Here is a 57,671-nt window from a genome sequence, read left to right as displayed (position 1 = left end):
GCGCATCGCCCAGCTCGATCCGCAGCTCAACAGCTTCATCAGCCTCACCCAGGACCTGGCCCTGAGCCAGGCCAAGGCCGCCGACGCACGTCGCGCCAACGGTGAGAACGGCGCCCTGCTTGGCGCGCCGATCGCCCACAAAGACCTGTTCTGCACCCAGGGCATCCGCACCAGCTGCGGCTCGAAGATGCTCGACAACTTCAAGGCCCCCTACGACGCCACCGTGGTCGCCAAACTGGCCGCCGCCGGCACCGTGACCCTGGGCAAGACCAACATGGACGAATTCGCCATGGGTTCGGGCAACGAGTCGAGCTTCTACGGCCCGGCCAAAAACCCGTGGAACCTGGAATGCGTGCCGGGCGGCTCGTCCGGTGGTTCGGCCGCAGCAGTTGCCGCGCGCCTGCTGCCTGCAGCCACCGGCACCGATACCGGCGGCTCGATCCGCCAGCCCGCCGCACTGACCAACCTCACCGGGCTGAAACCGACCTACGGTCGCGTTTCGCGCTGGGGCATGATTGCCTACGCCTCAAGCCTCGATCAGGGCGGCCCGTTGGCGCGCACCGCCGAAGACTGCGCGATCCTGCTGCAGGGCATGGCCGGCTTCGACCCTAACGACTCCACCAGCATCGACGAACCGGTCCCGGACTACAGCGCCAGCCTCAACGGCTCGCTGCAGGGCCTGCGCATCGGCGTGCCCAAGGAATACTTCAGCGCCGGCCTCGACCCGCGCATCGCCGAGCTGATCCACACCAGCGTCAAGGAGCTGGAAAAGCTCGGCGCGGTGATCAAGGAAATCAGCCTGCCGAACATGCAGCACGCGATTCCCGCCTACTACGTGATCGCCCCGGCCGAGGCCTCCTCCAACCTCTCGCGTTTCGACGGCGTGCGCTTCGGCTACCGCTGCGAAAACCCGACCAAGCTTGAAGACCTGTACAAACGCTCCCGCGGCGAAGGTTTCGGCAGCGAAGTCCAACGCCGGATCATGGTCGGCGCCTACGCCCTGTCCGCCGGTTACTACGACGCCTACTACTTGAAGGCGCAGAAAATCCGCCGCCTGATCAAGAACGACTTCATGGCTGCCTTCAATGAAGTCGACATCATCCTCGGCCCGACCACGCCCAACCCGGCCTGGAAAATCGGCGCCAAGAGCAGCGACCCGGTCGCTGCGTACCTGGAAGACGTCTACACCATCACCGCCAACCTGGCCGGCCTGCCGGGCTTGTCCATGCCTGCCGGTTTCGTCGACGGCCTGCCGGTCGGCGTGCAGTTGCTCGCTCCTTATTTCCAGGAAGGTCGCCTGTTGAACGTTGCCCACCAGTATCAGCTCAACACTGACTGGCACACCCGCACCCCAACCGGCTTCTGAGGAGACACACATGCAATGGGAAGTCGTGATCGGGCTGGAGATTCATACCCAGCTCACCACTCAATCGAAGATTTTCTCCGGTAGCTCCACCGCCTTCGGTGCCGAGCCCAACACCCAGGCCAGCCTGGTCGACCTGGGCATGCCCGGCGTGCTGCCGGTGCTGAACCAGGAAGCGGTACGCATGGCGGTGATGTTCGGTCTGGCGGTCGACGCCGAGATCGGCCAGCACAACGTGTTCGCGCGTAAAAACTACTTCTACCCGGACCTGCCCAAGGGCTACCAGATCAGCCAGATGGAATTGCCGATCGTGGGCAAGGGCTTCCTGGATATTCCGCTGGAAGACGGCACGGTCAAACGCGTGGGCATCACCCGCGCGCACCTGGAAGAAGACGCCGGCAAAAGCCTGCACGAAGAGTTCAACGGTGCCACCGGCATCGACCTGAACCGTGCCGGCACGCCGTTGCTGGAAATCGTTTCCGAGCCGGACATGCGCAACGCCAAGGAAGCCGTGGCCTACGTCAAGTCGATCCACGCCCTGGTGCGCTACCTGGGTATCTGCGACGGCAACATGGCCGAAGGCTCCCTGCGTTGCGACTGCAACGTGTCGATCCGGCCCAAGGGCCAGGTCGAATTCGGCACCCGCTGCGAAATCAAGAACGTCAACTCGTTCCGCTTCATCGAGAAGGCGATCAACAGCGAAGTCCGGCGCCAGATCGAGCTGATCGAAGACGGTGGCAAGGTCATCCAGCAAACCCGCCTGTATGACCCGAACAAGGACGAAACCCGTCCGATGCGCAGCAAGGAAGAAGCCAACGACTACCGTTACTTCCCCGATCCGGACCTGTTGCCAGTGGTGATCGAAGACTCGTTCCTCGATGCCGTGCGCGCCACCCTGCCGGAACTGCCACCGCAAAAACGCGAGCGCTTCCAGGAGCAGTTCGGCCTGTCGGTCTACGATGCCAGCGTGCTGGCGTCGAGCCGTGAGCAGGCGGACTACTTCGAGAAGGTGGTGAAGATTGCCGGTGACGCCAAACTGGCCGCCAACTGGGTCATGGTCGAGTTGGGCAGCCTGTTGAACAAGCAGGGCCTGGAAATCGACGAGGCTCCGGTCTCGGCCGAGCAACTGGGCGGCATGCTGCTGCGGATCAAGGACAACACCATCTCCGGCAAGATTGCCAAGACCGTGTTTGAAGCCATGGCCAACGGCGAAGGCAGCGCTGACGACATCATCGACAAGCGTGGCCTCAAGCAAGTGACCGACAGCGGCGCCATCTCTGCCGTGCTCGACGAAATGCTCGCGGCCAACGCCGAGCAGGTCGAGCAGTACCGCGCGGCCGATGAAGCCAAGCGCGGCAAGATGTTCGGCTTCTTCGTCGGCCAGGCCATGAAAGCCTCCAAAGGCAAGGCCAACCCGCAACAGGTCAACGAGCTGCTGAAAAGCAAGCTTGAAGGCTGATAGCGGTGTATCGAGCGTGTGCCTGACCCCGGTCATGGCACACGCCCCTGTGGCGACGGAGCCTGCTCCCTCGCCACATTTATTATGCGAGCCCGGTTTATGAAGCGTCTGCTTGCTGCCTGTGCCCTGCTCTCCCTGCTTGCCGGCTGCGCCACCAGCCATGTCATCGACCCGCGCGGCTATGACGAAACCGGCACCGCCTCCTATTACGGTGCCCGCCACCATGGCAAGCGCACCGCCAGCGGCGAACCCTTCGACCAGCACGGCCTGAGCGCCGCCCATCGCGAGCTGCCCTTCGGCACTCGGGTGCAAGTCACCAATCTGAGCAACGACAAGACCGTGGTGGTGCGCATCAACGACCGCGGGCCCCACACCCGTGGCCGCCTGATCGACCTGTCCCGCGCCGCCGCCGAGCAACTGGGCATGCTGCGCAGCGGCACCGCGCGGGTGCGCGTGCAAGCCCTCAGCGACTGACCGACGGAGCCCTGACCATTTTCGGATTAGCCGATTTACCCCTGCTCAGCCTGGTGCAGCTTGTCAGCGGCCTGATCCTGCTGGTGGCCGGCGCCGAGCTGCTGGTCCGGGCCGCCGTGCGCCTGGCGGCGCGCCTGCATGTGCGGCCGCTGATCATCGGCCTGACCATTGTCGCCCTGGGCAGCAGCGCCCCGCAGATGGCAGTCAGCCTGCAGGCGACCCTGGCCGAAAACACCGATATCGCCGTGGGCAGCGTGATCGGCAGCAGCATCTTTAACATCCTGGTCACCCTCGGCCTGTCGGCCCTGATCATCCCGCTGCGGGTCTCGCGGCAACTGGTACGCCTGGATATCCCGCTGATGATCGGCGCCAGCCTGCTGGTGTTCGTCCTGGCCTACAACGAAGAGCTGACCCCGGTCGATGGCCTGATCCTGCTGGCCGCCCTGCTGCTGTACCTGGGCCTGCTGCTGCGCCAGTCGCGCCACAGCGCCCGCCCCCAGGCCGGCGTCGACCACACCGGCCAAGGCCTGCCCGCTGCCAGCAGCAACCCACCCTGGGTCAGCAGCCTGCTGTCGATGCTGCTGGGCCTGGGCCTGCTGGCGTTCGCCGGGCACCTGCTGTTGCAGGCGGCGGTGGAAGTGGCCTCCGACCTGGGCTTGTCCGAGCGCATCATCGGCCTGACCGTGATTGCGGTCGGCACCTCGCTGCCGGCGCTGGCCACCTCACTGATCGCCGCCTTGCGCGGGCAACGGGATATCGCCGTAGGCAACGTCATCGGCAGCAACCTGTTCAACCTGCTGGGGGTCCTGGGGTTCACCGCCCTGGTGGCACCGATGCCCCTGTCGGTCTCGCCCAACGCCCTGGATTTCGACCTGCCGGTGATGCTGGGTGTCGCCGTGCTGTGCCTGCCGGTGTTCTATTCCGGTTACCGGGTGACCCGGGCCGAGGGCTTGCTGTTTCTGGGCTTGTACCTGGCCTACGGGCTGCACGTGGTGTCCTTCACCACCGGCATGCCCCTGGCCGGCAAGCTGGAAAACCTGATGCTGTTTTTCGTCCTGCCGGCGCTGGTGGCTTTTTTGCTATTCAGCTCGCTGCGTGCCTGGCGCCGCCAACACAAGAAAGGAGAAGCACAATGACCGATCCAAAGAAGCCCGGTGTTGAAGTGCGGCGCCACGTCATGGGCGACGCATTCGTCGATCGCGCCCTGGGCAACGCCACCGACTTCACCCAGCCGCTGCAGGACTTCGTCAATGAACACGCCTGGGGCAGCGTCTGGAACCGCGAGGGCTTGCCGCTCAAGACCCGCAGCCTGATCACCCTGGCCGCGCTGACCGCGCTCAAGTGCCCGCAGGAGCTCAAGGGCCATGTGCGTGGCGCATTGAACAACGGTTGCAGCGTGGAAGAGATTCGCGAGGCACTGCTGCATTGCGCGGTGTATGCCGGGGTGCCGGCGGCGATCGATGCCTTCCGCGCAGCGCAGGAAGTGATCGACACCTACCAGAAGGCCGACTAAGGCCGCACCGGACTCGGCAACGGGCGGGTGATCAGCCCGTTGCCGGCGTCAGATCCAGCCGCCCCACTGCAACAGGAAGATCCCGATATTGGTGGTCACCGCCGCCATCAGCGTGGTGATGACAATGATCGCCGCCGCCAACTCATGGTTGCCATTGGCAGCGCGCGCCATGACAAAACTGGCGGCCGCCGTGGGGCTGCCGAAGTACAGAAACAGAATCCCCAGCTCCGCCCCGCGAAAACCGCACAACCAGGCGCCCAAGGTCGCCAGCACCGGCAACCCGACCATTTTCACCAGGCTCGAGCTCAGCGCCAGGTCGCCACTTTTGCGCAAGGCCGCCAGCGACAAGGTGCCGCCGATGCAGATCAGGGCCAGGGGCAGAGTCATCTGCGCCAGGTTCTGGCCGGAGCTTTCGAGCCAGCCCGGCAAGCTGATCTGCCAATAGGCAAAGGGCGCCGCCAACAGCACGCTGATGATCAGCGGGTTGCTGACCACGCTTTTGCAGATGCTCCACGGGTCGGACTTGATCACCGGGCTGTAGACCGCCAGGACGATGGTCGACAGGGTGTTGTAGAACAGAATCACCAGCGCCGCGAGCACCGCCCCCAGGGAGATCCCGTACGCGCCATACATGCTCGCCGCCAGGGCCAGGCCGATCACCCCGTTGTTGCCGCGAAACGCGCCCTGGGTGTAGATGCCGCGGTCTTCCCGCGGGCAACGCCAGATCGCCCAGCCCCAGGCACCGATAAAACTGAGCAGGGTGGCCACGGCGAAATAGATCAGCAGCCCGGGCTTGAGCGCCGAATGCAGGTCAGCATGGAGGATGCCCAGAAACAACAACGCCGGCATGGTGACGTTGAACACCAGGGCCGACGCGGTATGGATGAAATTGTCGTTGATCCAGCCCACGCGCTTGAGCAGTACGCCCAGAAACAACATCGCAAACACGGGGGCGGTGATGGTCAGCGTTTGAAGAAAAATAGCCAGCATGCGGGGTGAACCTTGAGCCCGTGGTCAGGGCGCCAATGATAAGCCAGTTTCCCGGCCCGGTCTCAGGCCCGGCGCCACCACCGGGCCAAAACCCTTCACCCCGGCAGGTGGATCAGGCCATTTGCGCAACACCCGCCTCGGGTTGCCGGGACCGCACGGCCAACACGACCACCACCATGCCCACCGCCGAGACCGCTGCGGCCAGGAAGAACGCCGAGTTGTAGCCGCCACCGTACTGGATCAGCAGGCCGGTCAGGGACGGTGCGGCGATACCCGCCAGGTTCGCCAGCAAATGCACGAAACCGCCGGTGCCGCCGACGCGGTTTTTCGGCACGATGTCCTGGATCAGCGCCCAGCAGATCTGCGGGGTCATGAACAGAAACACGCTGGACACGGTGATGCAGGCCACCGCCATCCCCAGTGACGCGACTTGGGTGGTCAGCAGCACACAGACCGCCGCCACACCCAGGCCCAGGGTCAGCACGATCTTGCGCGCCAGGATCACATTCCCCAGGCGCCGGCCCAGGCCATCGGCGAAGAAACCGCCGCCGAGAAAGCCCACCGCCGCGCCCAGCCACGGGATCACGCCGATGATGCTCATGCTCTTGATGTCCAGGTGCTGGTAATCCATCAGGTAGCTGGGCAGCCAGGTGAGGAAGAAATACAGCACGTAGTTGAAGCAGAAAAACGCCATGGCCACTGCCAGTACCGGCACCGAAAAGATGTAGTGGGTCAGGCTGCGACCCTCTTCGACGCTCTCGACAATGATGTTGGCGCGGCTCTGGCGAATCAGCTCGCGCTCGGCCTCGGACACTCGCGGATGCTGCTCGGGGGTGTCCTTGAAGAACTTCAGCCAGGCCAGCAGCCACAGGCCGCCCAGCACCGCGATCACCACGAAGGAAATCCGCCAGCCGAAATTCAACGCCACCAGGCCGACAATCGGCCCCGCCAGTGCCGCGCCCAGGGGTTGGCCACAGTTGGTGAAGCCGATCGCGCGGCCGGCTTCCTCGCGGGGGAACCAGTTGGTGATCGCCTTGTTGGTGGTGGTGCCCATCGGGCCTTCGCCCATGCCGAAAAAGATCCGGCAGATCAGCAACTGCACATACCCGGTGATCAGCGCCGTGAGGCCGCAAAACACCGACCAGCCGCCCGCGGCCCAGGCGAACACGCGCTTGGGCCCGAATTTATCCGCCGCATAGCCGCCGATAAAACAGAAGGCGCAGTAGCCGATAAAGAAGCTGCTGAAGATAAAACCCATTTGCGCGTCATTGATGTTCAGCTCGCCCTTGAGCAGCGGCGCCACCACCGACAACGCCGCGCGGTCGAGGTAGTTGAGCATCCCGGCGAAGAACAGCAGGCCGGCGATTTTCCAGCGGTATTTACCTAACATTTTTGTCGACCCTTATTGTTGTCAGGACAGCACTACAGATTCCACGGTGTAAGCCTTGAGCACCTCGGCGTCAGGCGCGAAGCCCAGCCCCGGCTGCTGCGGCAGGCTCATCTGCGGGGTGAACGCCAACTGCGGGTACAGCAGGCGCTCGAATTCGATAAAGGGCACCTCAAGGCTGATATCCGCCGGCAGCAGGCTGCACAGGTGCGCCACCGCCAACAGCCCGGGGCCGAAATAGAAGCAATGGGGCACGACCTTGACCTGGTAGCGCCGGGCCAGCTCGAAGACCTGGACCATGGCGCTGATGCCGCCGATCTTGGCCACGCTCGGTTGGGCGATATCCAGCGCGCCCTGCTCGAACATCGCCCGCAGGCCCTGGACCCCGGCGGCGTTTTCCCCGGCAGCGATGGGCACGCCGTGGCTGCGCACCTGGGCCAGGCCATGGGCGTCATCCGGCGGCCAGACCGGCTCTTCGAGCCAGGCCAACTGCAGCGCTCGCAACTGCCCGGCCATGTCGCTGGCCTGGCTCACGCTCCAGGGGCAATTGACGTCGACCATCAGCTCGCCCTCTTCCACCGGCAACGCCTCACGGGCAGCGGCGATGGCGGCGTAGGTGGTTTCATGCAACTTGATCTTGCGAAACCCCTGGCCACGCGCACGGCGTACCTGGCGCGCCACTTCCTCGGGGTCGTTGCCGTAGCTGACCAGGCTCGCGTACAGCTCCAGGGGCCGGTCCCGGCCGCCGAGCAGTTGGTATAGCGGCTGGCCGGCGCGCTGTGCGGCCAGGTCCCAGAGCGCGATGTCCATTGCCGACAGGGCGTAGGTCACCGGCCCGCTGCTGCCAAAGCCATGCAGGGCGCGCCTGGCGGCTTCCAGGGTGTCCTGGAAATCCGCCACGTTGCTGCCGAGAAACTGCGGCGCCACCAGCTCGGTCAGGGCCTTGAAGGTCACCGGGTTGCTGCCGTGACCGAAGGCTTCGCCCCAGCCCACCAGGCCGCTGTCGGTGCTGACCTTGAGCATCAGGCTTTCCATGCGCCGATGGCGGGTCGAGGCGGCGTTGAAGGCGTCATCGTCCTGGACCGGCCCGCTGTTACTGCGCTGGGTCGCGCCGGTGCTGAAGGGAATACTCAGCCGAATGACTTCGATGCTGGCGATTTTCACTGCCATGCACTCCTGCTTTTATTGTTGTGGGTGACAAGAACCGGGGTCGCGGCGGGTATCCGGCACCCGCCGCGACCGGCCATCGGCCTCAGGTAATAGGTGCGGGGTTGAACAAGGTGATGTCGTTGTGCAGCTTGTGCTGCTCGGCCCAGGTCTGCTTCTTGCCGCTGGCCACGTCCAGGTAGAAGTGGAACAGCTCCCAGCCCAGCTCTTCAATACTGGCGCGGCCGGTGGCGATGCGCCCGGCGTCGATGTCGATCAGGTCCGGCCAGCGCTGGGCCAGCTCGGTGCGGGTCGAGACCTTGACCACCGGCGCCATCGCCAAGCCGTACGGCGTACCGCGCCCGGTGGTGAACACGTGCAGGTTCATCCCGGCAGCCAACTGCAAGGTGCCGCAGACAAAATCGCTGGCCGGCGTCGCGCAGAAGATCAGGCCCTTGCGGCTGAAACGCTCGCCCGGGCCCAGCACGCCATTGATCGCGCTGCTGCCGGACTTGACGATGGAGCCCAGGGATTTTTCAACGATGTTCGACAAGCCGCCCTTCTTGTTGCCCGGCGTGGTGTTGGCGCTGCGATCCGCCTCACCCTTGGCCAGGTAACGGTCGTACCAGTCCATCTCGCGCACCAGCTCACGGGCCACGGTTTCGGACTCGGCGCGCGAGGTCAGCAGGTAGATGGCGTCCCGGACTTCGGTGACTTCGGAAAACATCACCGTTGCCCCCGCCCGCAGCAGCAGGTCCGAGGCGTAGCCCAGGGCCGGGTTGGCGGTGATCCCGGAAAACGCGTCACTGCCGCCGCACTGCATGCCCAGGATCAATTCGGAAGCCGGCACCGTTTCCCGACGCCGCTGATCGAGCTTCTTCAGCCGCGTTTCGGCCAGCTCCATGATCTGCTCGATCATCTCGGTGAAGCCGTGGCTGGAGTCCTGCAGGCGATACAGCCAGGGCTCGCTGAGGTCCACCGAACTGTCGTTTTCATGCATCACCTGGCCGGCCTGCAACTTCTCGCAGCCCAGGCTGATGACCAGCGCTTCGCCCCCCAGGTTGGGGTTGCGCGCCAGGTTGCGCACGGTACGGATCGGGATATAGGCATCGGTGGCGGTAATGGCGACGCCGCAGCCGTAGCTGTGGGTCAGGGCCACCACATCATCGACATGGGGGTACTTGGGCAGCAGCTCTTCGCGGATGCGCTTGACCGCATGGTCCAGGACCCCGGTCACGCACTGCACGGTGGTGGTGATCCCCAGGATATTGCGCGTGCCGACCGTGCCGTCGGCGTTGCGATAACCCTCGAAGGTGAACCCTTCCAGCGCAGCCTGGGCCGGCGGCACCTCGGTGGACAGCGGCAGGCTGTCCAGGGGCGGCGCAGTCGGCATGCGCAGCTGGTCTTCCTTGACCCAACTGCCGCGGGGGATGGGCTGCAAGGCATAACCGATGGTCTGGCCATAGCGAATCACCTGGCCGCCTTCGGGGATATCCACCAGCGTCACCTTGTGGCTCTGCGGCACAAAATCCACGGTCACCAGGCCATCGGCAAACTCGGTGCCGGCCGGCACGCCCTGGTCGTTGACCACAATCACAACGTTGTCCAGCTCGTGCAGGCGGATGTAGCGCGGCGAGTCTGAATGTTCAATCAACTGCATGACGCCGCCCCTTCAGGAATGTGCGTGGGAAAGTTTGTTCAACTCGGGGCCGTCGCTTGGCGGCTCCTTGAGCACCACTCGTTTGATCGGGCCAACGATCACCAGGTAGCTGAACACCGCCACCAGCGCGTTGCAGCCGACAAACACCAGGGCCCACTTGAACGAACCGGTGGAACTGATGATGTAGCCAATCACGATCGGCGTGGTAATCGAGGCGATATTGCCGAACATATTGAACAGTCCGCCACTCAGGCCGGCGATCTGTTTTGGCGAGGTGTCCGACACCACTGCCCAACCCAGGGCGCCCACGCCCTTGCCGAAGAATGCCAGGGCCATGAAGCCGACCACCATCCATTCGATGTCCACGTAGTTGCAGGCCACGATGCTGCTGGAGACCAGCAGGCCGGCAATGATCGGCGCCTTGCGCGCGAACGTCAGCGAATGGCCCTTGCGCAGTAGGTAATCGGAGATCACCCCGCCCAGCACGCCACCGATAAAACCGCAGATGGCCGGCAGGGAGGCGATGAAACCCGCCTTGAGGATCGTCATGCCGCGCTCCTGCACCAGGTACACCGGGAACCAGGTCAGGAAGAAGTAGGTGATGCCGTTGATGCAGTACTGGCCCAGGTACACCCCGAGCATCATGCGGTTGGTCAGCAACTGGCGCACGTAGTCCCATTTCGGGCCATCGGTGCGTTTGCCTGCAACCTTGTCCTGGTCCATGTCGACCATGCCGCCGTTGTCGGCGATGTGCTTGAACTCGGCCTCGTTGATCATCGGGTGCTGGCGCGGGCTGTGGATAATTTTCAGCCAGATCAGCGAAAACACGATGCCGATCCCGCCCATCACGATAAACACGTGCTGCCAACCAAAGCTGTAGACGATCCAGCCCATCAAGGGCGCGAACAGCACCGTGGCGAAATACTGCGCCGAGTTGAAGATCGCCGACGCCGTACCGCGTTCGGCGGTGGGAAACCAGGCGGCAACAATCCGCGCATTGCCGGGGAAGGATGGCGCTTCGGCCAGGCCCACCAGAAAGCGCAGCATAAACAGCGCGACCACGGCGGTGGAAACCCCGAACTCACCGACATAGCCTTGCAGCACGGTGAACAGCGACCAGGTGAAAATGCTCAGGGCATAGACTTTTTTCGAGCCGAAACGATCGAGCAGCCAGCCACCGGGAATTTGCCCGGCCACATAGGCCCAACCGAATGCAGAGAAGATATAGCCCAGGGTGACGGCGTCGATACCCAGGTCTTTTTGCAGGCTGGAGCCCGCGATGGCGATAGTGGCACGGTCGGCGTAATTGATCGTGGTCACCAGAAACAACATGAGCAGGATCAAATAGCGGACGTGAGTCGGCTTGGTCGCTTGCATTTGGATGTACTCCCACTACTTATTTTTATGCGGGTAATCACGTTGTGCTGCAGGCGCCGACGAAGCGGCCCCTGCAGATCCAGCCTTTACGATCCGATGTAAGCCGTCTTGACCACGGTGTAGAACTCCTGCGCGTAGCGACCTTGCTCGCGGGAACCGTAGGACGAACCTTTGCGACCACCGAACGGCACGTGGTAGTCGACGCCGGCGGTCGGCAGGTTGACCATCACCATCCCCGCCTGGGAGTGGCGCTTGAAGTGATTGGCATACTTCAGCGAGGTGGTGGCGATGCCTGCCGACAAACCGAATTCGGTGTCGTTGGCCATGGCCAGCGCCGCCTCGTAGTCCGCGACACGCACCACGTTGGCCACCGGGCCGAAGATCTCTTCGCGGCTGATGCGCATCGAGGCTTCACTGTCGGCAAACAGGGTCGGGGCCAGGAAGTAGCCTTCGGTGTCGCAGGTCACCAGCGCGCCACCGCTGACCAGCCGTGCACCTTCGGACTGGCCGATATCGATGTACTTCAGGTCCTGCTCCAGTTGCGACTGGGACACCACCGGGCCGATATCGGTGCCGGCTTTCAGGGCATGGCCAACCTTGATCGACTGCATGCGCTCGGCCATCGCGGCAACGAACTTATCGTGAATGCCCGCGGTGACAATCAGTCGACTCGACGCCGTGCAGCGCTGGCCGGTGGAATAGAACGCGCTCTGCACCGCCAGCTCCACCGCCTGCTTGAGGTCGGCGTCGTCGAGGATGATCTGCGGGTTCTTGCCGCCCATCTCCAGCTGCACCTTGGCCTGGCGCGCCACGCAGTTGACGGCGATCTGCCGCCCCACGCCGACCGAGCCGGTAAAGCTGATGCCGTCGACTTTCGGGCTGTTGACGATGGCATCGCCCACCAGGCGGCCGCTGCCCATCACCAGGTTGAACACGCCAGCCGGGAAGCCGGCGCGGGAAATGATTTCCGCCAGGGCCCAGGCGCAACCCGGCACCAGGTCGGCAGGCTTGAGCACCACGCAGTTGCCGTAGGCCAGGGCCGGGGCGATCTTCCAGGCCGGGATCGCGATCGGGAAGTTCCACGGGGTGATCAGGCCTACCACGCCCAGGGCTTCGCGGGTCACTTCGACGTTGACGCCCGGGCGCACCGACGGCAGGTAATCGCCCGACAGGCGCAGGCACTCACCGGCGAAGAACTTGAAAATGTTACCGGCACGCGCCACTTCACCGATGGCTTCGGGCAGGGTCTTGCCCTCTTCCCGGGCCAGCAGGGTGCCGAGTTCTTCACGGCGGGCGAGGATCTCGCTGCCGACTTTGTCCAGCGCGTCGCTGCGCGCCTGGATGCCCGAGGTCGACCAGGCCGGGAACGCTGCACGCGCAGCGTCAATGGCGGCATGCACCTGGGCCAGGTCAGCCTTGGCGTACTCGCCGATCACCTCGGACAGGTCCGACGGGTTGATATTGGTGGAGTAGTCGGCGCCGGCAACCCATTGGCCACCGATGTAGTTATCGAATCGTTTTGCCTCTGCCACGAAATCACTCCTCACACAAAATTCTGTACGTAAAAGGCCGCTGATTACTCAGCGGCCCCGGATCAATTACTGCGCACCCTGGGCGTCGATCAACGCCGCCAGTGCTTCGTATTCTTCCGGCAGCAGATCGGTCAGCGGTGCCCGTACCGGGCCTGCATCGTGGCCGACGATTTTCGCCCCGGCCTTGACGATGCTCACTGCGTAACCGGCTTTGCGGTTGCGGATATCCAGGTAAGGCAGGAAGAAGTCGTCGATGATCTTGCCGACCGTGGCGTGATCATCCCGGGCAATGGCGTGGTAGAAATCCATTGCGGTTTTCGGGATGAAGTTGAACACCGCCGAGGAGTACACCGGCACGCCCAGGGCCTTGTAGGCCGCGGCGTAGACTTCAGCGGTCGGCAGGCCGCCGAGGTAGCTGAAACGATCGCCCAGACGACGGCGGATCGACACCATCAACTCGATGTCACCCAGGCCGTCCTTGTAGCCGATCAGGTTCGGGCAACGTTCGGCCAGGCGCTCCAGCAGCGGCGCGTTGAGGCGGCAGACGTTGCGGTTGTAGACCACGACGCCGATTTTTACCGACTTGCACACGGCCTCAACGTGGGCCGCAACCCCGTCCTGGCTGGCTTCGGTCAGGTAGTGCGGCAGCAACAGCAGGCCCTTGGCCCCCAGGCGCTCGGCCTCCTGGGCGTATTCGATGGCCTGGCGGGTCGAACCGCCAACACCGGCAAGGATCGGCACGCTGGTGGCGCAGGTATCGACCGCAGTCTTGATGACTTCCGAATATTCACTGGCCGCCAGGGAGAAGAACTCGCCAGTGCCGCCCGCAGCGAACAGCGCCGAGGCGCCGTAAGGGGCAAGCCATTCGAGACGCTTGATGTAGCCCGCGCGATGGAAGTCGCCCTGAGCATTGAAGTCGGTGACCGGGAAAGACAGCAGGCCATGGGAGAGGATGGACTTCAGTTCTTGTGGATTCATTATTCGAACACCCTGGGAAACATTGTGATGGAAAAAAGACCTCAGGCTTGGCTGAAGTTGTAGGTCATCGTACAACTAAAAATATAATCGTCAACTGCATTTCGTCGTTACAAAGAAAATTGATCGGCTCGCCTGCGGCTCCTTGACGGGCCAATGATTTCATCTAAGCTCGATTTAACTGTATATCCATACAGCTAAATATTGACCTGAACGATGACATATCAAGGAGCTAGAAATGTCAGCACTCTCAACCCCCCTGCCGCAACAAGCGTCGCTTGCCGGCAAAATCGCGGTCGATCTCGACCAGCTGTTCAGCGAACAGGGCCTGGCCATTAACGGCGATGGCGACAGCCTGCTGCTGCGCGTCGACCCGCACCACAACCATAAATATTCGCCTTCCGGGCCCCTGGGCACACCACCGGAAAACCCACTAAAACCCAAGCCCCAGTTGCGTTTCGAAGGCGGCGAGCACACCGCCATCGGCGACCTCACCTGGTTGCGCTTCGCCGCGGATGCGCCGCCGATTGCGGCCTCCCAAGTCGAATTGCACCTGCCCAATGGCCTGGCACTGACCTATGGCCAGGTGGTGGCGCTGGGTGGCGACTTCTACGGTATCCCCGACCGGCCGATCAGCGAAGGCGCTTCGGCGGTGGAGCGCGTGCAGCGTTTCAGCGCTGCCTTCAACTCCCTGGCGGTCCTGCCGGCGTCGAAAGACGAAGCGCGGCAGATCCTCGCGGTGATGCAGAAGGAAATCGCCGCCACTCACCAGGCGATCCGCGATGGCAAGCAGCCCCATGAGGTGTATGACTCCCTTGGAGATACGTTGTCTGAAGAGTGGAACAAGATTACCGGCGGCGGCAGCGTGGTTTCGCCGATGCTGCCCCTGGGGCGCTACCTGAAGTTGGCGGCGAACAACGCCGACCACTTTGGCGAGTGGGCAAAGCTTGCCTACATCGCCGGGCACAGCGCGGCACTGGAGCAGGCGCGAGTGGCTCATGGCAGCGCCGACACCCAACTGTTGGAGCTGGCCTATGCGATGAACGCCTTTGCCGATCACTACCTCACCGACCTGTTCTCCGCAGGCCACCTGCGGGTACCGCGCAAACAACTGGCGGCGGTGGTCACCCCCAGTGACCTGGGTTCGCTGATTACCCGTTTCATGCACGACGAAGACAGCAAGTTCGGCCTCAATGTCCGCAACGCCCGAGGCGAGCAATGGCACGCCTATGGCGACAAGCGTTACTTCGACACCGTCGACCAGCGCAATCGCCAGCAGGTGCAACGGGCCGTGCAGAGCTCGGCCGATGAAATCTTCGCCTGCTACCAGAGCGGCAACCCAGCCTCGCCTGCCAGCTTCGCCGCGCTGCAACAGCTGCCGGACCTGCAAGCGGTCTCCAGCCCTGGCGCCAACTTCTCGCCCCTGTTCGTGACCCAGGGCGACAAGGTGCTGCGTCGCAGCGACGTCAATAACCTCAATGACAGCAAGACCATCGACAACTGGTGGGGCTGGAGCACCTATCTGCTGCTGACCCACTACCAACCCAACAAACCCGCCGGCTACCTCGAAGCGCCAACGGCAGCGCCGACCATCCTCGCCGACGGCTGGCAAAGCCAGACGCCGAGCGAACCCAACTGGCTACCGGGCAATGCGGTGCGTTACGCCATCAGCGAAAGCCAGGGGCTCAGCGAGTCGTACACCGGCCCCTGGTCCGCCTATGCCCAACTCAGCGACCGCTTCCAGCCAACCCTGGGCATTGCCGCGGCCTCCGGCAGCAGCCTGACACGCAACGTTTACCGGCAATTTCTTGGGGGTTCGCCCGAGCTGATCGCCAGTATCGATGCCAGTTCCACCACCTTTATCGACCGCATTGCCTGACAAGGACCTCACCATGAGCATCAACCTGACACTGCAACTGGCCTCCGGCCAATCTCTCCAGGGCGCGCCCCTGGAACTGCTGTCCAACGGCGTAGCGATAGCCCGCGCGCAGGTGACCGCCGACGGCAAGGTGACGTTTGACACCCCCGCCCACGAGGGCCAACTGGCCGTGAGGGTCGACCGCTCGATTCTGCAAAGCGCTTGATCCGCTGAAAAGCATCGCGGGCAAGGCCGCCCCCTACAACCGGTAGGGGGCGAGCTTGCCCGCGATGTCATTGCGCCTGAAGCCTGATCAGCGGCGCCTGCTGGAGAAACGGCCTAGCCGCGTTGCGCTTCTGCCTCTTCGTGGGCTTGACGCAGGCGTTCGCGGCTGTTGGTCAGGTGCAAACGCATCGCCGCACGGGCTGCATCCGAATCCTGGCGGGCGATGGCCTCATAAATCTCTTCATGCTCGCGGCTCAGGCGCCCCATGTAGTGCTTCTGGTCATCGTGGGCCAGGCGCGCCGAGTTGAGCCGGGTCCGCGGAATGATGCTGGTACCCAGGTGGGTCATGATGTCGGTGAAATAGCGGTTACCGGTGGACAGTGCGATTTGCAGGTGGAACTGGAAGTCCGAGGCGACTGCGTCACTGTTATGGGCTGCGCTTTCATTCAACGCATCCAGTGCCGCGCGCATGGCGGCCAGTTGCTCATCGCTGCGACGCAGTGCGGCGAGCCCTGCCGACTCCACTTCCAGGCTGATCCGCAGCTCGAGGATCGCCAGCACATCACGCAGGGTGACCACGGTGGCCGGGTCGATTCGAAACCCGCTGGGGCTGGGGGTGTCCAGGACAAAGGTGCCGATACCGTGGCGGGTTTCCACCTGCCCCGCCGCCTGCAAGCGGGAGATCGCCTCGCGGACCACGGTCCGGCTGACGCCGTGGGCTTCCATGATCGCCGACTCGGTCGGCAACTTGTCACCGCGCTTGAGCAGCCCATCACGGATCTGTTCGGACAGCACCGTGACCAGCTCCTGCGCCAGGCTACGGCGCTTGCGGGGTAGGCGGGGCGCGGTGTTGAGGTTTTCCATGGTGGGCATCTTTTTAGGCAACTGAGAACGCATCATAGCTCAGCTTAGTTGTACGATCACCGTCCAGCGTAAACCCTGTCTCATTCGACAGGAAAAAGGACAGTCGTTGAGGTCAAGCACGCCGGCCAGCACCTGGGTGCCGACCGGCACAGGCGACGCTAGGCCAGCATCGGCTGTTCGATCAGTTGTCCATGCTCGATCCGGATGTGCCGAGGATGGAAGCGCTTGAGGCTGCTGCGGTGACCAACGCTGACAATGCTCAAGCCTGGCAGTTGATCGATCAGCGTCTGGTAGAGCGTCGCCTCGTCCTCCTCGTCCATGGCGGAGGTGGCTTCGTCCATGTACAGCCAGGTCGGCGCATAAAGTAATGCGCGGGCAAAGGCCAGGCGCTGCTGCTCGCCGGGAGACAACATGCGCTGCCAGTGATTGCTTTCGTCCAGGCGTGATACCAGGTGCGGCAGGCGGCAGGTTTCCAGCACTTGCACGTAGCGTTCGTGAGGGTAGGTGTCGCCCGACTGTGGATAACTCAAGGCTTCACGCAAGCTGCCAATGGGCAAGTAGGGTTTTTGCGGTAAAAACAGATAACGCTGGTCCGGCATGCGAATACTGCCGTGACCCGCAGGCCACAGGCGCCCCATGGCCCGCAACAACGTGCTTTTGCCACTCCCGGAACGACCGCTGAGCATCAGGCGCTCGCCGGGGGCAACGCTCATTTCGGCCCCGTGCAGCAGGTTGCGGCCATCTGCCAGGTCCAGCCCAAGGTCATGCACCTTCAGCTCGCCGCCTTCGTTCTGCACATCGATGGCCGGGGTGCGCTCTTCGTTTTCGCTCATGGCCTGGCGGAAGCTCAACAGACGATCACAGGTCGCGCGCCACGCGGCCAGGTCGGAATACGCGGAAATGAACCAGCTGAAGTTCTCCTGCACATTGCCGAACGCCGAGTTGATTTGCATCAGCTCACCCAGCTCGATCTTCCCGGCGAAGTAACGCGGGGCAGCGACGATAAACGGGAAGATGACGGCGATCTGGCCATAGCCGGCGGTGAAAAAGGTCAGGCGCTTGGAGACCTTCATGATGTCCCAGAAGTTGTGCCAGACCATGCCGAAGCGTGCGCTCAGGCGCCGGTTCTCATTGCTCTCGCCGTTGTACAGGGCAATGCTCTCGGCGTTTTCCCGAACCCGGACCATGGAGAAACGCAGGTCGGCTTCAAACCGTTGTTGATTGTTGTTGAGGCCGATCAGGCGTCGACCGATCAGGTGCGTCAGCCAACTGCCGACGGCGGCGTACACCAGCGCGCACCAGAACATATAGCCGGGAATGGTGTAGCCGTAGACCTCGATACTGCCCGAGACGCCCCAGAGGATGATGGAAAACGACACCAGGCTGACCACCGTGCGGATCAGCCCCAGGCCAAGGCTCAAGGTGTTGCTGGTGAAGCTGTTGAGGTCTTCGGAAATCCGCTGGTCCGGGTTGTCGGTGTAACCGCCCTGCTCCAGCTGGTAGTAGTTTTTATTGCCGAGCCAGCGGGCGAAGTGCTTCTCGGTGAGCCAGGCCCGCCAGCGAATGGTCAGCATCTGGGTCAGGTAGAGCCGATACACCGCACCGAGAATCGCCACGGCGGCAATCCCGCAGAAATACAAGATCAGGTGCCAGAACGCCGCTTCGTCCTTCTTCTGCAAGGCGTTGTAGAAATCCTTGTACCAACTGTTGATCCACACCGAGATCGCCACGCTGAACAGCGACAGGGCGATCACTGCCATCAGCAGCAGCCAGGCCTTGCCCTTCTCCTCGCTGCGCCAGTATGGCGTGACCATCGCCCAGACCCGTCGGAAAAACTGCCCGCGCACAGTATCGTTGACCGCGGAATATTCAGCGTTCTGATTCATCGTTGTGGCTCGGTAGGGAAGGGGCAAGCTCTGAGCCGATCATAGTTGATCGGCTGGCTTTTTCACGATGCCTCGCGGACATTCGTTCAGGCGCGGTTCAGCGGCGTACCGGGCGCTTCTGCAACTTGCGCTGCAAGGTGCGCCGATGCATGCCCAGGGCGCGGGCAGTGGCGGAGATGTTGCCTTCATGCTCGGTCAGCACACGCTGGATGTGCTCCCACTGCAGGCGGTCCACCGACATCGGGTTTTCCGGCACCAGGGTGTCCAGGTCGGCGTGTTCGGAGAGCAGCGCGGCCAGCACATCGTCGGCATCCGCCGGCTTGCACAGGTAATTGCAGGCACCGCGCTTGATCGCCTCGACAGCAGTGGCGATGCTCGAATAGCCGGTCAGGATCAGCACGCGCATTTCCGGATCCAGCTCAAGCAGCTTGGGCAGCAGCACCAGGCCGGAGTCGCCGTCCATTTTCAGGTCCAGCGCGGCATAGTCCGGCAAGTCCTGCTGGGCGATGGTCAGGCCTTCTTCGGCGGAGCCTGCGGTGCTGACGCGAAAACCGCGACGGCTCATGGCGCGAGCCATTACGCGGGTAAAAGTAGCGTCGTCGTCCACCAGCAATAGATGCGGCAGCTCTTCGCCTTCGACTTGGGGTTCGTCACTCATCTTGGTCTCCTCGGGCGACACGGGGCAGGCGCAGCTCGGTAAGCGTGCCACCTTCCTCATGACTGTAGAGTTTCACTGAGCCACCGGCGCGGGTCACGCTGGCCTTGCTCAAAAACAGGCCCAGGCCGAAACCTTTGCCCTTGGTGGTAAAAAACGGCTTGCCGATCTGCTCGGCGATGGCCAAGGGTACGCCGGGACCGTGGTCACGAATACTGATGGTCAGGTTTTCCTCGTCCCAGTCCAGGCGGACTTCCAGCCCTTCGGGACAGGCATCGGCGGCATTGTTCAGCAGATTGAGCAGGGCCTGGGTCAGGTCCGGCGGCGGCGCCAGGCGCGGCACCGGTCCCTGGCCCAGCAGCAGGAAGCGATAACTGGCTTCGGGGCGCATCAGGTGCCAGCGATTCAAGGCTTCATCCAGCCACTGGGTGACTTCCTGCATCTCCACCGCCAGGCGCCGATTGGCTTCGGCGGCGCGCACCAGTTGCTGCAGGGTTTCCTTGCACAGCTTGACCTGGTCCTGGAGCACGCTCAGATCGTCCTGCAACAGCGGGTCGGGATGGTCCTGGCGCATTTCCTTGAGCAACACGCTCATGGTCGCCAACGGCGTACCCAACTCATGGGCGGCACCGGCCGCCTGGGTGGCCACGGCCAGCAATTGCTGGTCCCGCAGGCCCTCTTCACGACGGATCGCCCGCAGTTCTTCCTGGCGGCGCAACTCTTCGGCCATGCGCGCGGCGAAAAAGGTGATCACCGCCGCGGCCAGGGCAAAACTCAGCCACATGCCGTAGATCTGCAGGTTTTCCCGGGCGATGGGGAAGGTCTGCAACGGGTAGAACTGCGCCAGCAGCAGGGTGTACATGGTCAGCGCGATGCCGGAGAGAATCACCGAGTAACGCCATGGCAGGGTCACGGCGGCGATGGTCAGCGGCACCAGGTAATAGGAGACGAAAGGGTTGGTCGACCCCCCCGAGAAGTACAGCAGCGCACTGTGGATAAACAGGTCGCAGGCCAGCTGCACCGCGTACTCCAGCTCAGTGACCGGCCACGAAGTACGCAGGCGAATCGCCGTGAAGGCGCAGAGGATCATCGAAAAACCGAGGGTCACCGCCAGTTGCAGCCAGGGCAGCGGCAGCAGGTCAAACCAGTAGGCAAGCCCTACCGAACCGGCCTGGGCAGCCAGGACCAGGGTGCGGATAAAGGTCAGGCGCCAGAGGTTCTGGCGAGTGGCGGAAAGCAATTGTACGGGGGCGAGCATGAGCTCTCCTGATGAGCGCTCCAGGCGGATCGCGACGAGTATAACCAAGCAGCACGCCCCGCAGGCAAAACTGCGGCAAAGCGTCACAGAAAAGCAGTGGCAAGCGCCGAGTTTTAAGCTACAAGCCTATGGGTTCCCAACTGGCAGCCTGGCGCTTGAAACTTGCCGCTGCCCAACACTGTCTGATGGTTTCACGCAGGAACGGGACCGTCACCTGTGGACCGTACTCAAGGAGTTTTCATGCACACATTCCGTCGCAGCGCCGCCCTTCTCGCCCTCAGCATCGGCTCCATCGCCAGCCTGCCGGCGCTGGCCGCCGATGAGCTGCATTACAACCAGATCGCCCTGCGCGCCGAAGTCAGCCAGGAGGTGGCGCGCGACCTGATGATCGTCACCCTGTACAGCGAAGCCCAGGATACCGATCCAGCCAAGCTGGCGGCGCAGATCACCACCACCATGAACAAGGCCCTGGGCCAGGCTCGCCAGGTCAAGGACATCACCCTGCGCCAGGGCAGCCGCAACAGCTACCCGATCTATGACACCAAGGGCCAGAAAATCACCGGCTGGCGCGAGCGCGCCGAACTGCGCCTGGAAAGCGCGGACTTCGCCGCCCTGTCCAAGCTCACCGGCGAGATGCTCGGCGACCTGAAAATGGCCGGCATGGACTTCGCCATCGCCGACCCGACCCGCAAGACCAGCGAAGACGCCCTGCTCAAGGACGCGGTCAACGCCTTCAAGGCCCGCGCCCAACTGGCCACCGATGCCCTGGGCGGCAAGGGCTACAAAATCGTCAACCTGAACCTCAACAGCAACGGTTATCCACAGCCGTACATGCGCGCACCGATGATGATGAAAGCGGCCAGCATGGATTCGGCACCGGTGACCCCGGAAGTCGAGGCCGGCACCAGCCAGGTCAGCATGACCGCCGATGGCTCGATTGAAGTCTTGATGCAATAAGCGGTTGCCGGACCTGCCGCCTGGCGGGTCCGGCTCACCACACGAACCGCCTGCGGCTCGGGCGGTTTACTGCAGCTTGCCCATGATATGGCTGAGCCGTGCCTGGTTGGCCATGATGCAGGCCATGCCGAAATCAGATTCCAGCATCTGACGCTCCATCGCGTTGCGGCACACCTCGAGCACCGCGCTCAAGGCGTCGGGATTCAGCCCGTACCAATAAATCAGTTTCACCCGGTACGGTGCCTGGTTGAGGCGTTCCAGACGCTCCTGCCGCTCTTTTTCCTCAAACCGCCTTTGCAGCGTCATGGCGGCCATATTGGCGTTGCTGCACCAGCTGTAATGCGGTTTGCTCCTGACCGAGTCGCACGCCCGAAGCGTGCTGTATATGCGAGAAGAGTCCTCAAGAAACCACGCAACCGGCGGCGACTTCTCTTCACTGCAACCTGCCAGCAGCAGGCACCCAGCCACCATCCACCCTCTAACACCCATGATCCTGCCTGCCCCTGTCCCTATGACGAAAAATGCCTGCCCCGGGCCCTGATCAGCAAACCGGTCCATCCATAACCTGGCAGCTTCCAGCTGCCCTTTTCCCCCTTGCTCCCTGGGAACGCGCAACTTTACTAGGCTTAGTCTGGAATAACGATGCGGTGGTTTTGGTTATGAGCTGCTAACCAACCTGCTGTTTCTGATTCAACCCGGCAGCGGTAATCTCACGCCTGCCTTTTTCGCCCGGGCCGCTCTGGCCCGGTCATCACTAGGGGACTTCATGGACACGATTGCCTTTAAACCGCTGCTGCTCGCCGCCAGCCTGCTGGCCTGTGCGCCCCTGGCCCAGGCCGCCTCGACCCTGGTCTATTGCTCAGAAGCCAGCCCGGCCGGCTTTGACCCGAGCCAATACACCAGCGGCACCGACTTCGACGCCTCGGCCGAGACCGTGTTCAACCGCCTGACCCAGTTCAAGCGCGGCGCAACCGAGGTCGAGCCGGGCCTGGCCACGTCCTGGGAGGTGTCCAAGGACGGCCTGAGCTACACCTTCCACCTGCGCGAAGGGGTGAAATTCCACAGCACTGACTACTTCACTCCCAGCCGCGACTTCAACGCCGACGACGTGCTGTTTACCTTCCAGCGCCTGCTCGACCCTGAAAACCCGTTCCGCAAGGCCTACCCCTCGGAGTCGCCGTACTTCACCGACATGGGCCTGAACACCACGATCAAGAGCATCGACAAGGTCGACGAGCACAGCGTGCGCTTCAGCCTGAACAACGTCGACGCCGCCTTTGTGCAAAACCTGGCCATGAGTTTTGCCTCGATCCAGTCCGCCGAATACGCCGCGCAGTTGCTCAAGCAGGGCAAGGCCGCCGAGCTCAACCAGAAACCGATCGGCACCGGGCCATTTGTGTTCAAGCGCTATCAGAAGGATTCGCAGATTCGCTTCACCGGCAACACCGCCTACTGGAAACCCGAGGATGTGAAGCTCGACAACCTGATCTTCTCGATCACCCCCGACGCGGCGGTACGTTTGCAGAAGCTCAAGGCCGGTGAATGCCAGGTCAGCGGTTACCCGCGCCCGGCCGATATCGAAGTGATGGAAAAAGCCCCCAACCTGCGGGTGCTCCAGCAGCCCGGCTTCAACCTCGGGTTTCTCGCCTACAACGTGACCCATCCACCGCTGGACCAGCTCAAGGTGCGCCAGGCCCTGGACATGGCCATCGACAAGCCGGCCATCATCAAGGCGGTGTACCAGAGCGCCGGGCAACTGGCGCAGAACGCCCTGCCACCGGCGCAATGGTCATTCGACCCGACCATCAAGGACGCGCCTCACGATCCGGCCAAGGCCCGCGCCCTGCTCAAGGAAGCCGGGGTGGCACCGGGCAGCACCCTCAATCTGTGGGCCATGACCGTGCAGCGGGCGTCCAACCCCAATGCGCGGATGTCGGCACAGATGATCCAGGAGGATTGGGCCAAGGTCGGGATCAAGGCCAATATCGTCAGCTATGAATGGGGCGAGTACATCAAACGCGCCAAGAACGGCGAGCATGACGTGATGATCTACGGCTGGACCGGCGACAACGGCGACCCGGACAACTGGCTCGGCGTGCTCTACAGCTGCGGGGCGGTCAAAGGCAGCAACTACGCCAAATGGTGCGACCCGGCCTACGACCAGTTGGTGCAAAAGGCCAAGCTGAGCAGCGATCGCGACGAGCGCATCAAGCTCTACCAGCAGGCGCAGCTGATCCTCAAACAGCAAGTACCGATCACTCCGATCGCCAACTCCACGGTGTTCCAGCCGCTGCGCAAGGAAGTGCAGGACTTCAAGATCAGCCCGTTCGGCCTCACGCCGTTCTACGGTGTCAGCCTGAACAAGTAACCCTCGAGCGTGAACCAACCGGGTGCGTCAGACGCCCCGGTTGTGCTGTTTTGGCCGTAAAAACAGCAAAAATTGCCTGCGCAAACGATCAAATTCGTCAAATTTTATACATATGCGACATTCATGTACGTTCGTTCCATTGTTTAAGACCTGCGGCAGTTCTGCATCTTGCATTGGGTACGAGGCCTGCATAAGTATCGGCAGGTCGACTCACGAGGTCGTCCTCTAACCAAAAATGACAACAAATCATGAGGCCACCATGCTTAAACACGCGGTCATTCCGTTTTTAGTCGGCGCAGGCTTGCTTGCCAGCGCACCCTTCGCCCACGCGGCCACTAACCTGGTGTTCTGCTCTGAAGGGAGCCCGGCCGGTTTCGACCCTGGCCAGTACACCACCGGAACCGACTTCGATGCCTCGGCAGAAACCATCTACAACCGCCTCAGCCAGTTCGAACGTGGCGGCACCGCCGTCGTTCCTGGCCTCGCCACCAGTTGGGATATCTCCGACGACGGCCTGACCTACACCTTCCATCTGCGCGAAGGGGTCAAATTCCACACCACGCCGTACTTCACCCCGACCCGTACCTTCAACGCCGACGACGTGCTCTTCACCTTCAACCGCATGATCGACAAGGACATGCCGTTCCGTAAGGCCTACCCCACCGAATTCCCTTACTTCACCGACATGGGGATGGACACCAACATCACCCAGGTCGAGAAGATCGACGACAAGACCGTCAAGTTCCACCTCAAGAGTGTCGACGCTGCCTTTATCCAGAACATCGCCATGAGCTTCGCCTCGGTGCAGTCCGCCGAATACGCCGACAAGCTGCTAAAGGAAGGCAAGGCCAGCGACCTCAACCAGAAGCCGATCGGCACCGGGCCGTTCGTGTTCAAGAGCTACCAGAAAGACTCCAACATCCGTTACACCGGCAACAAGGACTACTGGAAGCCTGAAGACGTGAAGATCGACAACCTGATCTTCGCCATCACCACCGACCCGTCGGTGCGAGTCCAGAAGCTGAAGAAAAACGAATGCCAGGTCACCCTCTCCCCGCGTCCGGCCGACCTCAAGGCGCTCAAGGAAGACAAAGACCTGAAGATGCCGGAGCAGGCAGGCTTCAACCTCGGCTACGTGGCCTACAACGTGATGCCGGTGCTCAAGGGCGGCACCGAACCCAATCCGCTGGCCAACCTCAAGGTGCGCCAGGCCATGGACATTTCGGTGAACAAAGCCCAGATCATCGACTCGGTCTACCAGGGCGCCGGCCAGTTGGCGGTCAACGCCATGCCGCCGACCCAATGGTCCTATGACACCACCATCAAGGACGCCCAGTACGACCCCGAGAAGGCCAAGCAACTGCTCAAGGAAGCCGGGATCAAGGAAGGCACCCAGATCACCCTGTGGGCCATGCCGGTACAGCGTCCCTACAACCCGAACGCCAAGCTGATGGCGGAAATGCTGCAGTCCGACTGGGGCAAGATCGGTCTTAAAGTGAACATCGTCAGCTACGAGTGGGGCGAGTACATCAAGCGCTCCAAAGGCGGCGAGCAGCAGGCGATGATCATCGGCTGGAGCGGCGACAACGGTGACCCGGACAACTGGCTCGGCACCCTGTTCGGCTGTGACGCGATGAACGGCAACAACTTCTCCAAGTGGTGCGACAAGCCCTATGACGCACTGATCAAGCAAGCCAAGGCCACGCCGGATGTGGCCAAGCGCACCGAGCTGTACAAGCAGGCGCAACACATCATCAAAGACCAGGTTCCAATGACACCTATCGCACACTCGACGGTGTTTCAACCCATGCGCAACTCCGTGCAGGACTTCAAGATCAGCCCGTTCGGCTTGAACTCCTTCTACGGTGTCAGCATCAGCAAATAAGGCCCGGCGGCGACGTTCAATGACGTCGCCGCCTGCCCTGCCACGTCACCGGGTCACCTGCCATCTCCGGAATCGCTGCGCTCTTCAGGCAGCAGGCTGCGGGATTTTCAGCGGTTTCCTACGAGACGTTAAGGCTCCCGCGCATTTACGGTTTCGCCGATGACCTCTACCGTCAAGGCTGGGTGAATCTGTATCCGTGAGCCGGCATTTGCTGCAAGCGATGGTTGAATATCAATGACGCGTCCAGGTTCCAGGAAGGAGCTATTGCGCATTGATCACACACATAAAAAGGAGAGGCACCGTCATGCGTCATACCCTGGTTTTATCGGCACTGCTCGGCACCAGCCTGCTGGCCGCCAATAGCCTCAGCCTGGCCGCCGGCAACAGCCTGGTGTTCTGCTCCGAAGGCAGCCCGGCAGGCTTCGATACCGCGCAGTACACCACCGCCACCGACAACGATGCCGCCGAACCGCTGTACAACCGGCTGGTGGAGTTTGAAAAAGGCGCCACCACCGTGGTGCCCGGCCTGGCCACGCGCTGGGATATTTCCCCGGACGGCCTGACCTACACCTTTCACCTGCGTGAAGGGGTGAAGTTCCACACCACCCCGTACTTCACACCCAGCCGCACCTTCAATGCCGACGACGTGCTGTTCACCTTCAACCGCATGCTCGATAGCGAGCACCCGTTCCGCAAGGCCTACCCCACCGAGTTTCCCTACTTCGACGGGATGAGCCTGAACAAGAACATCGCCAAGGTCGAGAAGACCGGGCCGCTGACCGTGGTCATGACCCTGAACTCGGTGGACGCCGCGTTCATCCAGAACATCGCCATGAGCTTTGCCGCAATCCTCTCCGCCGAATACGCCGAGCACCTGCTCAAGACCGGCAAGCCCAACGAGATCAACCAGAAGCCGATCGGCACCGGGCCCTTCGTGTTCCAGCGCTACCAGAAAGACTCGCAGATCCGCTACGCCGGTAACAAACACTACTGGGACCCGAGCCGGGTCAAGCTCGACAACCTGATCTTCGCCATCAACACCGACGCCTCGGTGCGGGTGCAGAAGCTCAAGGCCGGCGAGTGCCAGGTCACCCTGCACCCGCGCCCCGCCGATGTGGCCGCGCTCAAGCAGGACCCGAAACTGCGATTGATCGAAAAGCCCGGGTTCAACCTCGGCTACATCGCCTACAACGTACGCCACAAACCGTTTGACCAGCTCGAAGTGCGCCAGGCGCTGGACATGGCGGTGAACAAGGCCAGCATCCTCAACGCGGTGTACCAGGGCGCGGGGCAGCTGGCGGTCAATGGCATGCCGCCGACCCAGTGGTCCTACGACGAGAGCATCAAGGATGCTGCCTACAATCCGGAAAAAGCCCGCGAACTGCTCAAGGCCGCCGGGGTCAAGGAAGGCACTGAAATCACTCTCTGGGCCATGCCCGTGCAGCGTCCCTACAACCCCAACGCCAAGCTGATGGCCGAGATGCTCCAGGCCGACTGGGCGCAGATCGGGCTCAAGGTGAAGATCGTCAGCTACGAATGGGGCGAGTACATCAAGCGCACCAAGAACGGCGAGCATGACATCAGCCTGATTGGCTGGACCGGCGACAACGGTGACCCGGACAACTGGCTCGGCACCCTCTACAGCTGCGACGCCATTGGTGGCAACAACTACTCCATGTGGTGCGACCCGGCCTACGACACGCTGATCAAGCAGGCCAAGCTGATCACCGACCGCGAGCAACGCACCGTGCTCTACAAACAGGCCCAGCAGTTGCTCAAGCAGCAGGTGCCGATCACGCCTGTCGCCCACTCGACGGTCAACCAGCCGTTGAGTGCCAAAGTCGAAGGGTTCAAGGTCAGCCCCTTCGGCCGTAACGTGTTCTCGGGCGTCAGCCTCGACCAATAACTGAAAACCCAAAGCCTGGGGGCGTTTACGCCCTCATGCAGGCCTGTTGCCTGAATTCGGCTAACGCGGCTAATGCAAACGTTTGCGATGACCTGAATGAGTTCCAAACCGATAGCCGGATCACTGAAGGACCGGCACATAAAAAGCAAAGGAGCCTCACCGATGAAACCAAGCAAGATTGCATTACTGGCCCTGGCTATCAGCAGCGTCAGCGCTGTGGCCCAGGCCGAAACCGTCAGCCAGCGCTTCGTGCCGACCACGCTCAGCGACACCAGCGCCCAGGCCGAAAGCAAAGGATTCGTCGAAGGGCAGAGCCTTTCGGGCACCACCCGCAACTGGTACGCCAACGAATTGCGCCGCCGCGACGATCGCTTCTCCTACAACCACAACAACCTGGCGACCCCGACCGCGCGCCGCATCAACTGGGTCCAGGGCACCATCCTCAACTACAGCTCGGGCTTTACCCAGGGCACCGTCGGTTTCAGCACCGAAGTCGCGGTCTACAACGCAATTGCCCTGGACCGTGACCGCAAGGACATCGCCGGCCCGAACAACCGCACCCTGACCCATGCCGACGGCGACGCGGTGGGCCAGTGGAGCAAGCTCGGCCTGGCCAACGTCAAGGCACGGATTTCCAACACCACCCTGACCGCCGGACGCCAGAACGTCAGCACGCCAGTGGTCGACGTCATCGGCAACCGGCCACTGCCCTCCAGCTTCCAGGGGGTGAGCCTGCACAGCGAAGAATTCAACAACCTGTCGTTCGACCTCGGCACCTACGACCGCGTCTCGCCACGCTCCGAGCAGAGCGTGACCAAGTTCGTCTCCGAGTATCAGCAACGGGCAGAGACCGACCACGTCAACATTGCCGGCCTCAACTACCAACCCACCAAAAGCCTGAAGACCAGCCTCTACGGCAGCCACGTCGAAGACTTCTGGAACCAGTACTACTTCGGCGCCACCCACCAACTGGGTGACAGCTCGGTATTGAGCCTGACCACCGGCCTCAACTACTACAAGACCACCGACAGCGGCAAAGCCAAGATCGGCGGCATCGACAACGACACCTACAGCCTGTCCCTGGGGCTGACCCACCAGGCCCATACCCTGACGTTCTCCTATCAGGAAGTGAACGGCGACGAATACTTCGACTACCTGCACGACACCAACGGCATCTACCTGGCCAACTCCCTGCTGTCGGACTTCAACGCCCCGAACGAGAAATCGTTCCAGATCGCCTATGGCCTCGACCTGGCCCAATACGGCGTTCCGGGCCTCAAGTTCAACGTCTACAGCGCTCGTGGCTGGGGTATCGACGGTACGAACTACAAGTACACCGGCATCGGCTACGGCACATCGGGTAAATCGCGCAGCGACCTGCGCCTGATGGACGGCGAGAAGCACCAGGAGTACAGCATCGGCGCTTCGTATGCGGTGCAGAGCGGCCCGCTCAAGGCCACCGCGATCCGCGCGACCTACACCACGCACCGCGCCAGTTCCGAACAACCGGACGGCAACCTCAACGAGTTCCGCCTGGTGACCACCATTCCGTTCAACATTCTCTAGGCCGCCAGTCGGAGGGCGGACTCAGGAAGAGTCCGCCATTCAAGCTAATCTGGTTCAACTGATTGCAGAGGGTTTCTGATGAAATTGCTTCCCCTGAAAGCGGCCATCGCCGCCGCACTCCTGACCCTTGCCACAAGCGCCTGGGCCAAGCCCCTCGTGGTCTGTACCGAAGCCAGCCCGGAAGGCTTCGATATCGTCCAATTCACCACCGCAGTCACCGCCGATGCGGCGGCAGAAACCCTGTTCAACCGCCTGGTGGACTTCAAGCCCGGCACCGTGGACATCCAGCCCGCCCTGGCCGAATCCTGGGAGATCAGCCCGGATGGCCTGCGCTACACCTTCCACCTGCGCCAGGGGGTGAAGTTCCACAGCACCGATTACTTCAAGCCGACCCGCACCCTGAATGCCGACGATGTGCTCTGGAGTTTCCAGCGCCAGCTGGACCCGAAACATCCCTGGCATGACAAATCCAGCGTGGGTTTCCCCTACTTCGAGAGCATGGGCTTCAAGGAGCTGCTCAAGAGCGTCGAGAAAGTCGATGAGCACACCGTGGCCTTCACCCTGACCCGGCGCGAATCCCCCTTCCTCGCCGACATTGCCATGGCCTTTGCCTCGATCTACCCAGCCGAATATGCCGACCAGTTGCTCAAGGCCGGCAAGACCGCCGAGCTCAACAGCAAACCGATCGGCACCGGGCCCTTCGTCTTCAACCGTTACGCCAAGGATGCCCAGGTCCGGTTCAAGGCCAACCCGGAGTACTTCCGTGGTACGCCCCCGGCTGATCCGCTGATTTTCGCCATCACCACCGACAACAACGTGCGCCTGCAAAAGCTCAAGGCCAACGAATGCCAGATCGCCCTCTACCCCAAGCCCGATGACATCCCCAGCATCAAGGCCGACCCAAACCTCAAGATCGCCGAACTGGCGGCAATGATCACCAGCTACACCGCGATGAACACCACCCGCCCCTATCTCAGCGATGTCCGGGTACGCAAGGCCATCGATATCGCCTTCGACAAACAGGCCTACGTCAACAGCCTGTATGGCAAGGACAACGCCATACTCGGCACCGGGCCTTACCCGCCGACCCTGCTAGGCTTCAACCGAAGCCTGACAAACCCGGCGCGCGACCTCGACAAGGCCCGGGCGCTGCTCAAGGAAGCCGGGGTTCCCGAAGGCACCGTGCTGACCCTGTTCACCCGCAACGGTGGCGGCCCGACCAACCCCAACCCGTTGCTGGGCGCACAGATGATGCAGGCCGACCTGGCCCAGATCGGCCTCAAGCTCGACATCCGCGTCATGGAATGGGGAGAGATGCTCAAACGGGCCAAGAATGGCGAACACGATCTGGTGACGGCAGGCTGGGCAGGCGACAACGGCGACCCGGATAACTTCGTCACACCGAACTTGAGTTGTGATGCGGCGAAAAACGGCGAAAACTACGCCCGCTGGTGCAACAAGGCCTTTCAAGCGTTGATCGATCAGGCCCGCGCCGACACCGAACCGACGCAACGCGCGGCACTCTATGAAAAAGCCCAGCTGGTTTTCGCTGAAGACCAACCCTGGATTCCCACGGCCTATCCGAAAATGTTCACGGCCATGCGCAAGAACGTCGAGGGTTACCACCAGAACCCGTTGACCAATAACAACTTCGCCACGACCCAGGTGAAGTAGAAATGAACCTGTTCACGCTCCAGCACGCGACGCCCGGCCATGTTCGAGGCGTCATGAGCCCAGCGCAGCAGATCGTGACCAGGTTCTAAGAAACGCCTGGCCCCCTTGACCCCAAGGAGGCCGGGCACGCCTAACCGGCTGATGAGGTACTCCAGAAGATGTTTAGTTTTATCGCCCGCCGCGTGGGGTTGTTGATCCCCACCTTCTTCGGCATCACCTTGCTGACGTTTGCCCTGATTCGCATGATTCCCGGCGACCCCGTGGAAGTCATGATGGGCGAACGCCGGGTCGACCCCGAGATGCATGCCCAGGCAATGGAGCGCCTTGGCCTGAACAAACCGCTGTACGCCCAGTACCTGGACTACATCGGCAAGCTGGCCCATGGCGACCTGGGCGAGTCCCTGCGCACCCGCACCAGTGTCTGGACCGAGTTCACCTCGCTGTTCCCGGCGACCCTGGAGCTGTCCATGGCCGCCCTGCTGTTCGCCGGCGTCCTCGGCCTGCTGGCCGGGGTGATCGCGGCCTTGAAACGAGGGTCCCTGTTCGACCATGGGGTCATGGGCATCTCCCTGGCCGGGTACTCGATGCCGATCTTCTGGTGGGGCCTGATCCTGATCATGTTCTTCTCGGTCAGCCTGGGCTGGACCCCGGTTTCCGGGCGCATCGACCTGCTCTACGACATCGAGCCGAAAACCGGCTTCATGCTGATCGACACCCTACTGGCCGATGACACCGGGGCCTTCTTCGACGCCCTGCATCACCTGATCCTGCCGGCCATCGTGCTCGGCACCATTCCCCTGGCGGTGATCGCGCGGATGACCCGCTCCTCGATGCTCGAAGTGCTGCGCGAAGACTACATTCGCACGGCCCGGGCCAAAGGCCTGTCGCCCGCGCGGGTGGTGTTTGTCCATGGCCTGCGCAACGCGCTGATTCCGGTGCTGACGGTGGTCGGCCTGCAGGTCGGCACGCTGCTGGCCGGCGCGGTCCTGACCGAGACCATCTTCTCCTGGCCCGGGGTCGGCAAGTGGCTGATCGAAGCCATCGGCGCCCGGGACTACCCCGTGGTGCAAAACGGCATCCTGTTAATTGCCTGCCTGGTGATTCTGGTCAACTTCGTGGTGGACATCCTCTACGGCTTTGCCAACCCACGCATCCGCCACCAGCGCTGAGATCAAGACCTATGAGCACTCCAACCTCCTCGGTAGCAGTCGATCAAATCCTGCTCTACCCCTCCCCGTACAAAGAGTTCTGGCACGCCTTCTCGCGCAACAAAGGCGCGGTGGCCGGGCTGCTATTCATGCTGTTGATCATTTTTTGTGCAATCTTCGCCCCCTGGGTCGCGCCCCATAACCCCAGCGAGCAATACCGCGACTTCCTGCTGACCCCGCCGGCCTGGCTCGAAGGCGGGCAACTGCAGTTCCTGCTGGGCACCGACGAACTGGGGCGCGACCTGCTGTCACGGCTGATCCAGGGTTCGCGGCTGTCGCTGATCATCGGCTTGTCGTCGGTGGTCATGTCGCTGATCCCGGGGGTGATGCTGGGCCTGTTCGCCGGGTTCTTCCCGCGTCTGCTGGGCCCGACCATCATGCGCCTGATGGACATCATGCTGGCCCTGCCTTCGCTGCTGCTGGCCGTGGCGATTGTCGCCATCCTCGGCCCTGGCCTGATCAACACCGTGATCGCCATCGCCATCGTGTCCCTGCCGTCGTATGTGCGCCTGACCCGCGCCGCAGTGATGGGCGAGTTGAACCGCGACTACGTGACCGCCGCGCGCCTGGCCGGTGCCGGCCTGCCGCGCCTGATGTTCATCACCGTGCTGCCCAACTGCATGGCACCGCTGATCGTGCAGGCGACCCTGAGCTTTTCCTCGGCGATTCTCGATGCCGCCGCCCTGGGCTTCCTCGGCCTTGGCGTACAGCCGCCAACCCCGGAGTGGGGCACCATGCTGGCCTCGGCCCGTGACTACATCGAACGCGCCTGGTGGGTGGTGAGCCTGCCTGGCCTGACCATTTTGCTCAGCGTGCTGGCAATCAACCTGATGGGCGACGGCCTGCGCGATGCGCTGGACCCGAAACTCAAGAACGCCGCCTGAGGAGATTCCCATGTCACTGCTAGAAATCAAGAATCTCAACGTGCGCTTCGGCGACGCCAAGGCCGTCCCCGTGGTCGATGGCCTCGACCTGAGCGTGGACAAGGGCGAAGTCCTGGCCATCGTCGGCGAATCGGGCTCCGGAAAATCGGTGACCATGATGGCGCTGATGGGGCTGATCGAGCACCCGGGCATCGTCACCGCCGACGCCTTGCACTTCGACGGCAAGGACATGCTCAAGCTCAGCGCGCGGCAACGCCGACAGGTCGTCGGCAAGGACCTGGCCATGGTCTTCCAGGACCCGATGACCGCGCTGAACCCGAGCTACACCGTGGGCTTCCAGATCGAGGAAGTGCTGCGCCTGCACCTGAAAATGTCGAGCAAGGCGGCGCGCAAACGTGCCATCGAACTGCTGGAAAAAGTCGAAATCCCCGGCGCGGCCAGCCGCATGAACGCCTACCCCCACCAACTGTCTGGCGGCATGAGCCAGCGCGTGGCAATCGCCATGGCCATTGCCGGCGAGCCCAAGTTGCTGATTGCCGACGAGCCGACCACGGCCCTGGACGTGACCATTCAGGCGCAGATCATGGACCTGCTGCTCAACCTGCAACGGGAACAGAACATGGGCCTGGTGCTGATCACCCACGACCTCGCGGTGGTGGCCGAAACCGCCCAGCGGGTGTGCGTGATGTACGCCGGCCAGGCGGTGGAAGTCGGCCAGGTGCCGGAGCTGTTCGAGATTCCCGCCCACCCCTACAGCGAAGCCCTGCTGGCGGCGATTCCCGAACACAGCATGGGCGCGGCGCGTCTCTCGACCCTGCCGGGCATTGTGCCTGGGCGGTATGACCGTCCCCAGGGCTGCCTGCTGTCGCCGCGCTGCCCGTACGTGCAAGACCACTGCCGGCAGCAACGCCCGGGCCTGGACCCGAAAGCCGCCAGCCTCGCCCGTTGCTTCTACCCGCTGAATCAGGAGGTGGCGTAATGGCCGTCGTTCTTACCGCCCGCGACCTGACCCGTCACTACGAAGTGTCCCGTGGCCTGTTCAAGGGCAACGCCCTGGTGCGCGCCCTCAACGGGGTGTCGTTCGAACTCGAAGCCGGCAAGACCCTGGCCGTGGTGGGCGAGTCCGGCTGCGGCAAGTCGACCCTGGCCCGCGCCCTGACCCTGATCGAGGAGCCCTCCTCCGGCTCGTTGAAAATCGCCGGTCAGGAAGTGGCCGGGGCCGACAAGGCGCAGCGCAAGCAATTGCGCAAAGACGTGCAGATGGTGTTCCAGAGCCCGTACGCGTCGCTCAATCCACGGCAGAAGGTCGGCGATCAACTGGCCGAACCGCTGCTGATCAACACCAAGCTGTCTGCCGCCGAGCGCCGCGAAAAAGTCCAGGCGATGATGAAACAGGTCGGGCTGCGCCCCGAGCATTACCAGCGCTACCCCCATATGTTTTCCGGCGGCCAGCGCCAGCGCATCGCCCTGGCCCGGGCCATGATGCTGCAACCCAAGGTGCTGGTGGCGGACGAACCGACCTCGGCCCTCGACGTATCGATCCAGGCCCAGGTACTCAATCTGTTCATGGACCTGCAGCAGGAGTTCAACACCGCCTACGTGTTTATCTCCCACAACCTGGCGGTGGTGCGGCACGTCGCCGACCAGGTGATGGTGATGTACCTCGGCCGGCCGGTGGAAATGGGGCCCAAGGAAGAGATCTACAGCAGGCCCCTGCACCCCTACACCCAGGCCCTGCTCTCGGCCACGCCGACCATTCACCCGGATCCGGACAAACCGAAAATCAAGATCGTCGGCGAGTTGCCCAACCCGCTGAACCCGCCCTCCGGCTGCGCCTTCCACAAACGCTGCCCGTACGCCACTGAACGGTGCAGTACCGAAGAGCCGGCCTTGCGTCTGCTCGACAACCGCCAGGTCGCCTGCCACTACGCCGAGCAGTTCCTCGGCTGAGCCGCAAAAAAAAGCCCCCGGAATCAATCCGGGGGCGCTATGTGTGGAGCTATGTCTGGCTCCATGGCTCGACCGGACTCCCTGCGAGCCCAGCCCCTTGGGGCTAACCGGTCAGCTGTCGTTGTCGTCGTCCATCGCTGGATCGTCAGCGCCGGAACCGTCGGCACCATTGCCGCCGTCCGCTCCATCGTCGCCGTAGCTGCCGTCATCACCGTTCTGGCCATCCGCACCGTTCTGGTCTTGCCCGTCGTCCTGGGCCAGGATCAACCCCGCGTTGGCGACGCTGGCGCTGGACCACAGCCCAGCCTCATGCGTCGCCCCTTGATTGGCCCAGGCCGTCGACGCGCCCACCGTTAACAGCACCAGCACTTTGATCAACAACACCATGCGCTGAAGAACGCTCATGACCGAGCCCATCCTTTTGTAGATTCATCGTTGAAGGCCCCAGGCCGCGTGTTCGGCCACCTTGGGGTACTGCTGTGAAACCTAGTCGCAATGCGCGCGGTTTTCCAGATGGCCCGCGGGCGATCCGCCACACGGACAAAGTGCTTTCGAATAACCATTACAACAAAGGGTTATGTGCACCAGTGGCCGGCAGAGCGCCGGGGCGCCAATAAAAAAGCCCCGCTGTGTATGCAGCGGGGCTTTGGGGGCTAGCGGTTCAAACCTTAGTGATGCTCACGGGTGGCGCGGAATTTCACGTCCGGCCAGCGCTCTTCCATCAGTGCCAGGTTGACCCGGGTCGGCGCCAGGTAAGTCAGGTGACCGCCGCCGTCGATGGCCAGGTTTTCCACGGCCTTGTTGGAGAATTCCTCCAGCTTCTTCTTGTCGCTGCACTCGATCCAGCGCGCGGAGTACACGGTGATCGGCTCGTAGGAGCACTCGACCTTGTATTCCTCTTTCAGGCGGCTGGCGACCACATCGAACTGCAGCACACCGACGGCGCCGAGGATGATGTCGTTGCTGCGCTCCGGGAAGAACACCTGGGTCGCGCCTTCTTCGGCCAGCTGTTGCAGGCCCTGGCGCAGTTGCTTGGACTTGAGCGGATCCTTCAGGCGCACGCGACGGAACAGTTCCGGGGCGAAGTGCGGGATACCGGTGAAGCCCAGGGCCTCGCCTTCGGTAAAGGTGTCGCCGATCTGGATCGTGCCGTGGTTGTGCAGGCCGATGATGTCGCCAGCGAAGGCTTCTTCCAGTTGCTCACGCTCGGAGGAGAAGAAGGTCAGGGCGTCGCCGATGCGCACGTCCTTGCCGGTACGCACATGGCGCATCTTCATGCCTTTCTCGTACTTGCCGGAGCAGATACGCATGAAGGCAATACGGTCGCGGTGTTTGGGGTCCATGTTCGCCTGGATCTTGAACACGAAGCCGGCAAACTTCTCTTCAACCGGTTCCACGGTGCGCTCGTTGGCGACCCGGGCCAGAGGCTTGGGAGCCCAATTGACCACCGCGTCGAGCACGTGATCGACCCCGAAGTTGCCCAGGGCGGTGCCGAAGAACACCGGGGTCAACTGGCCGTCGAGGAACTCCTGCTGGTTGAACTCGTGGCAGGCGCCCTGCACCAGCTCCAACTGCTCGACGAAGCGATCGTACTCGTCGCCCAAGTGGGCCCGTGCTTCATCGGAATCGAGCTTCTCGATGATTTTCACTTCGGTGCGTTCGTGGCCGTGGCCGGCGGTGTAGACAATGATGTAGTCGTCGGCCAGGTGGTACACACCCTTGAAGTCGCGGTAGCAACCAATCGGCCAGGTGATCGGCGCGGCCTTGATCTTCAGGACCGCCTCGATTTCATCGAGCAGCTCGATCGGGTCGCGGATGTCGCGGTCGAGTTTGTTGATAAAGCTGACGATCGGCGTATCGCGCAGGCGGCAGACGTCCATCAGGGCGATGGTCCGCGGCTCTACGCCCTTACCGCCGTCGAGCACCATCAGCGCCGAGTCGACCGCGGTCAGGGTGCGGTAGGTGTCTTCCGAGAAGTCTTCATGGCCCGGGGTGTCGAGCAGGTTGATCATGTGTTCGCGATAAGGGAACTGCATGACCGAGGTCGTGATGGAAATCCCGCGCTGTTTCTCCATCTCCATCCAGTCGGAAGTGGCATGACGGTCGGACTTACGCGACTTCACGGTACCGGCGACCGCAATCGCCTTGCCCATCAGCAACAGCTTCTCGGTGATGGTGGTTTTACCCGCATCCGGGTGGGAAATAATGGCGAAAGTGCGGCGTTTCGCGACTTCGGCGGCCTGTTTGGTCATGGGAAATCGCCTGGCGGTGATTCAAAAAAGGGCGGCGAGTATAGCGTAAAGCAAGCCTTCCAGGCCACCGCTCGGCCTGCCGTCGACGCCCCTCTAGCCGCTGCCGCAGGCTGCGCCGTCCGCACCCTGCGCCAACAACCATTCGAGGCAGCGGGGGCGGTTTCGAGGGACAGCGCAGCCTGCGGCAGCGGCGACAGGTCGAGCGTTTATGAGGGACCGTTGGGCAATGGGCGATGGCTAAATGCTGTCAATTATGGAACCTTTTAAAAGGTGCAGACGTCCACTCCCCTGCTACACGCTTTCATCAGGGGCTGAAATATCAGCAAGTTAGCCTGACGAGGCTGCGCTCATGGCTCGACCTCATGCCGTTTTGCCGGCATTGGCGAGCTGCTTTTCGCGACCACATTCACCGGCAGCCAGGAATGGCAATGCCGCCCGGAAATGTGTGCGCCGACTGACATAAAGGAGTCCGCCTGTGGCTATTCGCTATGGCAAAGGGCTGATAGGAGGAGCGGTTGTCGTCGCTCTCCTGGCCCTGCTGGTCCACTGGATCGGCATCAATACCATCGAAATGTACCGCGACGATTTGTTGTTCTACCTGCAAGCTCATTTGATTCTGGTCCTGGTGTCGATGCTCGCTGCCCTGGTGGTAGGCATCCCGGCCGGCATCTTCCTCAGCCGCCCGCACATGGTGGGACGCGCTGAACGCTTCATGCAGATCTTCAACATCGGCAACACCGTCCCTCCTCTGGCCGTACTGGCCATCGCCCTGGGGGTTCTCGGCATCGGCAGCGGCCCCGCTATCTTTGCCCTGTTCCTCGCCTCCCTGCTGCCGATCGTGCGCAACACCTACGAAGGCCTGAAAAACGTCCAGGGCTCGCTCAAGGAAGCCGCCGTCGGCATCGGCATGACCCCGGGCCAAGTGCTGTGGAAAGTCGAATTGCCCAACGCCGTGCCGATCATCATCGGCGGCGTGCGCGTGGCCCTGGCGATCAACGTCGGCACCGCGCCGCTGGCCTTCCTGATTGGCGCCAACAGCCTGGGCAGCCTGATTTTCCCGGGGATCGCCCTGAACAATCAGCCGCAACTGCTACTGGGGGCGGCCTGCACCGCACTGCTGGCACTGCTGCTTGACGGCATCGTGACCATGGCCAGCCGCCTCTGGCTGGAACGCGGTCTGCGCCCGTCTTAATCGCCGGGCCGAGCAAAGGAATCCTTATGAAAAAGCTAAGTTTGATACTGGGCTGCGTCCTGCTGTTCGCAGGCCTCGCCCAAGCGGCCGAAAAGCCGGTGATCCGCATCGGCGCCCGGGTCTTCACCGAGCAGACGCTGCTGGCGGAAATCACCTCGCAGTACCTGCGCACCAAGGGTTATGACACCCGTGTCACCGGCGGCCTGGGCAGCAACCTGGCGCGCAGTGCCCAGGAAAGTGGCCAGCTGGACCTGATCTGGGAATACACCGGCGTGTCGCTGGTGGCCTACAACCACGTCGACGAGAAACTCGACAGCGAACAGTCCTACGCCCGGGTGAAAGAACTCGACGCGAAAAAAGGCCTGGTCTGGCTCTCCCCGTCGAAATTCAGCAACACCTACGCCCTGGCCCTGCCAGAGAACGTGGCCAAGGAATTCCCGCAGATCAACAGCATCAGCGACCTGACCGCTGCGCTGTCCGAGAAGACCCGGGAAAACCGCCTGGTGGCCCTGGACACCGAGTTCGCCAACCGCTCCGACGGCATGGCCGGCATGGTCAAGTTGTACGAGATGAACCTGACCCGCAAAAACACCCGGCAGATGGACGCCGGCCTGGTCTACACCGCCCTGCGCAATGGCCAGGTGTTTGCCGGTCTGGTCTACACCACCGACGGGCGCCTCAACGCGTTCAAGCTGAAGCTGCTGGAAGACGACAAGCATTACTTCCCGGACTACACCGCCGCGCCGGTGGTGCGCCAGGTCTATCTCGACGCTCACCCGCAACTGGCCGCTGAGCTCAAGCCGCTGGCCGCCCTGTTCGACGACGAAACCATGCGCCAGCTGAATGCACGGGTCGACGTCGACCATGAAAGCCCGTCCGCCGTGGCCGCAGATTTCCTGCGCCAACACCCGATCACCCAATAAAGAGGAGAAGACATGGAATTTCTGAACGCCTTTTCCCATCTTGACTGGACGCAGGTGCTGCACCTGACCTGGCAGCACATCACCCTGGTGGGCATCGCCGTGGTCCTGGCCATCGTGGTCGGCGTGCCCCTGGGCGTGCTGATGACCCGCTTCCCGACCCTGGCCGGCCCGTTGCAAGCCAGCGCCACGGTGTTGCTGACGGTGCCGTCCATCGCCCTGTTCGGCCTGCTGCTGCCGTTCTACTCCAAGTTCGGCCAGGGCCTGGGACCGATGCCGGCGATCACCGCGGTGTTCCTCTACTCCCTGCTGCCCATCATGCGTAACACCTACCTGGCCCTGACCGGGGTCGAGCCCGGCATCCGCGAAGCGGCCAAGGGCATCGGCATGACCTTCGGCCAGCGCCTGCGCATGGTCGAACTGCCCATTGCCGTACCGGTGATCCTCGCCGGGGTGCGCACCGCCGTGGTGATGAACATCGGTGTGATGACCATCGCCGCCACCATCGGCGCCGGTGGCCTGGGTGTACTTATTCTGGCTTCCATCAGCCGCAGCGATATGTCGATGCTGATCGTCGGCGCCGTGCTGGTCAGTCTCCTGGCCATCTTCGCCGACCTGCTTCTGCAATGGCTGCAACGCACGCTGACTCCAAAAGGACTGCTCAAATGATCGAACTTCAAAACCTGACCAAGACCTTCCAAAGCAACGGCAAGACCATCACCGCCGTTGATTCCGTGAGCCTGACCGTCAACGAAGGCGAAATTTGCGTATTCCTCGGCCCGTCGGGCTGCGGTAAAAGCACCACGCTGAAAATGATCAACCGCTTGATCAAGCCAACCTCGGGCAAGATCCTGATCAACGGCGAAGACACCACCGACCTCGACGAAGTGACTCTGCGTCGCAACATCGGCTACGTGATCCAGCAGATCGGCCTGTTCCCCAACATGACCATCGAGGAAAACATCGTGGTGGTGCCCAAGCTGCTGGGCTGGGACAAGCAGAAGTGCCACGACCGCGCCCGCGAGTTGATGAGCATGATCAAGCTCGAACCCAAGCAGTACCTGCATCGCTACCCGCGTGAACTCTCGGGTGGCCAGCAGCAGCGGATCGGCGTGATCCGCGCCCTGGCGGCCGATGCGCCGCTGCTGTTGATGGACGAGCCGTTCGGCGCGGTCGACCCGATCAACCGCGAGATGATCCAGAACGAGTTCTTCGAGATGCAGCGCGCGCTGAACAAGACCGTGATCATGGTCAGCCACGACATCGACGAAGCCATCAAGCTGGGGGACAAGATTGCGATCTTCCGCGCCGGCAAGCTGCTGCAGATCGACCACCCGGACACCTTGCTGGCGCACCCGGCGGACGAGTTCGTGAGCAACTTCGTCGGTCAGGACAGCACCCTCAAGCGCCTGCTGCTGGTCAAGGCCGAAGACGCGGCGGACAACGCGCCATCGGTCAGCCCGGAAACCCCGGTGGCCGACGCCCTGGAGCTGATGGACGAGCATGACCGTCGTTACGTGGTAGTGACCGACGGCGAGAACAAAGCCATGGGTTACGTGCGCCGCCGCGACCTGCACCGCCAGACCGGCACCTGCGCGCAGTTCCTGCGCGAGTTCAACGCCACCGCCGCCTACGACGAACACCTGCGCATCCTGTTGTCGCGGATGTACGAGTTCAACCGGTCGTGGCTGCCGGTGATGGACGCTGATCGCGTGTTCCTGGGTGAGGTGACCCAAGAGTCGATTGCCGCTTATCTGAGTTCGGGTCGATCACGCGGGATGAAGACCAATATCGTCTCGCCAGCTGAGGCGGTAGTCGCGTAAACATACAAAACCTGTGGGAGCGGGCTTGCTCGCGAAAGCAAAACGTCATTGCGCAATGAGGTGACGGTAAAAATGCCTTCGCGAACCAGCCCCCTGCCACCGGCCCCGTGCCATTTCATCGGCACTCGCGGCCGGAAAAAAATATCAACAGCGCCCCCTGTGAAAACAGACCGAGCGCACCTTGCAAAACAGCCAAAATACGCCTCACGCCCCCCTCTCGCCGCCAACGTCGCCGATGTTGACGCCATCACACTTGCCTGCGACTTAGGGCACAAAAGCTTCGAACGTGCAGGTATTTTTAACACCGTAAAAATCCCGGGGAACATCTGTCCGTCATCTCGGTCGGCTACAAAGAGTGATATCGGTTACGCATGTCAGAAGCGTGCAAAAACGCGACATTTTTAGTTGATCTCAGGCCCCTCACGCCCTAAAGTTCGCGCCGAACGTCCATGCTGGAAACGATCCATCCGGCTCAAGTACTGACGACGAGACAGCAAGGCCAAGGGCAGCGCCCCATGGCCTTTTTGCTTTCGGCGACATGCCTTGGGAAGTAGGCGAACCAAAGTGGGGATACGGAGGACGTTCATTTGCACCCATTGTTAATTTCAGTTTGCCCTTAGGAGTTCCCAGCATGTCGATCAACGTCGAAGACTATTTCGCGCGCGCCACTTTTGACAAAATGAAGGCGTTCGCCGACAAGCAAGAAACCCCGTTCGTGGTGATCGACACCGCGATGATCAGCCAGGCCTACGATGACCTGCGCGCCGGTTTCGAATTCGCCAAGGTGTATTACGCGGTCAAGGCCAACCCGGCGGTGGAGATCATCGACCTGTTGAAAGACAAGGGTTCGAGCTTCGACATCGCCTCGATCTACGAGCTGGACAAGGTCATGGACCGCGGCGTCAGCGCCGACCGTATCAGCTACGGCAACACCATCAAGAAATCCAAGGACATCCGCTACTTCTACGAGAAGGGCGTGCGTCTGTTCTCCACCGACTCCGAAGCCGACCTGCGCAACATCGCCAAGGCCGCACCGGGCTCGAAAATCTATGTGCGGATCCTGACCGAAGGCTCGACCACGGCTGACTGGCCCCTGTCGCGTAAATTCGGCTGCCAGACCGACATGGCCATGGACCTGCTGATCCTGGCCCGTGACCTGGGCCTGGTGCCTTACGGCATCTCGTTCCACGTGGGTTCGCAACAGCGTGATATCAGCGTCTGGGACGCAGCGATCGCCAAGGTCAAAGTGATCTTCGAGCGCCTGAAAGAAGAAGACGGCATCCACCTCAAGCTGATCAACATGGGCGGTGGCTTCCCGGCCAACTACATCACCCGCACCAACAGCCTGGAAACCTACGCTGAAGAAATCATCCGCTTCCTCAAGGAAGACTTCGGTGACGAACTGCCGGAAATCATCCTCGAGCCAGGCCGTTCGTTGATCGCCAACGCCGGGATCCTGGTCAGTGAAGTGGTGTTGGTGGCCCGTAAATCCCGTACCGCCGTCGAGCGTTGGGTGTACACGGATGTGGGCAAGTTCTCCGGCCTGATCGAAACCATGGACGAAGCCATCAAGTTCCCGATCTGGACCGAGAAGAAAGGCGAGATGGAAGAAGTGGTCATCGCCGGCCCGACCTGTGACAGCGCCGACATCATGTACGAGAACTACAAGTACGGCCTGCCCCTGAACCTGGCCATCGGCGACCGCCTGTACTGGCTGTCCACCGGCGCCTACACCACCAGCTACAGCGCGGTGGAATTCAATGGCTTCCCGCCGTTGAAATCGTTTTATGTTTAAGAGCAGTCGCGAGCTTTAAGCGGCAAGCTGCAAGAGAAGAGCCCATGCGTCGACATGGGCTTTTTTTTGCCTGGCACAGGCGCCGCCTGCCAGATCCTCAGCGCCTAATCGGGCCAGCGCAGCCTGGCCGGCTAAGGGCTTAGCTGTGCGGCGCGTTGTTGGTATTGGGTGGCCAGGGCGCGGATTTGCGGGTGGGTGGCGCTGAGCAAGGCGCGGTGGGCGACGCTGAGGAATTTCAGGTTGCCGCCCGCCAGGGCCTGGCGCAGCCAATGCAGGGCGTCGTCGATACGACCGGCGTCGGCCAGCACCGCCGCGTAGCTGAACTGCCCGCGAAAATCGCCGCCTTCGGCCGAGCGCCGGTACCAGTCTCGGGCCAGTTCCGGGTCGGCCGGGCAGACAATCCCTTCTTCCAGATACCGCCCCAGCAGGTTCATGGATTTGGCATGCCCCAGCTCCGCGGCCCGGCGATAACAGGCCAACGCCTGCGCCTGGTCCTGCGCCACCCCGCGCCCGGTGGCCAGCAGGTTGGCGTAGTTGTACAGGCCCCAGTCCAGCCCGGCATCCGCCGCCTGGCGATAATGGCCGGCAGCCGCCAACAGGTCGGCAGGACAGCCCCAGCCATGCTCCGCGCAACGCCCGAGCATATTGCGCGCCATCAGGTGCCCACGCCGGGCCGCGATTTCAAACCAGCGCACGGCAAGCGCCTGATCCTGCTCGATGCCCAAGCCGTCGAGCAGGATCTGCCCGAGCAACGCCTGGGCGTCGAGCACCTCGGCCTTGGCCGCGATCAGCACCGCCTGGGCCGCGCGGGCCGGGCTGTGATCGAGCATGGCGCGCAGTTGCTCGCCGTCGAGGACTTCCTCGCGCCGCAGTTGATAACTCACGGCCTACACCTCGACCCAGCGTCGCAACAGGTTGTGATAGGTGCCGGTCAGGCGAATCAGCGACGGATGATCGGGCACGTCCCGGGTCAGCGCCTGGATCGCCCCGTCCATCTCGAACAGCAGCGCACGCTGGCTGTCTTCACGCACCAGGCTCTGGGTCCAGAAGAAGGAGGCGTAGCGGGCACCCCGGGTCACCGGGTTGACCTTGTGCAGGCTGGTGCCGGGGTACAGCACCATATCCCCAGCCGGCAGCTTGACCTGCTGGGTGCCGAAGGTGTCCTGGATCACCAGTTCACCGCCGTCGTAATCCTCGGGGTCGCTGAAAAACAGGGTCGACGACAGGTCAGTGCGCACCCGCTCGGGGCTGCCCTTGGGCTGGCGCACCGCGTTGTCGATATGAAAATCGAAACTGCCACCGGCGCTGTAGCAGTTGAGCAGCGGCGGGAACACCTTGTGCGGCAGCGCGGCCGACATAAACATCGGGTTGCTCCACAGCCGCTCGAGCATCGCTGCGCCGATCTCCTTGGCCAGAGGGTGGCCTTCGGGCAATTGCAGGTTGTGCTTGGCCTTGGCCGACTGGTAACCGGCGGTGATCTTGCCGTCTGCCCAGTCAGCCTGCTCCAGGGCCTGGCGGATGCGCAGCACTTCTTCGCGAGTGAACAGGCCGGGAATGTGCAGCAGCATGGCGAGGTACCTGAAGGTCGAGGATCAGCGATGATATTGATTCTTATTGGCGCTGTAAAACCGGCATGACGAATGAGTTCGTAAAAACCGTAAAGGGAAATTGTAAAGAATGTAAATTTAGTGCGAATGGAAACATTTCGCAATTGATACAGATACTTGTTTCTCCTATATTCCGCGGCCTCAAATCCTTGGGGAGGGGAATAAAATGTCACGCCAACTACCACTTTCTGCTGTCAGTTCACCGCGTCTGCTTGCCTCTGCAATTGGCGTGGCGCTCAGCGCCGGCTCTGCGGCCCATCTGGCCCAGGCGGCTGAAGACACCCACAAGAAAACCTCGGGCAATGCCATTTCCCTGGACGCCACCGCCATCACCGGCGAAGCCCAGGAGCCCACCTCCTACCAGGTCGAAAAAGCCTCCTCGCCCAAGTACACCGCACCGCTGATCGACACCCCGCGCTCGATCACCGTGATTCCGCAGCAAGTGCTCAAGGACACCGGCGCCCTCTCCATGCAGGATGCGCTGCGCACCGTGCCCGGCATCACCTTCGGTGCCGGCGAAGGTGGCAACCCGCAAGGTGACCGTCCGTTTATCCGCGGCTTCGACGCCCAGGGCGACACCTACCTGGACGGCGTGCGCGACACCGGCTCCCAGAGCCGCGAAATCTTCGCCGTGGAATCAATTGAAGTCAGCAAAGGCCCGAACTCGGCCATCGGCGGCCGTGGCGCCGCAGGCGGCAGCATCAACCTGGTGAGCAAGAAAGCCCACCTGGGCAACAGCTTCGACGGCGGATTCACCTGGGGTTCGGACCAGACCCAGCGCTACACCCTGGACGGCAACTACCAGTTCAGCGACAGCGCCGCCGGCCGCCTGAACCTGATGAGCCACGAAAGCAACGTCGCCGGGCGCGACAAGGTCAACTACGACCGCTGGGGCATCGCCCCGTCCCTGGCCTTTGGCCTGGGCACCGACACCCGGGTCAACCTCGACTACTACCACCTGCAAAGCGACGACCTGCCGGATTCGGGCATCCCGTACACCATCCCGGCCGGGGGTGGCAACGCGCGGACCAAAAGCAACCCGGACAAACCCTACGCCGGGGGCGACAGCAGCAACTTCTATGGCCTGACCGATCGTGACTTCCGCAAGAGCCGGGTCGACACCGCGACCTTCGCCATCGAGCACGACCTGAGCGACGCCCTGACCATCAAGAACACCCTGCGTCACGGCACCAGCATGCAGGACTACATCCTCACCCAGCCCGACGACAGCCAGCGCAACGTCAACAACGGCAGCGTATGGCGCCGGGCCAACACCCGGGTGAGCAACACCGCCACCACCACCAACCAGACCGACCTGTTCGGTGACTTCTATGTGGCCGGGTTCAAGAACAGCTTCGCCACCGGCATCGAGTTCAGCCACGAGGAAAGCAAAAAATCCTCGTACAACGTCGACACCGAAACCACTCCGCTGGTCGCCGGCAACCCCAGCCTCTGCACCCCGGGCAGCATCGGGCTGCCCAGCAACTACAACTGCACCTCGTTGAGCAACCCGAACCCGGATGACCCGTGGAATGGCGCGATCTCGCGCAACTACGCCGGCACCGACACCTCCAGCAACACCCGCGCGCTGTACGTGTTCGACACCCTGGAACTGTCGCCGCAGTGGCTGGTGAACATGGGCCTGCGCTACGACCACTTCGACACGCAATACCGCACCTACGACAACGCCGGTGCCACCGTGGTCAACAACGGCGTGCCGGCCAAAGGCAAGGACACCAGCGAGTTCATCACCGGTCAGTTCGGCCTGGTGTGGAAACCCACCGAGCACGGCAGCATCTATGCCTCCTACGCCACCTCGGCCACTCCGCCGGGCGCGACCCTGGGCGAAGGCCAGGAAGGCAACCCGCTGGGCGGCACCACCGACCGCAGCCGTAACGTGCTCAGCAGCGACATGGAGCCGGAAACCACCAAGAACTACGAACTGGGCACCAAGTGGGACCTGCTCAATGATCGCTTGTCGTTGACCGCCGCCATCTTCCGCACCGAGAAGGAAAACGCCCGGGTCCAGGTCGACACCACCTCCTACGAGAACGTCGGCACCACCCGCGTCGATGGCCTGGAACTGTCGGCCAGCGGCAAGCTCACCGACAAATGGCAGGTGTTCGCCGGCTACAGCTACCTGGACGGCAAGCAAATCGACGGCGGCCCCCTGGGCAAGGCCAACGATGGCAACCAACTGCCCAACACGCCGAAAAACAGCGCCAGCCTGTGGACCACTTACAGCCTGACGCCAAAACTGACCGTCGGCGGCGGCGCGTTCTATGTCGACGACGTCTTCGGCAGCGTGGCCAACACCACCATGGTCGATTCCTACGTGCGCTACGACGCCATGGCCGCCTACAAGCTGACCAAGAATGTCGACCTGCAACTCAACGTGCAAAACCTGACCAACGAAACCTATTACGACAAAGCGTTCAGCACCCACTTCGCCAACCAGGCGGCGGGGCGCACCGCGCTGCTCAGCACCAACGTTCACTTCTGATGTAAGCGCTGCCGCAGGCTGCACCAGGGCCGTGAGTTCACTCGGGTTCCCTGGCCTGCAGACTCGGCCAGAGGCAGAAACCCCACACATGGCAATGTGTGGGGTTTTTGTGTGTAAAAAAGAATGCTTCTCGACAACTCACGGCATAATGCGCGCCGTGTTTCTTACTTTTGAGCAACAAGGCAGGTCGATGTGTTGAAGAAAACCCTGTTCCAGCTGCACTGGTTCTTCGGTATCAGCGCGGGTCTGGTTCTGGCCCTGATGGGCATCACTGGCGCGAGCATGTCGTTTCAGGACGAAATCCTGCGGCTCATGAACCCCTCGGTGCTGCAGGTCGAGAAACGCCCTGCCGGCGTGCTGCCACCGGCCGAGCTGGTGGCCAAGGTCGAGGCAGCCGAAGGCAAGACCGTGTCCATGCTCTGGGTCGAGACCGACAGCGGCAATGCCGCGCGGGTGTTCTTCACCCCGCCGCCGGGTGAACGCCGTGGCCAGATGCGCTACTTCGACCCCTACACCGGCGAGTTTCTGGGCGACGCCGTGGGCCAGGACTTCTTCGGCCTGATGATGCAACTGCACCGGTTCCTGGCCATGGGCGATACCGGCCGGCAAATCACCGGTGCCTGCACCCTGATCCTGATTTTCTTCTGCCTGTCCGGCCTGTACCTGCGCTGGCCGCGCCAAGTCGGCAACTGGCGTGCCTGGCTGACCCTGGACTGGGCCAAGAAAGGCCGGGGCTTCAACTGGGACCTGCACGCCGTGGCCGGCACCTGGTGCCTGGCGGTGTACCTGCTGGCGGCGCTGACCGGGTTGTCGTGGTCCTACGAGTGGTACAGCAACGGCCTGAACAAACTGCTCTCCGACACGCCCCACAGCGAGCGCAAGCGCGGCGGCCGTGGTGCGCCGCCGCCCAAGGGCCAGGCCCCGGTGGCCGACTACAACGCCCTGTGGAGCAGTATCTACAGCAATGCCGGCAAAGACCTCGACGCCTACAACATCCGCATGCCGCCAGTGGCCGGGCAACCCGCCACGGTCTACTACCTGCTCAAGACCTCGCCCCACGAGCGCGCGCTGAACCAGTTGCAGATCGACCCGGCCACCGGCGCGGTCAGCCTGCATGAGCGCTACGCCGACAAGAGCTTTAAAGCGCAGCTGCTGACCAGCATCTACGCCCTGCACGTCGGCAGCTATTTCGGCCTGGCCGGGCGCATCATCCTCGCCGTGGCTTCGGTGCTGATGCCGTTGTTCTTTATTACCGGCTGGCTGCTGTACCTGGACCGTCGACGTAAAAAACGCCAGATCAAGGAGGCCCGCAAAGGCCTGGCCAGCACCAGCGACGACAGCGCCGCGTGGCTGATCGGTTTTGCCAGCCAGAGCGGTTTTGCCGAACAACTGGCCTGGCAGACCGCCGGGCAATTGCAGGCCGCCGGGCTGCCGGTGAACGTCCAGCCCCTGGCCAGCATCAGCGAACACGACCTGCAAGGTGCGAGCAATGCCCTGTTCGTGGTCAGCACCTTTGGCGACGGCGAAGCGCCGGACAGCGCCCGCGGTTTCGAACGCAAGGTGCTGGGCCGCACGCTGTCGCTGGACCACCTGAACTACGCGGTGCTGGGCCTGGGCGACCGCCAGTATCAACACTTCTGCGGCTTCGCCCGGCGCCTGCACGGCTGGCTGATGGAGCACGGCGGCAACACCCTGTTCGCCCCGATCGAAGTCGACAGCGGCGACAGCTACGCCCTGCGCCACTGGCAGCAACAACTCGGGCAATTGACCGGGCAAGCGCCGGTGGACCTGTGGCAGGCTCCGGCCTTCGACAACTGGACCCTGACCCGGCGCGAGCTGCTCAACCCCCAAAGCAGTGGCTCCGGCGTCTACCTGCTGGGGCTCACGGCGCCCAGCGCCAGCAGTTGGCTGGCCGGCGACCTGGTGGAAGTGATGCCACGCAACAGCCCCTGGGCCGTGGAATTCTTCCTGAGCGGCCTGGGCCTGGATGGCGAGAGCAAGGTACAGATCGACGGCCTGCAGGAACCCCTGTCCCAGGCCCTGGCCAACCGCCAACTGACGGAAAACCGCAGCCACCTGGTGGGCCTGCACGCCCAGGCCCTGGTGGATGCCCTGGTGCCGGTGACCCAGCGCGAATACTCCATTGCCTCGATCGCCAGCGACGGCGTGCTGGAGTTGCTGGTGCGCCAGGAGCGCCACCCCGACGGCAGCCTGGGCCTGGGCTCCGGCTGGCTCACCGAACACGCGGCCGTGGGCTCGGCCATCAGCCTGCGGGTGCGGCGCAACAGCGGCTTCCACCTGCCGGTCGAACCCTGCCCGTTGATCCTGCTGGGCAACGGCACCGGCCTCGCCGGCTTGCGCAGCCTGCTCAAGGCGCGAATCGCCGACGGCCAGCAACGCAACTGGCTGCTCTTCGGCGAGCGCAATGCCGAGCATGATTTCTACTGCAAGGATGAACTTCAGGAATGGCTGACCGGTGGCGACCTGGCGCGCCTCGACCTGGCCTTCTCCCGCGACCAGGCGCAAAAAATCTACGTCCAGGACCGCCTGCGCGACGCCGCGCCGGAACTGAAAAAATGGCTGGCCGACGGCGCCGCGATCTACATCTGCGGCAGCCTGCAAGGCATGGCCTCAGGCGTCGACCACGTGCTCAACGAGGTACTGGGGGCTGAAGCCGTGGAACGCCTGATCGAGCAAGGGCGCTATCGGCGGGACGTTTACTGAGGCGTCAGGCCCTTCGCCCGCCAGAACGGCGCAAGACTCAAGGGCCTCTTCGCCGGCAAGCCGGCTCCTACAGGACGGGGCGTTGGCGGGGATGGTTACACCGGTTGCAGGTTGTGCTCGTACACCGCCACGCCATCCAGGTCCCGCAGGATCACCTTCAGCTCTGCCGTTTGCCCATCGATCTGCACTTCGCCAAAGAACTGGAAGCCGGCAAAGGGCGAAGTGTTCTGCGCTGGCGGCGCCTTCTGAAACACCACTTCGGGACCGAAGGTCTTGTCCAGCACATTGGGCCCGAAACTCCCGGCATTCAGCGGGCCGGCGACAAACTCCCAGAATGGCTCGAAGTCCTGAAATGCCGCGCGATCCGGGTGGTAATGGTGGGCCGCGCAGTAATGCACGTCCGCCGTCAACCACACATGGTTGCGGACCTGATGCTTGCGCAGATACGCCAGCAATTCGGCGATCTCCAGCTCACGCCCCTGGGCCGGTCCCGGGTCGCCGTTGGCAACGGCCTCCCAGCGCGCCACCCCGGGGCTGACCTCACCATCGGGCACGCCGAGGCCAATGGGCATGTCCGCCGCCACCACTTTCCACTGGGCCGAAGAATCCTTGAGTTCGCGCTTCAGCCAATCCAGCTGTTCACGGCCAAGGAACGGTTTTTCGCCACCGAGGTTGTCATCGTTGGCGCCGCGATAACTGCGCATGTCCAGCACGAACACATCCAGCAACGGCCCATAGCTGAGCTTGCGGTAAATCCGCCCGCCGCCATCGGCGCTCTGCCGACGCATTGGCGAATACTCCAGCCATGCCTGGCGCGCGCGGCCCACCAGGGTCTGGATGTCCTTGACCGCATAACGTTCGTCCAGCTGCTTGCCAGGCGACCAGTTGTTGACCACCTCGTGGTCGTCCCACTGCCAGATCTGCGGCACCTCGGCGTTGAAGCGGCGCAGGTTCTCGTCCATCAGGTTGTAGCGGTAATTGCCCCGGTACTCGTCGAGGGTCTCGGCCACCTTGCTCTTGGCCTCGGTGGTGAGGTTGCGCCAGATGCGCCCGTCTTCCACGGTCAATTGCGCCGGCACCGGGCCGTCGGCGTAGATGGTGTCGCCGCTGTGGATAAAGAAGTCCGGCAAGCGCAGGCGCATGGCTTCGTAGATGCGCATGCCACCGATATCCGGGTTGATACCAAAGCCCTGGCCCACCGTGTCACCGCTCCAGACAAAACGGATATCCCGGCGTTGCGCTGGCGCACTGCGCAAGTGGCCGAACCAGGGTTCGCTGGCCACGCCGGACTGGGCGTCCTCGAAAGTCACCCGATAAAAGATCGCCTGGTTGGCCGGCAGCCCAGTCAACTCCACCCGCGCCGTGAAGTCCGTCCGCGCATCGGCCAGGGGCGAGATGAACCGCCGGGGGTTGCCGAACAGGCTTCGCGTGTCCCACTCCACCACCATCCGTGCCGGGCGATCCGTGCGGCTCCAGATCATGGCCCGATCCCCCAGCAGATCCCCGGACTGCACCCCATCGGTGAGCTGCGGCCGATCCTTGACCGAGGCAATCACCGCCGGCGCCAGGCTCGGCAGCAACAGCCCCGCCCCGGCGATTTGCATGATCCGACGACGGCCGAGGTTGAACTCGCTCATGGTGATTCCCTGACAATGGTCAAAAGGCAACCTTAGTCAGTGGGGATGAAGAGGGTGTGACAGCAAGGACATACGGCCGCAATGCAGGGTGGCAGCTCAACGCGGACTAGCAAAACCGGCCTCAAGCAACCGGCGCATCCGCAGATGCTCCGCGCCGAGCCGCCCTGACCATCCGAAGCTAAACAACTGCAGCCTCTACTAAATTTAACTATTCAAGCGTCGCCTGGGATACCCCACACTTAAACTTGTTCATCGATCCTTTGAGTTGAGCAGTGGAAAACCAGCTATCAAGCTAAACAATATGGCCACCAAAGCACCCAGCAAGCCCCCCCCACCACAACTTCTCTCAACTCTGGAATAACGTCCTTGAACGAACCCAGCAGCATAGAAAAAAAGAATCCAAATACACAAAACATGACAACACCCAGCAATGACCCGCATAAAAACATCATGGCAATGCTCAATAAATCCCTGTTTCGCAGAAAAACTACAAGAGGAACCCCAAATAGCAAACATGGTAAATAGCTAAACGAAATAGAAAAAAATAGAAGAAAAGCCGCCTGCCTTAGATCGGAAAAATTGAATACTAACAAGAACAATACCGAGGGTAGCAAAGGCGCGATAGCAAAGCCCAACCACATCCGTCGATTAAACGTAGTTACCTCACCTGCCCCCTCTAGCCCCCTCCCAAAGTGCTAAACCACATCGCATTCGACTTCTAATTAACACCCATCTGTTTTTCTGGCAACTCTGATCCATCCTGATATACGCGCACAGAAAATCCTTCATCAATTTTTAGATTGAAAACTATTCGATGGGAACATTCGCAGGCTGCAAAAGCTCCTTTTTCCACAGCAGTAGTTCTATATTTAAATACTATTCCTTTATCTTTAATCTCATACTCTGGCGCCTGTGCCGAAAAAGCACAGTTCATAGTAGAATTCACCCTCACTGCCTGCCTGCCCGCCCTCCACTCAGAAGTAAAATAACTCTGACCTGACTCATCACCAGTACATTGATAATCCATAAATTCAAAGTCCGACTTTCCATCAGCACAAGTCAAGCCCGACAGGAACATTCCAATAACTATTCCGGCACTTAGAATTTTTTGAGAAATCATTATTTTTCTCCATCGTTATTTTCTGCACCATTAAACCTTACGAACTGACCTTTGTGGTTCCCATCATTAAAGAGGGCTTAAAAATTAAGCCGTGGCGCTGGTGAGGGGGCTTGCCCTGCTCAACAGCGCAACGGCGGTAATCCCTCTCTGAGCGCGAGGGGTGTCTGACAGGCTGCGGCGGTTGGACATGGTCGCGCTATGCGCGCCAGCGGGAGCAAGCTCCCTCGCCACAACAAGCGGGCTGCCTGTGCGAGCACCTCGCCACAATCGGTACTCTTTACATCAACCGGGAGAGTGGCGATTGCCATCAAGCAAGGCATCTACCACGCCACGGGCCATTTCCACTGCATGCACCATGGGACCAGATCAGGCCGCGCTCGATGCCGCTGGCGTGTTCGGTGATCTCGTCGGACACCTCCTCGGCGGCTTTGAGCAGCATGGAAACGTGGAGCAAGGCTTCCTCAGCGCTGATGCCGGGGCGGACGGTGAAGGGGGAACCAGCGCTAATGGGCGTGCTGACTGTTTCTTTAAGGGCTTTGAGCACTGCGTGGTTGGCGGCATCGTGCTTGAAATCGCATAAACGACGAGCACGCGAGAGATGAGAGGTCGAATTTGAACGTTTCATGAAGCTCCTCCGAATGAATGGAGTCGCCATAACCTATCAGAACAAGTAGAAACTCTACTGACTGGATACGTGACCGAAATCCCTGAGCTCAGGCTGCTAACCCCGGACACTAAACTGCAGTGACGTCCCGAAGACTAGCCAGCAAATTATGCAGTCACAAGCGCCTAAGAATGTCTCCGACCTACCTTACAAAAGAAAGAGATTTTCCCGACTTGCATCGCTGATAAATGTCTTCGGAAACATCAACGCCCAACGCCAGCTTCTCGGTCGTTCGCGGCCTGCGGCAGCGACTACAGCAGCCCAAACCCAAAACGCCCCAAACACCCCCACCCATCGCCCAAACGCGCCGGCCGGTAGGCCGCGCCGCCGGGCTTTTGATGTTGATCCACCCGCCCCTTCGGCAGGCCGAGTGGTGGTGTTCATCAGGGGATTGGTGCGTAGCGCCCCTCGACGCAGTCGAGGACGTCGCTGGAAGCGATGCCCCCTGAGGGACGCCGGAACGAGGGAACCCGAGCGCAGCGAGGGGCGTACGCTTGGGGCGAGACTTTTGGGTTCCTTTTGGCTGGGCCGGCACCCCGGGCGTTTGCCAAAAGGGACTCGCCGTAAGGGCGGAACCATAATCAGCCCTCACCGTTGAAATGCACCCCATCCGCAAAAACCCAGGGGCCGCCTCAAACAAGGCTCAAGCCTTAGCCGGCTCCAAAGCCAACTCCCCACCCTCGGGCCGCTTCACCACCGCATACACCACCGCCGTAACCAAACTCCCCGCCACAATCGCCAGCAAATACAACAACGCATGATTGATCGCATTCGGAATCAGCATCACAAACAACCCGCCATGGGGCGCCATCAGCTTGCAGCCGAAATACATCGACAACGCCCCGGTCAACGCGCCGCCGGCGATACTCGCCGGAATCACCCGCAACGGGTCCTTGGCGGCAAACGGAATTGCCCCCTCGGAGATAAAGCACAACCCCAGCACAAACGCCGCCTTGCCCGCCTCACGCTCGCTTTGGGCAAACTTGCGCCGCGCAATAAAGGTCGCGATTCCCAGGCCAATCGGCGGCACCATGCCCGCGGCCATTGCCGCCGCCATCGGCGCATAACTCTGGGACGCCAGCAGCCCCACCGAAAACGCATAGGCCGCCTTGTTGATCGGCCCGCCAAGGTCGACGCACATCATCGCCCCCAGCACCACGCCCAGCAGGATGGCGTTGGTGGTGCCCATGCTGTCGAGGAACTGGGTCAGGGCCGAAAGCATGCCCGCCACCGGTTTGCCGACCACGTAAATCATCACCAGGCCGGTAAACAGGCTGGCGAACAACGGGATGATCAAAATCGGTTTCAGCGCTTCCAGGCTCTGGGGCAAACGCACGTATTGGCTGAGGGCCTTGGCCGCATAGCCGGCAAGGAAACCGGCGACGATGCCACCGATAAAACCCGCGCCCAGGGTGCTGGCCAGCAAGCCGCCGATCATCCCCGGCGCCAGGCCCGGACGGTCGGCAATCGAGTAGGCGATGTAACCCGCCAACAGCGGCACCATCAGTTTGAAGGCGGTCTCGCCGCCGATCTGCATCAAGGCCGCCGCCAGGGTGCCCGGCTCCTTGAACGCGGTAATGCCGAAGACAAAGGACAGGGCGATCATCAAACCGCCCGCCACCACCATCGGCAGCATGAACGAGACCCCGGTCAGCAGGTGTTTGTAGACCCCGGTCTTCTCTTGCCGAGCCGGCGCCTGGGCGCCGCCTGCGGCCGATTCCACCTGGCCTTCGGCCAAGGCCTTGTGCAGCGTGGCCTCTGCTTGCTTGAGGGCGATGCCGGTGCCGCAGCGGTAGATTTTCTTGCCGGCAAAGCGTTCGGTGGCGACTTCGATATCCGCCGCCAACAGCACCACGTCGGCCTGGGCGATGGCCTCGGCGCTCAACGGGGTACGGGCGCCGACCGAGCCCTGGGTTTCAACCTGCAACTCGTAACCCAGGCGTTTGGCCGCCTGCTGCAAGGCTTCAGCAGCCATAAAGGTGTGGGCGACCCCGGTCGGGCAGGCGGTGACCGCGACGATGCGCGGCGCGCTGGCGGCGGCTGTCGCAACCGGCTCGACGCTGGCAGCAGACTCGCGGTACAGCTGGGCCTCTTCGGCGCCACGGCGCAGCACTGCGTCCACATCCTGCAAGGCCTGGGACGGGGTGCTGCGGTAGACCCGCTTGCCGACAAAGCGCGCCATATCCAGCGGCCCGGTGCTGACCACCAGCACCCACTCGGCCGCTTCCAGGGTGGCCGCCGAGAGTTGGCGTTCAGGGTGCGCCTCGTCGTGCACTTCGACGCTGGTGCTCCAGCCCTGGCGCTGCGCCGCAGCGTCAAGCAGCCGGGCGCACAGCACACTGGTGACCATGCCGTTGGGGCAGGCAGTAACAATGGCTAACTTCATGTCCAACCCTCTTATTGTTCTGTCAGGGGGCGCACGCGCACGCCCTGTTCGAGCTGCGCCAGTTGCGCCGCATCGCTGATACCAAAACCGATTTGCGAGACCGCCATGGCGGCGATCGCCGTGGCGCGGCGCAGTGTCTGTTCGGCGCTGTGACCGCTGAGCAGGCCATGCAGCACCCCCGCCAGCAGCGAGTCGCCGGCGCCCACGGTGCTGGCGACGCTGACCTTGGGCGGCACGGCCTGCAACGCCGGGGCCGAGCTGAACCAATTGACCCCATCGGCGCCGTGGGAGATCACCACATGCTCCACGCCCTGGGCATGCAGGCGCTGGGCCGCAGCCGCCTGTTCAGCCACCGACAGCACCGGGCTGTGCAGGGCCTCGGTCAATTCTTCAGTGTTCGGCTTGATCAGCCAGGGGCCCGCCGCCAGGCCGGCGCGCAGGGCGTCGCCGCTGGTGTCCAGGGCGACTTTCAAGCCCAGGCCCTTGAGCCGTACCAACAGCGCCTGCAACCACTGCGGGCTGACGCCACGGGGCAGGCTGCCGGCAACGACCACCGCGTCATGGCCCGGGGCGATCTGTTCCAGGCGCGCAAGCAACGCGTGTTGCGCCGCCGCGTCGACCTCCGGCCCCGGGCCGTTGACGTCGGTCACACGGCCGTCGCTTTCGGCCAGCTTGATGTTGCTGCGGGTCTGCCCCGGCACGCGGATAAAGGCGTCGACAAATCCACGCTGGGCAAACAGCGCTTCGAAGGCTTGTGGGTTGTCGGCGCCGAGAAAGCCGCTGACGGTCAGTTGATGGCCGAGGTCCGCCAGTACCTGGGCGACGTTCACCCCCTTGCCGGCGGCATGGGTGTGCATGGCCTGGCTGCGGTTGACGGCCCCCGGTTCCAGGCGCGCCAGTTGCACGGTGAGGTCCAGCGCCGGGTTCAGGGTCAGGGTCAGGATCTTGGCCATTACAGGGCCTCCACGAGGGCGCGCACGTCATCCGCGCTGCCGACGGCCAGGGCCTGCTGTGCCAGGACCTGGACCTGGCTCAGGCTCAACTCGCGAATGCGTGCCTTGACCTCGGCAATGCTGCGCCCGGAGACGCTGAGTTCATCCACCCCGAGCCCGACCAACACCGGCACCGCCAGCGGATCGGCCGCCAGTTCGCCGCAGACCCCAACCCATTTGCCATGGGCATGGGCGGCGCGCACGGTGATGTCGATCAGTTGCAGCACCGCCGGGTGCAGGCCATCGGCCTGGGCCGACAGGGTCGGATGGCCACGGTCGATGGCCAGGGTGTACTGGGTCAGGTCATTGGTGCCGACGCTGAAGAAGTCCACTTCCTTGGCCAGGACCGGCGCCAGCAAGGCGGCGGAAGGCACTTCGATCATGATCCCCAGTTGCAGGTCGGCCACTGGGATTTCCAGGCGCAGGCGCTCGGTCATGTCCCGGGCCTGGCGCCATTCGTCGACGCTACCGACCATGGGGAACATGATCCGCAGCGGGCGGTTGTCGGCCGAGCGCAGCAGGGCGCGCAGCTGGGCTTCCATGATTTGCGGGCGTTGCAGGGTCAGGCGGATGCCGCGCACGCCGAGGAAGGGGTTTTCTTCCTTGGCGATCGGCCAGTACGGCAGCGGTTTGTCGCCGCCCACATCCAGGGTCCGCACCACCAGCGGACGCCCGGCCAGGCCGTCGAGCACGCGGCGGTATTCGGCTTCCTGGGTGGCTTCATCCGGCGCTTGCGGGTGGGCCATGAAAATCAGTTCGGTGCGCAGCAGGCCGATGCCTTCGGCGCCGTTTTCCACGGCGCTGATCACGCCGGCGCTTTCACCGATATTGGCGAACACCTCAACGTGATGGCCGTCGCGGGTGTGGGCCAGTTGATGGCGCTGTTCGGCCGCGGCCTTGAGCCGTTGCTCGCGGCTGTCGCGCTCTTCGCCGGCCCGTTGCAGGGTGCTGCTGTCGGCATCCACATGCAGCCGCCCGCGTTGGCCGTCGAGCAGCAGCGGCGTGCCGGGCTTGATCAGCAACACCGCCGCGCCCG

The 57,671-nt window shown here is 62.6% G+C and carries 45 protein-coding genes and 1 pseudogene (1 of these 46 running past the window's edge); 24 read left to right on the top strand and 22 right to left on the bottom strand.

Going from position 1 to position 57,671, the window contains the following annotated elements:
- The 5 genes from gatA to CF161_RS13365 form a co-directional block, all read left to right on the top strand.
- Nucleotides 1–1,366 carry the 3' portion of an Asp-tRNA(Asn)/Glu-tRNA(Gln) amidotransferase subunit GatA gene (gatA, locus tag CF161_RS13385; RefSeq protein WP_020297122.1) on the top strand. The gene continues 86 nt to the left of window position 1, outside the view, so the window shows 1,366 of its 1,452 coding nt (coding positions 87–1,452); the start codon falls outside the window, past its left edge; it ends in the stop codon at nucleotides 1,364–1,366.
- A gap of 10 nt (nucleotides 1,367–1,376) precedes the next feature.
- Nucleotides 1,377–2,822, top strand: a complete 1,446-nt coding sequence (gene gatB, locus CF161_RS13380; RefSeq protein WP_020297121.1) for an Asp-tRNA(Asn)/Glu-tRNA(Gln) amidotransferase subunit GatB — start codon at nucleotides 1,377–1,379, stop codon at nucleotides 2,820–2,822.
- 99 nt (nucleotides 2,823–2,921) lie between these two features.
- Complete coding sequence (locus CF161_RS13375; RefSeq protein WP_020297120.1) at nucleotides 2,922–3,296, top strand: septal ring lytic transglycosylase RlpA family protein; 375 nt, start codon at nucleotides 2,922–2,924, stop codon at nucleotides 3,294–3,296.
- A 50-nt stretch (nucleotides 3,297–3,346) separates the two neighbouring features.
- Nucleotides 3,347–4,432 (top strand): calcium/sodium antiporter, encoded by a 1,086-nt coding sequence (locus tag CF161_RS13370; protein ID WP_043229365.1) that lies wholly within the window; start codon nucleotides 3,347–3,349, stop codon nucleotides 4,430–4,432.
- The gene (locus tag CF161_RS13365; protein WP_020297118.1) at nucleotides 4,429–4,809 is read left to right on the top strand and encodes a carboxymuconolactone decarboxylase family protein; all 381 of its coding nucleotides are present in this window, start codon (nucleotides 4,429–4,431) and stop codon (nucleotides 4,807–4,809) included. The genes CF161_RS13370 and CF161_RS13365 overlap by 4 nt, the downstream gene beginning before the upstream one ends.
- Before the next feature lie 48 nt (nucleotides 4,810–4,857).
- On the opposite strand, the gene CF161_RS13360 is transcribed toward CF161_RS13365, so the two are convergent.
- The 7 genes from CF161_RS13360 to kdgD all read right to left on the bottom strand — a co-directional run bounded on the left by CF161_RS13360 (nucleotide 4,858) and on the right by kdgD (nucleotide 13,879).
- Nucleotides 4,858–5,799, bottom strand: coding sequence for an AEC family transporter (locus CF161_RS13360; protein ID WP_020297117.1), 942 nt, complete (start codon nucleotides 5,797–5,799; stop codon nucleotides 4,858–4,860).
- A 112-nt stretch (nucleotides 5,800–5,911) separates the two neighbouring features.
- On the bottom strand, nucleotides 5,912–7,189 hold the full coding sequence (locus CF161_RS13355) for an MFS transporter (RefSeq protein ID WP_020297116.1): 1,278 nt from the start codon (nucleotides 7,187–7,189) through the stop codon (nucleotides 5,912–5,914).
- Between the two features lie 21 nt (nucleotides 7,190–7,210).
- Complete coding sequence (locus CF161_RS13350) at nucleotides 7,211–8,356, bottom strand: mandelate racemase/muconate lactonizing enzyme family protein (protein ID WP_256206370.1); 1,146 nt, start codon at nucleotides 8,354–8,356, stop codon at nucleotides 7,211–7,213.
- 82 nt (nucleotides 8,357–8,438) lie between these two features.
- Nucleotides 8,439–9,992 carry a galactarate dehydratase gene (gene garD, locus CF161_RS13345; protein WP_020297114.1) on the bottom strand — a complete coding sequence of 518 codons (1,554 nt, stop codon included), beginning with the start codon at nucleotides 9,990–9,992 and terminating at the stop codon, nucleotides 8,439–8,441.
- Nucleotides 9,993–10,004: 12 nt separating this feature from the next.
- Complete coding sequence (locus tag CF161_RS13340) at nucleotides 10,005–11,369, bottom strand: MFS transporter (protein ID WP_020297113.1); 1,365 nt, start codon at nucleotides 11,367–11,369, stop codon at nucleotides 10,005–10,007.
- A gap of 86 nt (nucleotides 11,370–11,455) precedes the next feature.
- Entirely contained in the window at nucleotides 11,456–12,901 is a 1,446-nt protein-coding gene (locus CF161_RS13335; RefSeq protein ID WP_020297112.1) for an aldehyde dehydrogenase family protein, read from the bottom strand.
- Nucleotides 12,902–12,967: 66 nt separating this feature from the next.
- Entirely contained in the window at nucleotides 12,968–13,879 is a 912-nt protein-coding gene (gene kdgD, locus CF161_RS13330) for a 5-dehydro-4-deoxyglucarate dehydratase (RefSeq protein ID WP_020297111.1), read from the bottom strand.
- 235 nt (nucleotides 13,880–14,114) lie between these two features.
- Between kdgD and CF161_RS13325 the strand changes: the two genes are divergently transcribed.
- Together CF161_RS13325 and CF161_RS13320 are read left to right on the top strand one after the other, a co-directional pair.
- A complete protein-coding gene (locus CF161_RS13325; RefSeq protein WP_020297110.1) occupies nucleotides 14,115–15,755 on the top strand; it encodes a hypothetical protein in 1,641 nt (546 codons plus the stop codon).
- Between the two features lie 13 nt (nucleotides 15,756–15,768).
- The gene (locus CF161_RS13320; protein WP_020297109.1) at nucleotides 15,769–15,960 is read left to right on the top strand and encodes a hypothetical protein; all 192 of its coding nucleotides are present in this window, start codon (nucleotides 15,769–15,771) and stop codon (nucleotides 15,958–15,960) included.
- A gap of 113 nt (nucleotides 15,961–16,073) precedes the next feature.
- Here the strand turns inward: CF161_RS13320 and CF161_RS13315 are convergent, their stop codons facing one another.
- From CF161_RS13315 to CF161_RS13300, 4 genes are all read right to left on the bottom strand, one after another.
- Entirely contained in the window at nucleotides 16,074–16,823 is a 750-nt protein-coding gene (locus CF161_RS13315; RefSeq protein ID WP_020297108.1) for a FadR/GntR family transcriptional regulator, read from the bottom strand.
- A 158-nt stretch (nucleotides 16,824–16,981) separates the two neighbouring features.
- Nucleotides 16,982–18,709 carry an ABC transporter ATP-binding protein/permease gene (locus tag CF161_RS13310; protein ID WP_020297107.1) on the bottom strand — a complete coding sequence of 576 codons (1,728 nt, stop codon included), beginning with the start codon at nucleotides 18,707–18,709 and terminating at the stop codon, nucleotides 16,982–16,984.
- 97 nt (nucleotides 18,710–18,806) lie between these two features.
- Complete coding sequence (locus CF161_RS13305; RefSeq protein ID WP_020297106.1) at nucleotides 18,807–19,367, bottom strand: response regulator transcription factor; 561 nt, start codon at nucleotides 19,365–19,367, stop codon at nucleotides 18,807–18,809.
- A complete protein-coding gene (locus CF161_RS13300) occupies nucleotides 19,360–20,622 on the bottom strand; it encodes an ATP-binding protein (RefSeq protein ID WP_020297105.1) in 1,263 nt (420 codons plus the stop codon). The genes CF161_RS13305 and CF161_RS13300 overlap by 8 nt, the downstream gene beginning before the upstream one ends.
- Nucleotides 20,623–20,862: 240 nt before the next feature.
- Between CF161_RS13300 and CF161_RS13295 the strand changes: the two genes are divergently transcribed.
- Entirely contained in the window at nucleotides 20,863–21,579 is a 717-nt protein-coding gene (locus CF161_RS13295; RefSeq protein WP_020297104.1) for an SIMPL domain-containing protein, read from the top strand.
- Nucleotides 21,580–21,645: 66 nt separating this feature from the next.
- Here CF161_RS13295 and CF161_RS32830 read toward each other — a convergent pair whose 3' ends face one another.
- Entirely contained in the window at nucleotides 21,646–22,137 is a 492-nt protein-coding gene (locus CF161_RS32830) for a hypothetical protein (RefSeq protein ID WP_156882683.1), read from the bottom strand.
- Nucleotides 22,138–22,345: 208 nt separating this feature from the next.
- On the opposite strand from CF161_RS32830, the gene CF161_RS13285 reads away from it, so the two are divergent.
- The 9 genes from CF161_RS13285 to CF161_RS13245 all read left to right on the top strand — a co-directional run bounded on the left by CF161_RS13285 (nucleotide 22,346) and on the right by CF161_RS13245 (nucleotide 35,020).
- Nucleotides 22,346–23,947 carry an ABC transporter substrate-binding protein gene (locus CF161_RS13285; protein WP_020297102.1) on the top strand — a complete coding sequence of 534 codons (1,602 nt, stop codon included), beginning with the start codon at nucleotides 22,346–22,348 and terminating at the stop codon, nucleotides 23,945–23,947.
- 259 nt (nucleotides 23,948–24,206) lie between these two features.
- Nucleotides 24,207–25,832, top strand: coding sequence for an ABC transporter substrate-binding protein (locus CF161_RS13280; protein ID WP_020297101.1), 1,626 nt, complete (start codon nucleotides 24,207–24,209; stop codon nucleotides 25,830–25,832).
- 304 nt (nucleotides 25,833–26,136) lie between these two features.
- A complete protein-coding gene (locus tag CF161_RS13275; RefSeq protein WP_020297100.1) occupies nucleotides 26,137–27,738 on the top strand; it encodes an ABC transporter substrate-binding protein in 1,602 nt (533 codons plus the stop codon).
- 162 nt (nucleotides 27,739–27,900) lie between these two features.
- Entirely contained in the window at nucleotides 27,901–29,304 is a 1,404-nt protein-coding gene (locus tag CF161_RS13270; protein WP_020297099.1) for an OprD family porin, read from the top strand.
- Nucleotides 29,305–29,382: 78 nt separating this feature from the next.
- Nucleotides 29,383–30,978 (top strand): ABC transporter substrate-binding protein, encoded by a 1,596-nt coding sequence (locus CF161_RS13265; protein ID WP_020297098.1) that lies wholly within the window; start codon nucleotides 29,383–29,385, stop codon nucleotides 30,976–30,978.
- Between the two features lie 158 nt (nucleotides 30,979–31,136).
- A complete protein-coding gene (locus CF161_RS13260; RefSeq protein ID WP_020297097.1) occupies nucleotides 31,137–32,147 on the top strand; it encodes an ABC transporter permease subunit in 1,011 nt (336 codons plus the stop codon).
- An 11-nt stretch (nucleotides 32,148–32,158) separates the two neighbouring features.
- The gene (locus CF161_RS13255) at nucleotides 32,159–33,070 is read left to right on the top strand and encodes an ABC transporter permease subunit (protein WP_020297096.1); all 912 of its coding nucleotides are present in this window, start codon (nucleotides 32,159–32,161) and stop codon (nucleotides 33,068–33,070) included.
- 10 nt (nucleotides 33,071–33,080) lie between these two features.
- Nucleotides 33,081–34,049, top strand: coding sequence for an ABC transporter ATP-binding protein (locus CF161_RS13250; RefSeq protein WP_020297095.1), 969 nt, complete (start codon nucleotides 33,081–33,083; stop codon nucleotides 34,047–34,049).
- Nucleotides 34,049–35,020: a peptide ABC transporter ATP-binding protein gene (locus tag CF161_RS13245; RefSeq protein WP_020297094.1), complete on the top strand. Its 972-nt coding sequence runs from the start codon at nucleotides 34,049–34,051 to the stop codon at nucleotides 35,018–35,020. The genes CF161_RS13250 and CF161_RS13245 overlap by 1 nt, the downstream gene beginning before the upstream one ends.
- Nucleotides 35,021–35,131: 111 nt before the next feature.
- On the opposite strand, the gene CF161_RS13240 is transcribed toward CF161_RS13245, so the two are convergent.
- Both CF161_RS13240 and CF161_RS13235 read right to left on the bottom strand, forming a co-directional pair.
- On the bottom strand, nucleotides 35,132–35,425 hold the full coding sequence (locus CF161_RS13240) for a hypothetical protein (RefSeq protein WP_020297093.1): 294 nt from the start codon (nucleotides 35,423–35,425) through the stop codon (nucleotides 35,132–35,134).
- Between the two features lie 263 nt (nucleotides 35,426–35,688).
- Complete coding sequence (locus CF161_RS13235) at nucleotides 35,689–37,272, bottom strand: peptide chain release factor 3 (protein WP_020297092.1); 1,584 nt, start codon at nucleotides 37,270–37,272, stop codon at nucleotides 35,689–35,691.
- A gap of 475 nt (nucleotides 37,273–37,747) precedes the next feature.
- Between CF161_RS13235 and CF161_RS13230 the strand changes: the two genes are divergently transcribed.
- From CF161_RS13230 to CF161_RS13210, 5 genes are all read left to right on the top strand, one after another.
- Complete coding sequence (locus CF161_RS13230) at nucleotides 37,748–38,464, top strand: ABC transporter permease (protein ID WP_020297091.1); 717 nt, start codon at nucleotides 37,748–37,750, stop codon at nucleotides 38,462–38,464.
- Nucleotides 38,465–38,490: 26 nt separating this feature from the next.
- Entirely contained in the window at nucleotides 38,491–39,387 is an 897-nt protein-coding gene (locus CF161_RS13225; RefSeq protein WP_020297090.1) for a glycine betaine ABC transporter substrate-binding protein, read from the top strand.
- Nucleotides 39,388–39,399: 12 nt separating this feature from the next.
- Nucleotides 39,400–40,053 (top strand): ABC transporter permease, encoded by a 654-nt coding sequence (locus tag CF161_RS13220; protein WP_020297089.1) that lies wholly within the window; start codon nucleotides 39,400–39,402, stop codon nucleotides 40,051–40,053.
- On the top strand, nucleotides 40,050–41,207 hold the full coding sequence (locus CF161_RS13215; protein ID WP_020297088.1) for a betaine/proline/choline family ABC transporter ATP-binding protein: 1,158 nt from the start codon (nucleotides 40,050–40,052) through the stop codon (nucleotides 41,205–41,207). The genes CF161_RS13220 and CF161_RS13215 overlap by 4 nt, the downstream gene beginning before the upstream one ends.
- A 631-nt stretch (nucleotides 41,208–41,838) precedes the next feature.
- Complete coding sequence (locus CF161_RS13210) at nucleotides 41,839–43,002, top strand: type III PLP-dependent enzyme (protein ID WP_020297087.1); 1,164 nt, start codon at nucleotides 41,839–41,841, stop codon at nucleotides 43,000–43,002.
- A 131-nt stretch (nucleotides 43,003–43,133) separates the two neighbouring features.
- Here the strand turns inward: CF161_RS13210 and CF161_RS13205 are convergent, their stop codons facing one another.
- Both CF161_RS13205 and CF161_RS13200 read right to left on the bottom strand, forming a co-directional pair.
- Entirely contained in the window at nucleotides 43,134–43,886 is a 753-nt protein-coding gene (locus tag CF161_RS13205; protein ID WP_020297086.1) for a tetratricopeptide repeat protein, read from the bottom strand.
- A 3-nt stretch (nucleotides 43,887–43,889) separates the two neighbouring features.
- Nucleotides 43,890–44,570, bottom strand: a complete 681-nt coding sequence (locus CF161_RS13200) for a Fe2+-dependent dioxygenase (protein WP_020297085.1) — start codon at nucleotides 44,568–44,570, stop codon at nucleotides 43,890–43,892.
- A gap of 205 nt (nucleotides 44,571–44,775) precedes the next feature.
- Between CF161_RS13200 and CF161_RS13195 the strand changes: the two genes are divergently transcribed.
- Both CF161_RS13195 and CF161_RS13190 read left to right on the top strand, forming a co-directional pair.
- On the top strand, nucleotides 44,776–47,112 hold the full coding sequence (locus CF161_RS13195; RefSeq protein WP_043229361.1) for a TonB-dependent siderophore receptor: 2,337 nt from the start codon (nucleotides 44,776–44,778) through the stop codon (nucleotides 47,110–47,112).
- A 192-nt stretch (nucleotides 47,113–47,304) separates the two neighbouring features.
- On the top strand, nucleotides 47,305–49,836 hold the full coding sequence (locus CF161_RS13190; protein ID WP_020297083.1) for a sulfite reductase flavoprotein subunit alpha: 2,532 nt from the start codon (nucleotides 47,305–47,307) through the stop codon (nucleotides 49,834–49,836).
- 95 nt (nucleotides 49,837–49,931) lie between these two features.
- Here the strand turns inward: CF161_RS13190 and CF161_RS13185 are convergent, their stop codons facing one another.
- The 6 genes and pseudogenes from CF161_RS13185 to ptsP all read right to left on the bottom strand — a co-directional run.
- On the bottom strand, nucleotides 49,932–51,473 hold the full coding sequence (locus tag CF161_RS13185) for an alkaline phosphatase (protein ID WP_020297082.1): 1,542 nt from the start codon (nucleotides 51,471–51,473) through the stop codon (nucleotides 49,932–49,934).
- A gap of 718 nt (nucleotides 51,474–52,191) precedes the next feature.
- Nucleotides 52,192–52,593, bottom strand: a complete 402-nt coding sequence (locus CF161_RS32825; protein ID WP_156882682.1) for a hypothetical protein — start codon at nucleotides 52,591–52,593, stop codon at nucleotides 52,192–52,194.
- Nucleotides 52,594–52,875: 282 nt separating this feature from the next.
- A pseudogene (locus CF161_RS32230) lies at nucleotides 52,876–53,218 on the bottom strand (DUF6124 family protein).
- Nucleotides 53,219–53,900: 682 nt separating this feature from the next.
- Nucleotides 53,901–55,643, bottom strand: coding sequence for a PTS fructose-like transporter subunit IIB (locus CF161_RS13175; RefSeq protein WP_020297079.1), 1,743 nt, complete (start codon nucleotides 55,641–55,643; stop codon nucleotides 53,901–53,903).
- Between the two features lie 11 nt (nucleotides 55,644–55,654).
- Nucleotides 55,655–56,596 carry a 1-phosphofructokinase gene (gene pfkB / locus CF161_RS13170; protein WP_020297078.1) on the bottom strand — a complete coding sequence of 314 codons (942 nt, stop codon included), beginning with the start codon at nucleotides 56,594–56,596 and terminating at the stop codon, nucleotides 55,655–55,657.
- The coding region (gene ptsP, locus CF161_RS13165) for a phosphoenolpyruvate--protein phosphotransferase (RefSeq protein ID WP_020297077.1) at nucleotides 56,596–57,671 on the bottom strand (1,076 nt) is incomplete at its 5' end. The genes ptsP and pfkB, both read right to left, overlap by 1 nt.

The organism is Pseudomonas sp. CF161 (assembly GCF_000416215.1).
GTDB lineage: Bacteria > Pseudomonadota > Gammaproteobacteria > Pseudomonadales > Pseudomonadaceae > Aquipseudomonas.
Note: the sequence above shows the minus strand (reverse complement) of the source record. Positions and strands in the feature narration are given on the sequence as shown.

Bases quoted from the DNA above. Each gene is read 5' to 3' on its own strand.
- CF161_RS13315 (WP_020297108.1), bottom strand. From the start codon at position 16,823: ATGGAAAACCTCAACACCGCGCCCCGCCTACCCCGCAAGCGCCGTAGC.
- gatB (WP_020297121.1), top strand. From the start codon at position 1,377: ATGCAATGGGAAGTCGTGATCGGGCTGGAGATTCATACCCAGCTCACC.
- CF161_RS13220 (WP_020297089.1), top strand. From the start codon at position 39,400: ATGGAATTTCTGAACGCCTTTTCCCATCTTGACTGGACGCAGGTGCTG.
- CF161_RS13215 (WP_020297088.1), top strand. From the start codon at position 40,050: ATGATCGAACTTCAAAACCTGACCAAGACCTTCCAAAGCAACGGCAAG.
- CF161_RS13250 (WP_020297095.1), top strand. From the start codon at position 33,081: ATGTCACTGCTAGAAATCAAGAATCTCAACGTGCGCTTCGGCGACGCC.
- CF161_RS13280 (WP_020297101.1), top strand. From the start codon at position 24,207: ATGCTTAAACACGCGGTCATTCCGTTTTTAGTCGGCGCAGGCTTGCTT.
- garD (WP_020297114.1), bottom strand. From the start codon at position 9,992: ATGCAGTTGATTGAACATTCAGACTCGCCGCGCTACATCCGCCTGCAC.
- kdgD (WP_020297111.1), bottom strand. From the start codon at position 13,879: ATGAATCCACAAGAACTGAAGTCCATCCTCTCCCATGGCCTGCTGTCT.
- CF161_RS13325 (WP_020297110.1), top strand. From the start codon at position 14,115: ATGTCAGCACTCTCAACCCCCCTGCCGCAACAAGCGTCGCTTGCCGGC.
- CF161_RS13340 (WP_020297113.1), bottom strand. From the start codon at position 11,369: ATGCAAGCGACCAAGCCGACTCACGTCCGCTATTTGATCCTGCTCATG.
- CF161_RS13355 (WP_020297116.1), bottom strand. From the start codon at position 7,189: ATGTTAGGTAAATACCGCTGGAAAATCGCCGGCCTGCTGTTCTTCGCC.
- CF161_RS13295 (WP_020297104.1), top strand. From the start codon at position 20,863: ATGCACACATTCCGTCGCAGCGCCGCCCTTCTCGCCCTCAGCATCGGC.
- CF161_RS13225 (WP_020297090.1), top strand. From the start codon at position 38,491: ATGAAAAAGCTAAGTTTGATACTGGGCTGCGTCCTGCTGTTCGCAGGC.
- CF161_RS13210 (WP_020297087.1), top strand. From the start codon at position 41,839: ATGTCGATCAACGTCGAAGACTATTTCGCGCGCGCCACTTTTGACAAA.
- CF161_RS13270 (WP_020297099.1), top strand. From the start codon at position 27,901: ATGAAACCAAGCAAGATTGCATTACTGGCCCTGGCTATCAGCAGCGTC.
- CF161_RS13235 (WP_020297092.1), bottom strand. From the start codon at position 37,272: ATGACCAAACAGGCCGCCGAAGTCGCGAAACGCCGCACTTTCGCCATT.
- CF161_RS13285 (WP_020297102.1), top strand. From the start codon at position 22,346: ATGGACACGATTGCCTTTAAACCGCTGCTGCTCGCCGCCAGCCTGCTG.
- CF161_RS13365 (WP_020297118.1), top strand. From the start codon at position 4,429: ATGACCGATCCAAAGAAGCCCGGTGTTGAAGTGCGGCGCCACGTCATG.
- CF161_RS13240 (WP_020297093.1), bottom strand. From the start codon at position 35,425: ATGAGCGTTCTTCAGCGCATGGTGTTGTTGATCAAAGTGCTGGTGCTG.
- CF161_RS13350 (WP_256206370.1), bottom strand. From the start codon at position 8,356: ATGGCAGTGAAAATCGCCAGCATCGAAGTCATTCGGCTGAGTATTCCC.
- CF161_RS32825 (WP_156882682.1), bottom strand. From the start codon at position 52,593: ATGATTTCTCAAAAAATTCTAAGTGCCGGAATAGTTATTGGAATGTTC.
- CF161_RS13360 (WP_020297117.1), bottom strand. From the start codon at position 5,799: ATGCTGGCTATTTTTCTTCAAACGCTGACCATCACCGCCCCCGTGTTT.
- CF161_RS13245 (WP_020297094.1), top strand. From the start codon at position 34,049: ATGGCCGTCGTTCTTACCGCCCGCGACCTGACCCGTCACTACGAAGTG.
- CF161_RS32830 (WP_156882683.1), bottom strand. From the start codon at position 22,137: ATGGACCGGTTTGCTGATCAGGGCCCGGGGCAGGCATTTTTCGTCATA.
- CF161_RS13320 (WP_020297109.1), top strand. From the start codon at position 15,769: ATGAGCATCAACCTGACACTGCAACTGGCCTCCGGCCAATCTCTCCAG.
- CF161_RS13265 (WP_020297098.1), top strand. From the start codon at position 29,383: ATGAAATTGCTTCCCCTGAAAGCGGCCATCGCCGCCGCACTCCTGACC.
- pfkB (WP_020297078.1), bottom strand. From the start codon at position 56,596: ATGGCCAAGATCCTGACCCTGACCCTGAACCCGGCGCTGGACCTCACC.
- CF161_RS13305 (WP_020297106.1), bottom strand. From the start codon at position 19,367: ATGAGTGACGAACCCCAAGTCGAAGGCGAAGAGCTGCCGCATCTATTG.
- CF161_RS13260 (WP_020297097.1), top strand. From the start codon at position 31,137: ATGTTTAGTTTTATCGCCCGCCGCGTGGGGTTGTTGATCCCCACCTTC.
- CF161_RS13195 (WP_043229361.1), top strand. From the start codon at position 44,776: ATGTCACGCCAACTACCACTTTCTGCTGTCAGTTCACCGCGTCTGCTT.
- CF161_RS13275 (WP_020297100.1), top strand. From the start codon at position 26,137: ATGCGTCATACCCTGGTTTTATCGGCACTGCTCGGCACCAGCCTGCTG.
- CF161_RS13185 (WP_020297082.1), bottom strand. From the start codon at position 51,473: ATGAGCGAGTTCAACCTCGGCCGTCGTCGGATCATGCAAATCGCCGGG.
- CF161_RS13200 (WP_020297085.1), bottom strand. From the start codon at position 44,570: ATGCTGCTGCACATTCCCGGCCTGTTCACTCGCGAAGAAGTGCTGCGC.
- CF161_RS13175 (WP_020297079.1), bottom strand. From the start codon at position 55,643: ATGAAGTTAGCCATTGTTACTGCCTGCCCCAACGGCATGGTCACCAGT.
- CF161_RS13300 (WP_020297105.1), bottom strand. From the start codon at position 20,622: ATGCTCGCCCCCGTACAATTGCTTTCCGCCACTCGCCAGAACCTCTGG.
- CF161_RS13375 (WP_020297120.1), top strand. From the start codon at position 2,922: ATGAAGCGTCTGCTTGCTGCCTGTGCCCTGCTCTCCCTGCTTGCCGGC.
- CF161_RS13255 (WP_020297096.1), top strand. From the start codon at position 32,159: ATGAGCACTCCAACCTCCTCGGTAGCAGTCGATCAAATCCTGCTCTAC.
- CF161_RS13310 (WP_020297107.1), bottom strand. From the start codon at position 18,709: ATGAATCAGAACGCTGAATATTCCGCGGTCAACGATACTGTGCGCGGG.